The organism is Vibrio owensii (assembly GCF_002021755.1).
Taxonomy (GTDB): Bacteria; Pseudomonadota; Gammaproteobacteria; order Enterobacterales; family Vibrionaceae; genus Vibrio; species Vibrio owensii.
In genome coordinates, this window is the sequence record NZ_CP019960.1 from 692,058 (window position 1) to 749,728 (window position 57,671).

The following is a 57,671-nucleotide window of genomic DNA, read 5'->3' on the forward strand; positions in this document are numbered from 1 at the left end:
CAACTCCAAATCCACTCCGGTCTCGATTCCTAAGCCTTGGCAAAGGTAGAGCACATCTTCGGTAGCAACATTACCTGACGCGCCATGAGCATAAGGGCAGCCCCCAAGTCCAGCCACACTGCTATCGATGGTATTGATGCCCATCATTAAGGCTTGGTAGATGTTCGCTAACGCTTGTCCCCATGTGTCGTGAAAATGCACTGCGAGTTTGTCGGTTGGTACTTTCACCTGTACGGCTTCTAACATTTTAGCGATGCGTATAGGCGTGCCTGTACCAATGGTGTCTCCAAGTGAAACCTCATAGCAGCCTAATTCCATCAGCAGGTTGGCGACTCTTGCGACTTGCTCGGGCTTGGTTGGTCCATCGTACGGGCAATCTGCCACGCAAGATAAGTAACCCCGAACGGGAATGTTATGCTTTGCTGCTAATTCCATTACCGGTTCAAAGCGGGTAAGACTATCTGCAATCGAGCAATTGATGTTGTGTTGGCAAAAGCCCTCCGATGAGGAGGTGAAGATGGCTACTTGGGTAGCGCCGGCTTCCAATGCTTTCTCAAAGCCTTGCACATTAGGCGTTAGTGCTGAGTAGATGACGTTGTGGCGGCGGGTGATTTTCTTCATCACATCGAGTGAATCCGCCATTTGAGGTACCCATTTAGGCGACACAAAAGAGCCTGCCTCAATATGGGTGAGTCCTGTATCCGAGAGTAGGTCGATTAAGCGGATCTTGGCTTGCGTGGACACCGGCGATTCGTTTTGCAGACCGTCTCTCGCACCCACTTCGACAATGTTCACCTTGTTTGGCAAATTCATTTCTTGCCCTTAGCTGGCTTGTTTATCCAACCCGGTTCTCGTTTCTCTAGAAAGGCTTGCAAGCCATCTTGTCCTTGCGGCGATACGCGAATGTCTGCGATAAGCTGGCTCGTGTATTGAATAAGCTGACCATCAATCGGATTTTGGTGGCATTGATGGCATAACGCTTTGGCTTTTCGCATCGCATCTGGGCTATTGAGCAGCAAAGAATCAATCAAGCTTTCTACCACGGCTTCGATTTTATCCAGCTTATGAACCTCGTGCACAATGCCAAACTTTTCAGCTTTGGCGGCGTTAATCACTTCGGCGCTGAGTATGTAACGACGAGCTTGACGGTTGCCCATAGCTCGCATGACATAAGGAGAGATGGTTGCTGGAACCAGCCCCAGTTTGACTTCACTCAAGCAGAAGTTCGCATTCTCCGCTGCGATGGCGATATCACAGCAACAGATCAAGCCCAATGCGCCACCAAAAGCGGAACCTTGCACAACCGCAATAGTAGGCTGAGGGAAAGCGTCCAATGTATGCATCAGACGTGCAAGGTTCTGCGCGTCTTCTAGGTTTTGCTTTCTGGTGCTACTTGCCATGGATTTCATCCAATTCAAATCAGCACCAGAGGAGAAATGTTTGCCGTTTCCTCGAAGCACTAAGCATCGAACATCGGTACGCAAGGCGAGGTAGTCCAGCCTGTGGATCAGCAGATCAATCATGCAGGCATCAAACGCATTGTGCTTCTCTGTGCGATTGAGCGTAAGCGTTGCGACGCCGAATTCATCGACGTTCCAAAGTACTTCATCTTGTCGTTGGGTATTGGGGATGATACTCGGTTGATGATCCTGCATGTGACGTCCTTTCTTCTCTACATTGCTACATTCTGAATATGCCAAAGTTGCTGTCAGGAATTGGCGCATTGAGCGCGGCTTTTAAGGCTTGAGCCAATACTTGACGCGTCTCTTTTGGGTCGATAATGCCGTCATCCCATAAACGCGCGCTGGCGTAGTAGGGATGCCCTTGAGACTCATACAAGTCTACGATAGATTCTCGGAATGCACTTTCTTCGGGCTCTGGCCATTCTTCACCTTGGCGTTTTTTCACTTCTCGACGCACTTGAGTGAGTACGCCAGCGGCTTGTTCTCCGCCCATGACGGAGATTCGTGCGTTTGGCCACATCCACATCATGGTTGGGTCATAAGCACGACCGCACATGCCGTAGTTGCCTGCACCGTAAGAGCCGCCAATAATCACGGTGAACTTAGGCACATCCGCACACGCAACCGCCATCACTAGTTTCGCGCCGTGTTTGGCAATGCCTTCCGCCTCAAGCTTTTTGCCCACCATAAACCCAGTGATGTTTTGCAAAAACAGTAGGGGAATTTTGCGTTTGGCACACAGCTCAATAAAGTGCGCGCCTTTCTGTGAGGACTCAGAAAACAAGATGCCGTTGTTCGCCACAATGCCAATCAGATTGCCTTGGATTCGTGCGAAGCCACATACTAAGGTCTTGCCATAAAGTGCTTTGAACTCGTCAAAGTCCGAATCATCGACCACACGAGCGATGATCTCTCTAACATCAAAAGACAAGCGCAGATTCGCATTGACGATGCCATACATCTCTTCAGCGTCGTAACGTGGTGGTAAAACCGGTTTGTCGCTTTGAACTGGGAGTGATTGGTTGGTATTGGAGATAGCTTCGCGCGCGAGTTGCAAAGCGTGCTGGTCATTTTCTGCATAGTAATCAGCAACGCCAGACTTGCGACAATGCACGTCGGCTCCGCCCAACTCTTCATCGGTGACGATTTCACCCGTAGCGGCTTTTACTAGCGGTGGTCCTGCTAAGAAGATGGTGCCTTGTTCTTTGACCATGATGGAAACGTCTGCCATCGCAGGTACATAAGCGCCGCCTGCGGTACAAAGCCCCATCACAACCGCGACTTGAGGAATACCTTGCGCTGACATTCTGGCTTGATTGAAGAAGATACGCCCAAAGTGCTCTTTATCAGGAAAGACTTCCGCTTGATGAGGGAGATTTGCACCACCAGAATCCACCAAATAGATGCAAGGTAGTTGGCAACGTTGTGCGATCTCTTGCGCGCGTAGATGCTTTTTCACCGTAAGTGGGTAGTAGGTGCCGCCTTTGACCGAAGGATCGTTGGCGATCACCATGCATTGAATGCCTTCAATGGTGCCGATGCCCGCGACGACACCTGCGCATGGAATAGACTCTTCATAGACGTTCCATGCGGCGAATTGTCCGACTTCAAGAAACTCGCTGCCTTCATCCAAAAGGTGCATAACACGCTCACGAACGGGCAGTTTCCCTTTCAGACGCTGGCGGTCAATGGCTTTTTGCCCGCCACCTTGCTTGATAGCTTTGATATTAGCATTGAGGTTGTTTACCAACTCGGTCATGACCGCTTTATTCGACAAAAACAGTTCGTCGGTTGGCTTGGTTTTGCTTTTAATGATTGCCATAGTGACTTCCTTGTCGGTGGGTTAGCGAGACTCTTCGAATAACTCTCGTCCAATCAGCATGCGGCGAATTTCAGAAGTGCCAGCACCAATCTCATACAGTTTGGCGTCGCGTAGTAAACGCCCAGTCGCGTATTCATTGATGTAGCCATTACCGCCTAACAGCTGAATAGCATCGAGCGACATTTGTGTGGCAAGCTCTGCGCTGTAAAGGATCACGCCAGCGGCATCTTTACGCGTGCATTCACCTCGGTCACAGGCGGCTGCGACAGCATAAACATAAGCTTTGGCGGCGTTCATGCGTGAATACATGTCAGCAAGCTTTCCTTGCACTAGTTGGAATTCACCGATGGATTTGCCGAACTGTTTGCGGTCATGAACATACGGCACCACTTCGTCCATACAGGCTTGCATGATGCCAAGCGGTCCAGCTGCGAGTACCACGCGCTCGTAATCCAAACCGCTCATCAAAACTTCGACACCACGGTTTAACTCGCCTAACACATTCTCTTTTGGCACGACACAATCTTGAAACACCAATTCGCATGTGTTGGAGCCGCGCATACCAAGTTTGTCGAGCTTCTGCGCATGGCTAAAGCCTTCAAACTCTCGCTCAATAATGAAAGCGGTGATGCCGCGAGATCCGCCATTGGGATCGGTTTTCGCGTAAACCACTAAAGTATCGGCATCAGGACCGTTAGTGATCCACATTTTGTTGCCGTTCATCAGAAAGTGGTCACCTTTGTCTTCAGCTCGTAGCTGCATACTAACCACATCAGAACCTGAGTTCGGCTCACTCATGGCTAATGCACCGACGTGAGAACCATCAATGAGTTTAGGTAGGTACTTTTCTCGTTGAGCAGGGGAGCCATTGCGAAAGATTTGGTTAACACAAAGATTGGAATGTGCGCCGTAACTGAGTGCGACAGACGCCGAAGCTCGGCTGATTTCTTCCATCGCGACAACGTGAGCAAGATAGCCCATGCCTGCACCGCCAAACTCTTCATCGACGGTTACGCCAAGCAAACCCATTTCACCAAACTTGGACCACAAATGATTGGGGAATTGGTTGTCGCGGTCGATATCTGCGGCGATAGGGGCGATATGCTCGGTGGCGAACGCGTTGACGTGGTCTCGGAGCATATCGATGGTTTCACCAAGCCCAAAATTGAGTGGGGTGTAGCTGCTTTTCATAACATTTCCCTGTTGAAAGTACTGCGGTTATTAGTACGGATAAGGTTCGAGTTACACTGCTTGGGCTTGGAAACTATGGTTGTTCTTGTTTGTTTTAGTCGTTATAAGTTTTTAGTTATTGGCTGTTAGTTTTATTGTCGCTTAGCGCTTGTTTGCATCGCTCTTTGGCGGTTTCTAGCTCGTTCATTACAACGCTAATATCGTCCAGTTGCTGCTGTAAGTGCGCTTGTTTTTCATCAATGATGGTTAGCATTTTAAGCAGCTGACCATCGCTTTGTTGGGTATCGTAAAGCTCGAACAACTCTCGAATTTCCGCAAGCGAAAAACCCAATCGCTTTCCACGTAAAATCAGCTTGAGACGGATCTTATCTCTGCGTTGATATACGCGAATATTGCCTTTTCGTTCCGGCTCTATCAGCCCGACATCCTCATAAAAACGAATGCTTCGGGTCGTGATGTCGAACTCTTTGGCGAGGTCACTTATCTTGAATTTATCCACTCGGTTTTTCCCTCTAATGAATAGTTTTGGCTTCTTAAAATCCCTTCAAGCCTTGAACTAAACGGGCTAGCTAAAAGCATGAGAGTAAATTTGTGTTGTTATTAATGTGTTTCTTTACGTTAACGTAAATGTTAGTGCTATGCTTACGTAAACGTCAAGAAATCACAGTGCGAAAATTCATCGTTTTATGAGAGGCTGGAGTGACACCACATTCTGTGTGAAAGCTCCGTGGTAGCAGGTGTGAGGGATGAGTTCGTGAACTGTGAATTATCGTCAGAAGGGACGAGAGCATGGGAAACGACATCTGGATTGTCAGTGCAAAGCGAACGCCAATCGGGCGCTTTCAAGGTCAGTTACAAGGTTATTCAGCGCCTCAATTAGGGGCATTTGCTATCAAAGCGGCAATGGATGCGAGCGGCGTTAACGAAGTCGACGAAGTCTACATGGGCTGCGTATTATCTGCGGGGTGCGGACAAGCACCAGCCAGACAAGCAGCGCTAGGTGCAGATCTTCCACTGACGACAGGCTGTACCACTGTCAATAAAGTGTGTGGCTCTGGCATGAAAAGCGTCATGTTAGCTCACGATCTTATCAAAGCGGGCAGCATTCGCAGTGCCGTCGCTGGTGGTATGGAAAGCATGACCAATGCGCCGTATCTGCTTAAAGAAGTGCGTAACGGCATGCGAATGGGTCACCAATCTACTCACGACCATATGTTTCTCGACGGTCTTCAAGATGCGTATGAAGGGCATTTGATGGGAGTCTATGCGCAGCAGACGGCTGACCGTTCGGAGTTTACTCGTGAACAAATGGATGAATGGGCAATCCTATCTGCGACAAGAGCGTTGGAAGCGCAAGAGCAGTATCTGTTTAACGATGAAATCTCACCGATAGAAATCACGACTCGCCATGGCGCTTCAACATTGGATTACGACGAGCATCCTCGCTCCATCAAGCTCGACAAGATCCCTCAACTCAAACCCGCGTTCGATAAAAACGGCTCGGTGACGGCAGCAAACTCAAGTGCGATATCCGATGGTGCTGCAGCCTTGGTGTTAATAGACTCGCAGGTGGCACAGCATCAAGGTTTAACGCCATTAGCAATCATCAAAGGGCACTCGACCCACGCCAGAAAGCCCACCGAATTTACCCTCGCGCCCGTCTTTGCAATAGAGCAGTTGTTATCTCAACTCGATTGGTCAGTGGACGAGGTCGATCTTTGGGAGATCAACGAAGCTTTCGCCGTTGTCACGCAAATCGCGGTACGCCAGTTAGGCATCGATAAAGACAAAGTAAACATCAAAGGCGGTGCGTGTGCGCTTGGGCATCCAATTGGCGCAAGTGGAGCTCGTATTTTAGTGACCCTCATTCATAGCCTGCGCCAACTGCAATCGCTTGGTTTAGATGGCGACAACAACAATAAAAAGGTGATGCGAGGTGTTGCATCACTGTGTATCGGTGGTGGTGAAGCCACTGCTATTGGTATCGAGATACCGCTTTAATTCCAATTACGACAAACGTTAACAAAGGACTAGATTATGACTCGCACGGTTCCCTTATTCATCGATGGTGAGTTTCGTGAATCTCAAGCAACGGATTGGGTAGAAGTGACAAACCCTGCCACCAATGACGTGATTGCGCGCTTGCCATGCGCAACGGATGAAGAGATGCACGCGGCAATCGAAAGCGCAAAAGCCACCTTTACCTGTTGGAAAGATGTCGCGGTTTCGGAGCGTGCGCGTTTAATGCTGCGCTACCAACATTTACTCAAAGAACATCACGATGAACTGGCGACGCTGCTGTCTCACGAGACAGGCAAGATCTTTGCGGATGCAAAAGGGGATGTGTGGCGTGGTATCGAAGTGGTCGAGCAAGCTGCAAATATCGCTAGTAACATGATGGGAGAAACCGTCGAGAACGTTGCGACCGATATCGACAGCTATTCGCTGATTCAACCGCTTGGAGTGTGCTGCGGTATTACGCCGTTTAACTTCCCCGCAATGATCCCTTTGTGGATGTTCCCAATCGCGATTGCGAGCGGAAATACCTTTGTTCTTAAACCTTCTGAGCAAGTGCCGCTAACGTCCATTCGCTTGGCTGAGTTGTTCGAAGAAGCTGGTGCGCCAAAAGGTGTGCTGCAAATCGTGCACGGTCGTAAAGAGCAGGTCGACTTGTTGCTGAAGCATCCCGATATCCAAGCTGTTTCTTTCGTTGGTTCTGTTCCCGTAGCGCAATACATCTACACCACTGGCACGCAGAACTTCAAACGTGTTCAAGCCTTTGCTGGCGCGAAAAACCACATGGTAGTGATGCCAGATGCGAACAAAAACCAAGTGGTGAACAACTTAGTTGGCTCTTCGGTTGGTGCGGCAGGGCAACGTTGTATGGCGATATCCGTTGCGGTGTTTGTAGGCAGTTCGAAAGAGTGGATTGCCGACCTAAAACAAGAAATGGCGAAAGTGCATCCGGGTGCTTGGGATGACGAGAATGCCGCGTATGGTCCTTTGATCAGCGCACAAGCAAAACAGCGTGTGCTTGGTTTGATTGAAGAAGGTAAACAACAGGGCGCGGTGTGTGAACTTGATGGTAGCCAATGTGAAGTAGAAGGCTTCCCTGAAGGTAACTGGGTCGGTCCAACCTTATTCAGCGGTGTCACCACCTCGATGTCGATTTACACCCAAGAAATCTTCGGACCTGTTTTGGTGTGTATTGAGGTCGACACGTTACAAGAAGCGATAGAACTGGTGAATCGCAATCCATACGGCAACGGCACTTCCATCTTCACTGCGAATGGTGCGGCGGCGAGAAAGTATCAACATGAGATTCAAGTCGGGCAGGTAGGTGTGAACGTGCCGATTCCCGTGCCTTTGCCATTCTTCTCATTTACGGGTTGGCGCGGCAGTTTTTACGGTGATTTGCACGCCTACGGCAAACAAGCGGTGCGCTTCTACACAGAGACCAAAACCGTGACGGCTCGTTGGTTTGATGATGATATCCCAACCGGTCCAAACCTCACCATTAACTTGCGCTAACGAAGTAAGGAGCTCATATGGATTTTGAACTCAACGAAGATCAACGTATGTTTGCCGACACCGCTCAGCAGTTTGCGGCAGAGCGTTTAGCGCCAATGGCAGCAGAGTGGGATGAAAAACAAATCTTCCCCAAAGACATTCTACGAGAGGCGGGAGAACTTGGTTTCTTGAGCCTCTACACCCCAGAAAAGCAAGGCGGTTTGGGCTTAAGCCGTTTAGATGCATCCATCATTTTCGAGCAGCTCTCTATGGGGTGCACATCGACCACCGCATTTATGACCATTCACAACATGGTGACTTGGATGGTCGCGAGCTTTGCGACCGATGAAGTGAAAGACACGTTCTGCCCGAAACTTATTACGGGTGAATTTCTCGGATCTTATTGTTTAACCGAGCCAAACGCAGGTTCGGACGCGGCGTCTCTAACGACTTCTGCGACTAAGCAAGGTGATAACTACATTCTCAACGGCGGCAAAACCTTTATTTCTGGCGCAGGCGATACCGACGTTTTAGTCGTGATGGCAAGAACCGGCGATGCGGGCGCGAAAGGTGTATCCGCGTTTGTTGTCCCCGCCGATGCAGACGGTATTAGCTACGGACGTAAAGAGCCGAAAATGGGCTGGAACAGTCAGCCGACACGGGCGGTGACTTTCGACAATGTTTCTATTCCAGTATCACATCTGCTCGGGGAAGAAGGACAAGGTTTTGTGTTCGCCATGAAAGGTTTGGATGGCGGACGCATCAACATTGCGACCTGTTCTGTCGGTACGGCTCAGCAAGCGTTGAATCAAGCGGCGCAGTACATGCAAGAACGTAAACAGTTCGGCAAATCACTAGCTCAATTCCAAGCATTACAATTCAAACTGGCAGACATGGCAACCGAGCTTGTCGCTGCCCGCCAACTGGTACGGTACGCCGCTAGCAAGTTAGACCGAGGTGACCCAGACGCCACGACTTATTGTGCCATGGCAAAACGCTTTGCAACCGATGTCGGCTTTCAAGTCTGTGACCAAGCGCTGCAACTTTACGGTGGCTACGGTTACATCAAAGAATACCCAATGGAGCGCTATTTCCGTGATGTTCGAGTACACCAAATTTTGGAAGGTACTAACGAGATCATGCGGTTGATCATCGCGCGTCGATTGCTCGCAGAAGAGTCTGCATTGCTATAAGTGCAGCGACAAGCTCTGCTTTTATCCGTAAAGCTCAGGTCATTTTCATCAAGAAAGGATTCAGAGATATGTCACTAACAGAACAACAAGCGATTCAACATACCATCAGCAATCACGTTGCGGTGGTGACCATGAACAACCCGCCCGCTAATACTTGGACGTCACAAAGCTTAACCGCATTGAAAGAGCTAGTGCTGATGCTAAACGACAACAAAGACGTTTACGCTCTGGTGCTCACAGGTAGTGGAGAGAAGTTTTTCTCGGCAGGTGCAGACCTCAAGTTGTTTGCCGATGGCGATAAAGCGGTGGCGTTAGAGATGGCGCGTATCTTTGGTGAAGCCTTTGAAACGCTGTCTGCATTTCGAGGGGTTTCCATCGCTGCCATCAACGGCTACGCCATGGGAGGCGGATTAGAAGTCGCATTGGCGTGTGATATTCGTGTGGTAGAAGAGCAAGCCGTGCTGGCACTACCAGAGGCGAAAGTCGGATTACTGCCTTGTGCTGGTGGTACGCAAAACCTAACCGCATTGGTCGGTGAAGGTTGGGCGAAACGCATCATATTGTGCGGTGAACAAGTCGGTGCAGCACAAGCTCGAGAACTCGGGTTAGCAGAAGAAGTGGTGGAAAAAGGTGGAGCGCTTAATAAAGCCATTGAGCTTGCAGAATCGGTTGCCAATCAATCGCCGTCTTCGGTAACCGCATGTAAAGCGCTTATCCAAAACATGCGCTCAGCGCCACTCAAACATGGTCTGATTAAAGAGCGAGAACTGTTTCTAAACTTATTCGATACCGAAGATCAAACCGAGGGGGTTCGTGCCTTCTTAGAAAAACGTAAACCCAACTGGAAGAATCAATAGGAGGTCGCATGACAGGGAAAGTAACCATTAGCGAAATAGATTGCTTAGACGGCGTGCACCGAATTGGTATCGCGACGTTAGACAACACGGCTTCATTGAACGCGTTGACTTACGACATGTTGGCAGAGCTCAACGACCAACTTATCGAATGGCAAGATGACCCTGATTTGGTGTGTGTCATCCTCAATGGCGCGGGTGAAAAAGCGTTTTGTGCAGGGGGCGATGTACGAACCATGTACCACGTCATGCACGAAAAAAGCAAAGAAGAAACTGCCGAGTTCTGTTCTAACTACTTCTCGCTTGAGTACGAATGCGACTACCTGATTCATACCTACCAAAAGCCAATCATTGGCTGGGGAGAGGGCATTGTGATGGGCGGTGGCATGGGCTTGTTTATGGGCACCAGCCATAGAGTCGTCACGCCTAAATCTCGTCTCGCGATGCCAGAGATCAATATCGGGCTTTACCCAGACGTGGGTGGCACTTGGTTCTTAAGCCAAATCGACCCGGAGGTAGGTTTGTTCCTTGGTCTAACTGGTGCAATGGTGAATTCAAGTGACGCTGTCACTATTGGTTTGGCAGAATGGTTGCTGTTGGAAGAGCAATATCCAGCATTGCTTGAAGAGCTGAAACAAGTCGATTGGGGCTCTGCCGATGCCAAATCGCTTGTCAGTGCGTTACTTCAATTGATGGAAGATCAAGTCATCGACAGCAAGCCGACAACTCAGATTTGCCCTTATCTCGACCAAATTAAAGAAGCCTGCAAAGGCTATGACTTAAATCAGATTGCCCAACGTATTCAAGCAATGGAGGGCGAGACTCAATGGCTTGAGAACGCACAAAAATCATTTGTTGCGGGCAGCCCGATCACTGCACATATCTGTTTTAGACAAGTCAAAGAGTACCACCGTTTGTCGTTGGCGGATTGTTTCCGTCTAGAGCTTACCTTGTCAGTTCGTAGCGCATTACTCGGTGAGTTTGAAGAGGGTGTGCGCTCTCGATTAGTTGATAAAGATGGCAATCCAAAATGGATGTTTAACAGCGTCAGTGAAGTCGATGAAAGCGTCATCGACACCTTGTTCACTTCTCTTTGGTCAGAAGAGGAACATCCACTTGCACAGCTAGGAAAATAAGGAGAAACAACATGAGTACCATTGCATTTATTGGCTTGGGCAACATGGGCAGTCCAATGGCACAAAACCTATTGGCGTCAGGGTTTCATGTGCAAGTGTTCGATGTGGATGTGAACGCGGCGAAGCAACTTGAACCGTTTGGCGCGGTGGTTGCTAGCACGTTAGAAGAAGCCGTGGATGGCGCGGGAACCATCATTACCATGCTACCAGCAGGTGCGCACGTGCGCGCGGTGTATTTGGGGGATTTACACGGTGGTGTCGGTCTGCTCAATATTGTGCAGGACAACGCATTGCTGATTGACTGTTCGACCATCGATCCAGATTCTGCTCGCTTGGTGGCGAACGAGGCTCAGAACAAACGATTGTTGTTTGTCGATTCTCCCGTCTCTGGTGGTGTAGCAGGCGCAAAAGCAGCAACGCTGACCTTTATTGTTGGCGGTTCGGACGAAGCATTCTCCAAAGCCAATGCGATCTTGCAATACATGGGCAAGAACGTGTTCCACGCTGGTAAAGCGGGCGACGGTCAGATGGCAAAAATCTGTAATAACCTGATGTTGGGCATTTTGATGTCGGGAACCTGCGAGGCGCTCAATCTCGGCATTGACCATGGTCTCGACCCGAAAGTCTTATCCAATATCATGCTACAAAGCTCTGGTCGAAATTGGGCGTTAGAGCTCTATAATCCATGCCCCGGCGTGATGGACTCTGCGCCAGCGAGTAATCAATACAATCCCGGCTTTATGAGCAAGTTGATGCTCAAAGATCTTGGCCTAGGCTTGGATGCGGCGCTGCAAACCAACTCTTCTGTCCCTATGGGCTCTTTGGCTCGTAACCTTTATGCATTCCATAACGCAGCAGGTCATGCCGAACTCGATTTCTCTAGCTTGTTTGAATTCTATAAGAACCAGAAGGGCTAACGAAGATATTTCCTATCAGGCGTTTGAGCATGGAAGTTATCCAGTAATGGAGTACAGATATGGATTTAAAAAATAGTGTCATTGCAATCACAGGTGCGGGGCAAGGGTTAGGGCAGATGATGGCGGTCAGCCTTGCTCAAGCGGGCGCAGATTTAGCATTGCTTGATGTTAACGAAACGGGACTGCTGAATACCCAAGAACAATGCAGGATGCTCAGTGCCAAAGCATTGATCTATCGACTTGATGTCACCAATGAATCTGAAGTGGAGGATACCTTTAATGAGATTCTTCAAGACTTTGGGCAGATAAATGGCTTAGTTAATAACGCAGGCGTTCTGCGAGATGGGTTATTAGTCAAAGCCAAAGACGGTGAGATCACCAAGATGTCGCTTGAGCAGTTCAACCTAGTGATGAACGTCAATGTCACTGGCACCTTCTTGTGTGGTCGAGAAGCGGCAGTCAAAATGATCGAGAGTAGCTCGAAGGGTGCCATCATTAACATCTCTAGCGTGGCGAGAGCGGGCAATATTGGGCAAACCAATTACTCTGCCTCGAAAGCTGCCGTCGCAACCATGGCAACAACATGGGCAAGAGAACTCGCCAGATATGGCATTCGCTCTGCGGCCATTGCGCCCGGAGTCGTCAAAACGGCAATGGCAGATCAAATGAAGCCAGAAGCCATAGACCGACTGCAAAAGATGATACCCGTCGGTAGGATGGGGGAGACGAGTGAGATTGCTCATGCCGTGAAATACATTCTTGAAAACGACTACTTCACAGGGCGAGTGCTCGAAGTGGATGGTGGGATGAGAATGTGAAGAAAGAGCCGATTAAGGCTCTTTCTTGTTTTTGAGTGTCTCAATTTTGTGTGTGTGATAAGCATTTTGGAAGAATGCTATTCCGAACACGAAATAAAACAAACCAGTTTTAGTCGAGTCGTCTGCGTCAGACCAGAGCCACACTGTGAAAGAAAAAATGATGACGTAATAGAACGTTAGAATAAGAAGTTTGGACATGACCGTAATGCCTGATTTTTCACCGTAATCAAACAATAAACTCATCGTAAGCCCAACAAAGACTGTTAGCTTCCTAGCCTCGAATGAACTCACGAATTTAAATGTACAGAATGAAATGATCTCAAGCTAAAGACGTCGCTACTCAGTGTTAAATTGAGTTAACAGTTCAGTGGGCGGTTTCCCCGTCACTTGCTAAAACATAGATCCTATGAATGTTATATCGTTATCAGTGATTGAAATTTTAAATGCCATGTAAATAGTATGTGAATTCATAACTATGATACTGGTCACGCTTTCCTTAATTCGCACTTTCTAATGTAGCTCACACTCTCGTGCCGAATACGCAACTGATTACTCTTCTCGTTTGCATTACTTAAGTTACTGTAAAGAAAAGAATATATACTGTAGTACGTCAATCTTGTGCACCTGCTTTGCTATTCCTTTATCAATATTAGCTTTCATAAATGGAACGTTAGTTTCCATCTGTGGCTAATGAGCTTTCCTTTTTCCCTACGCATAATGCGCTCGAATGTAACAATGTATTTCAAAGTGTAACAATAAACTCACGTTGTGAGTGTGGTTTTAACCATCAAGCAACTTGATACCTCCCACCAAGAAGTCCATTGCTGCACAAGCTCAACACAAAAATATTCTAATGACCAAGACAACCAATCGCAGGGCTTGCTCTGTTGTTGGCTAACCATCGAGAAAGTTAATGGAAGCTTCAAGATACAAACGCATCTTAGCGAGGATAAGTTTGGCAGGAACCATTCTTATGCTTTCAGGGTGTAACTCTGCTCTACTTGACCCGAAAGGTAGTATTGGCGTTCAGGAAAAAGAACTGATCATTACAGCGCTTTTACTGATGCTGATTGTCGTGATCCCCGTGATTTTAATGACAATCTACTTTGCTTACCGCTACCGAGAGTCGAACACTGGCGAGGAATACGCTCCAGAGTGGGCGCACTCGACCAAGATCGAAGTGGTGGTGTGGACGATTCCAATCATCATCATCGCGATTCTGGCAACCATCACTTGGCGTTCTACTCATGAGTTAGAGCCATCCAAGCCCATCGCAAGTGACGTCAAACCCATCACCATTGAGGTAGTGTCACTCGACTGGAAATGGCTGTTTATCTACCCAGAAGAGAACATTGCGACAGTGAACTACGTGGCGTTTCCGAAAGATGTGCCGGTTCAGTTCAAACTAACCTCAGATAACATCATGAACGCGTTCTTTATCCCGCGTCTCGGTACTCAGATTTACGCGATGCCAGGCATGGTGACCAAGTTAAATCTGATAGCGAACCACACTGGGGATTACAAAGGCTTTGCCTCTAACTACAGCGGTAAGGGTTTCTCGCAAATGAAATTTACCGCAGCAGCAATGGAAGATCGCACTGCATTCCTGAATTGGGTACAGCAAGTGAAAGCCAGCCCTGACCGAATCGAAGACTGGGAGCAATTCCGTGCGCTTGCATCACCTACGGTGGCGGAGCCTGTGAAGATGTTCTCTAGTATTCCACCATTTTTGTTCACCGACGTCGTGACCCAGCATCCGGGTTCAATGAACTGTTTGCCGGAAAATCTAGGATAATCGCAATGTTTGGAAGATTAACACTTGAATCAATCCCTTATCACGAGCCGATTATTGTCGTCACTCTAGCGGTGATCGCGATCGTTGGTTTGGCTGTCGTTGCGGCGATAACCAAAGCGGGTAAGTGGCAATACTTATGGAATGAATGGTTTACTTCGGTAGACCACAAAAAACTAGGCTTTATGTACATCGCCGTGGCAATGGTGATGTTGATTCGTGGCTTTGCTGATGCGGTCATGATGCGTAGTCAACAACTGCTTTCTGCGGCAGGCGAGAGCGGTTATTTACCACCACATCACTACGACCAAATCTTTACTGCCCATGGCGTAATCATGATTTTCTTCGTGGCGATGCCGTTAGTGATTGGTTTGATGAACATCATCGTTCCGCTGCAAATTGGTGCGCGTGATGTGGCATTCCCTTACCTAAACAACCTAAGTTTCTGGCTGTTTATTGTGGGCGTGATCCTCACTAACATGTCACTTGGCTTGGGTGAGTTTGGTCGTACTGGTTGGTTGGCGTATCCGCCGCTGTCTGGTATTGAGGCAAGCCCCGGAGTTGGGGTGGATTATTGGATATGGGCGCTGCAAATATCCGGTGTCGGCACCACGCTGACGGGCGTGAACTTCTTTGCAACTATTTTGCGCATGCGTACGCCGTCTATGCCAATGATGAAGATGCCAGTGTTCACGTGGGCTTCCCTGTGTGCCAACATCCTAATCATCATTTCATTCCCAATCCTAACCGTAACCATCGCGTTACTAACGTTGGATCGCTACATCGGTACACACTTCTTCACCAATGATCTTGGTGGTAACGTAATGATGTACGTGAACTTGATTTGGGCATGGGGTCACCCAGAAGTATACATCCTGATCTTGCCGATCTTTGGTGTGTTCTCTGAAGTAACCGCAACGTTCTCACGCAAGAAACTGTTTGGTTACACCTCGTTAGTATGGGCAACCATCGTAATCACGATTTTGGCGTTCGTCGTTTGGCTGCATCACTTCTTCACCATGGGCTCAGGTGCAAATGTGAATGCATTCTTCGGCATCGCCACCATGATCATCTCTATCCCGACCGGGGTGAAGATCTTCAACTGGCTATTCACCATGTACAAAGGGCGAATCCGCTTTACCACGCCGATGATGTGGACGGTTGGTTTCCTGATTACCTTCTCTGTAGGTGGTATGACGGGCGTACTAATGGCAGTACCGGGCGCGGACTTTGTTCTGCATAACTCTGTGTTCCTGATTGCGCACTTCCATAACGTAATCATCGGTGGTGTGGTATTTGGTTGTTTCGCGGCAATCACTTACTGGTTCCCGAAAGCGACAGGTTTCACCATGGACGAAACATGGGGCAAACGTGCATTCATTTGCTGGATTGTTGGTTTCCTAATGGCGTTCCTACCGCTTTATGCACTGGGCTTTATGGGCATGACGCGTCGTCTAAGCCAAGACCTTAACCCAGAGTACTTCCCACTGTTGGCAGTTGCTGCAGCGGGTACGGCAGTGATTGCACTTGGCGTGGCTTGTCAGTTCATTCAAATCTACGTGAGTGTTCGTGACCGCGAGCAAAACCGTGACCTAACGGGTGACCCGTGGGGCGGTCGTACTTTCGAGTGGGCGACGTCTTCACCACCGCCGTTCTACAACTTTGCTCACCTACCAAAAGGTGATGTGCTAGACGCGTTCTGGTACCAAAAGCAGAGTGGCGAATTCGATCCAACCAAAGAAGTGGAATACGAACGCATTCACATGCCGAAGAACACTCCAACAGGTATCTATGTGTCTGCATGGGCGTTGGTGTTTGGCTTCGCGATGATCTGGTACATCTGGTGGCTGGCAGCAGCAAGCTTTGTTGGCATCATCGTGACGTGTATCCAGCACAGCTACAACGATGACGTGGATTACTACGTTGAAGTAGAAGAAATCAAAGCGATTGAAGCGGAGCGTCGAGCTCAACTTGAAGAAGCGAAGAAAAACGAAGTGAAAGACAACGATAAGAAAGACGATCTGGAGGTGACTTATGCAAGCTAATGTTGCGGTTCACGACCACGATCATCACCACGATTCTGCTGGCATTAAGCTGTTTGGTTTCTGGATTTACCTAATGAGTGACTGTGTATTGTTTGCGACCTTGTTCGCGACTTACGCAGTACTAGAAAGCGGCTCTATTGCGGGTCCAACCGGTAAAGACATTTTCGAACTGCCTTTCGTGTTTGTAGAAACCATGTTGCTGCTATTCAGCAGTATCACGTTTGGCTTCGGCATGATTGCGATGAAGCGCAAAGACGTTGCAGGGTTAAAGCGTTGGTTAAAAGTGACCTTCTTACTTGGTGCCGGCTTTATCGGGATGGAAGTGTATGAGTTCCATCACCTGATTGTTGAAGGCTACGGTCCACAAGAAAGTGCGTTTCTATCTGCGTTCTTCACTTTGGTCGGAACACACGGTTTGCACGTAACCTTTGGTTTGATCTGGCTAGCCGTGTGCTACCACCAACTGTCCACCAAAGGCTTGAACGATAACATGTCGATGCGATTCCAGTGCTTGAGCTTGTTCTGGCACTTCCTAGACATCGTTTGGATTTGTGTATTCACCATCGTTTACTTATTGGGGGTTATGTAATGGAACAACATCTAGATACAGGTGCCTCTGATTACGTAAAAGGCTTTATTGCGTCTCTGATCCTGACCGTGATTCCTTTCTACTGTGTGTGGGCGCAAGTGCTGCCAGATACCGCAACTTATGCTGTGTTATTTGGTTGTGCGATTGTGCAGATCTTCGTGCACTTTAAGTACTTCTTGCACATGGAAGTGAAGACGTCAGAAGGTCAGTGGAACGTGGTGTCACTGATGTTTACCGCCATTGTTGTGTTGATTCTGATCGCTGGCTCGATCTGGATCATCTACAACATGAACGTCAACATGAAGTTGTAGGCTAGGGTATGCTGAAAAGTTATTTGTCTATTACTAAACCGGGCATCATTTTCGGCAACCTGATTTCTGTTGCGGCGGGGTGCTTCCTCGCCGCAAAATCAGAACCCGCTAACTTTCTGTTGTTGCTAACAACGTTAGTTGGCGTCGGGCTTGTGATTGCATCAGGATGCGTGGTGAACAACATCTTCGACCGCGATATCGACCAAAAAATGAAGCGCACGCAAAACCGTGAATTGGTGATGGGAAACATCAACATCGACGCGGCATTTGTTTACGCTTTGGTATTGTTGCTTAATGGCACAGCGTTATTGTTCCAATTGGTGAATCCGCTCTCGGCTGTGGTTGTACTCTTGGGTTACGTGTTTTACGTCTTCTTCTACACCATGTGGTACAAACGAAATTCGGTCTACGGCACTTTAGTCGGCAGCATTTCTGGCGCGGTTCCTCCGCTTGTGGGCTACCTTGCTGTGACGAACTACATCAGCTTAGAAGCGATCTTACTCTTCGTTATGTTTTGCCTCTGGCAGATGCCGCACTCATACGCGATTGCTATGTTCCGCATGCAAGATTACCGCGATGCAGGCATTCCTGTTCTTCCCGTTAAAGAGGGCATTACCAAAGCACATCAACATATGAAAGCGTATGTGGTGGCTTTTGGGGTGGTTGCTATTGGGTTGTTTATGTTGGGTGAAGCTGGTTACGAGTATTTAGCGGTCTCGGCAGCAGTTTGCTTTATGTGGACGCGGGTGACATTCCAAAAAGTGAATTACAACAACTACATCCAATGGTCCAAAGCGGTGTTTAAGGTGTCGTTATTGGTCGTAATGAGCATCAGTGGCGTGCTTGGTTTAGAGTTGATTCCACTGCCGTTTATTCATTAAAGGAAAGTAAATCTGAGTTAACGATTGATGCCATCAGTAGTTGTGATGAGAACAAAACTAATGAATGCGGAATCGGTGATCTATCTCACCAAACCTTAATCCAGATTAAAGTTTTGCCGCAGTTTCGGCGGTAAGGTTCGCGTCGCTCATCGCACTGAACAGAAATTCAGAGAAGGAACAGCCATGATTTGTGTATCGCTGTTCCTTTTTCGTTCCTGCTCGGTAGTGATGTATAGAACTAAAAAGACAGATTTTAAGAGGACTGGACTTGAGCATTTTGTTTTCAGAAGCCCGCATTGGCAACATGACACTAAAGAACCGCTTTGTACGAAGTGCAACGTGGGAAAATATGGCGACAGAAGACGGTCATATGACCGAGAAGTTGAACGACATTTATGAAGAACTTGCCAAAGGTGAAGTGGGTCTGATCGTTACTGGTTATGCGAACATCGTAGAAGAAGAGAAACCGAACGCGGGCATGATGGGGATCTACAACGACTCTTTCATCGATGAATACAAAAAGCTGACTGACCTTGTCCACGAACATGACGCTAAGATTGTTATGCAGATCGCTTACGGCGGCACAAAAACGACCTTCAACGTTGGCGAGCGTGTGATTTTTGCCCCAAGTGAAGTGCCAGAACGCGGCACCAAAACGGAAGGCAAAGCGATGACTCAAGATGAGATTGACTACATCGTTAAAGCATTTGCGCTAGCGAGCAAGCGTGCACAAGATTCTGGCTTTGATGGTGTAGAAATCCACGCGGCGCACACGTACCTAATCAACCAGTTTTTAAGCCCATATTACAATCGTCGCGAAGACCAATACGGCGGTAGTCTTGAGAACCGTATGCGTTTCCTTATGGAGATCTATGCCGAAACACGCAAGCTAGTTGGTGACGATTTCCCGATTCTGGTGAAACTGACAGCAACGGAGTTCTTCGATGGCGGTTTGACGTTCGATGAAACGCGCATTGTTTGTAAGAAGCTAGAAGAAGTGGGCGTGGATGCGATCATTGTATCGGGTAACATTCATGGCAACGCAAGCACCATGGTAGGTGAGTCGTTTGACGGTTACACGCTACAAGAAGAAGGCTACTTCCACGAGTACGGCCAAGTGATCAGTCAAGATGTGAACGTTCCGGTAATTACCGTAGGTGGTTTAAACGACTTCTGTGCGATTGAAGACTTGGCTGAAAACACCAAGATTCAATTCTTCGCGCTTTCTCGTCCGTTATTGGCAGAGCCACAATTGATCAAGCGCTGGAAAGACGGTAACCGCGCCGAAGTGGACTGCGAACGTTGCTCTAAGTGTCGCACCAAGCGCGGCAACTTCTGCGTGGTTTACAAGCGCAGAAAGTAACGTGTTCTGACTTATAAAGTTTAAAAAGCCCCTGATGCTTAACGTGTCAGGGGCTTTTTTATGCCTATGCAGTTTCGACTTCTTCTTGGTAGTTCAAGTAGTGAATGCACAAATCATGAAATGCTTTTGCTTGAGGGGAGATGGTTCTATCCGTCAGAGTAAATATACCTACTTGTCTTTCCAATGGTGGATCGATAAGCGGAATCCAAACCAGTCGAGTTTCGTTGGTCGGGAACGCTAATTTTGGCAAGGTGGTGACACCAATACCAAGCTCAAGAACGGAGAACAAAGATGTGATGTTTTCTACGGAATACAAAGCTTGTTCACTCAACGCGCGCGCAGGAGTGGGATCGAGTAGGGTGCAAGTTCCGTTGCGAATAAAAGGTTGCTCTAACAGCGTTTGCCACTCAATACCTTCCGGATGCTGAGCGATAGGGTTATCCTTCAAACACACCACACCAATGGGGTCAGAGATTAACGGGGTAAACTCGATACCGCCTTCGTCCAAGTGTGATGGGTTACCCAACGCTAAATCCACTTCGCCTGATAACAAACGCGCTTCGACGCCAGCGGCGTTATCATCAATTAGGCTGACTTCTACATTCGGGTATCGTTCACAGAATGCGCCGAGCACACTGGGAATCAGCTTGGCAGCAACTGAAGGAACGCTGGCGATGCGTACTCGACCTTGTTGCCCTGCGGCGGCGGCTTTTAGATCGTTATCTAGAGCGTTATAGATGTTGAGAAACTGAATGATCTTAGGCAGGCAGATTTCACCGAATGGAGTGAGTTTGGATTTATTGCCCGGCTCAAATAGGGTTTGACCGAGTATTTTTTCCAGTTCTTTGATTGACGTTGACAGCGCTGCCTGAGAGCGGTTCGCTCGATGTGACGCTGCTCTAAAACCACCTTCCTCGACCACCATCACAAAATGCTTTAATTGTTGAAGCTTGATACTCATAGCGAAACCTCTGCAATCCCTTTATTTACCTTAGTTTTAATAAGGTGATAGATTTTTCTTATCAAATGTAAAAAATTTACCGTTCGATTTATCGCCTGTCAATGTGCAGTATTTAACCATCTTGAAACAAGGTTGTTACAAAGGTTGAAAGGCACGTGAATACTTCTACGAAAAAATACCCAGTCAAAACCGCATTGTTTGCCTCTAAAGCGCCGCTGGAATGGGCAATTGTTAACAATGGCACGTTATACACCGCGCAAATCCCGATTGATGATACCGGAGCTGTCGTGGAAGGCGGTATCGAAGCCCAAACTCGTCAAACCTTTAATAATCTCGTTCACACGTTGGAGTGTGCAGGGGAGTCTTTAGATTCCGTTCTGCAGGTGCTGATTTATGTGACGGATCGTGAGTACTTAAAAACGGTTAACCAAATCTACGCTGAGTATTTCGAAGCGCCTTACCCTAATCGCGCCGCTATGGTCGTGGCGGGACTAGCTCGTGAAGAGATGCTGGTGGAGTTTGTGGTGTACGCATCAGCGAGTCAGACAGAGTAAAGAATAATAATCAAAGCCTCATTACCGGGCTTTGTCAGTGAGATCAGTGAGCTGGTGGCAATCACCAGACGTCAGGAAGAATAAGGACAGAGCAATGACTTTTATCAATAATGTTCAAGCAGAGAAATCTCTCTACATTGCAGGCGAATGGCAATCTGGCATTAATACGATTGCGAACATTAACCCTTCAGACATCAGTGAGAACTTAGGCGATTTTGCTCAGGCGAGTGAAGGCCAAGTAGAGCAAGCCATTCAAGCAGCCAAAGTCGCACAGCCAGAGTGGGAAAAAACGCCGATTGAGCGCAAACAAGCGGTTTTGCAGGCGATTGGTGATGAGCTGATTGCTCGTTGTGATGAGCTTGGCACGCTGCTTTCACGTGAAGAGGGAAAACCTTTTGCTGAAGGTCGCGGTGAAATCTACCGTGCAGGTCAGTTCTTCCAATATTTCGCAGCGGAAGTGCTGCGTCAAATTGGCGATAACGCAGCTTCTGTCCGTCCAGGCGTTTCCGTTGAGGTCACTCGTGAAGCCGTCGGCGTTATCGCCATTATCTCTCCTTGGAACTTCCCAACCGCTACGGCTGCATGGAAAATCGCGCCAGCGCTTGCGTTCGGCAACAGCGTAGTATGGAAGCCCGCTAACCTAACACCTGCTAGTGCGGTTGCACTGACGGAGATTATCCATCGTCAAGGCTTACCAGCAGGCACGTTCAACCTTGTGTTGGGCAGTGGTTCGCAAGTGGGTAATACGCTTATCAACTCGAAAGATGTAAATGGTGTGAGCTTTACTGGCTCTGTTGATACCGGACGTAAAGTAGCGGCAGCAACGGCTCCAAATTTTGTGCGCTGCCAGCTAGAAATGGGTAGTAAGAATGCACTTGTAATCGCCGATGATGCAGACATTCAAATCGCAGTTGAAGCGACCATTGCAGGCTCTTTCTCTGGAGCAGGTCAGAAGTGTACTGCGTCATCTCGTCTTGTCGTCATGGATGGCATTCACGATGCCTACGTGGAAGCACTGATCAAACGTATGAGCGAGCTTAAAGTCGGTCACGCCTTAGAAGAAGGCATCTTCATGGGGCCCGTTGTGGATGGAAACCAATTGAATGCCAACTTCGAATGGATCGAGAAAGCACGTCAAAGTGGTGCGGAGTTAGCGTTCGGTGGCGAGCGTTTGAACTTAGAACATGATGGTTTCTACATGTCGCCAACCCTTTTCCTCAATACGCAAAACAGTTGGGAAGTGAACCAAGAAGAAGTGTTTGCGCCAATGGCAAGTGTGATTCGAGTTTCTGACTTGGACGAAGCCATTGCTGTCGCGAACGATACTCGCTTTGGCTTGACGGGCGGCATCATTACGCAAAGCCTTCGTAATAGCGCCATCTTCAAACAACAAGTTCAAACTGGCTGTGTCATGGTCAACCTACCAACCGCAGGAACGGATTATCACGTGCCGTTTGGTGGTCGTAAAGAGTCGAGCTTTGGTCCACGCGAGCAAGGTCAATACGCAAAAGAATTCTACACCGTGGTGAAAACCGCTTATCAACGTCCTTACTAAGTGAAATAGGGCAGCCGAGGATTCCGCTGCCCACCCTTAAAGGCTCATTAACGTTTAAGGAGTGGTTATGTACCAACAACGGATTGTGATTGATGGATTGCAGTACTGCAATTGGGATCGAGAATACTTCCAAACGCTGAAGGCGAGCGGCATTACGGCTGTGCATGCGACGATTGTTTATCATGAGAATGCACGCGAGACCTTAACTCGCTTTGCCGAATGGAACCTGAGATTCGAACAAAATGCAGACCTTATTATGCCTATTTACTCGATGGCTGATGTCGAGAAAGCAAAGGCAGAGGGTAAGGTTGGCGTCTTTTTTGGTGCGCAGAATTGCTCCCCAATTGACGATGAAATCGGCTTAATAGAAGTCATGCGTCGCCAAGGTTTGTTGATTATGCAGCTGACGTACAACAACCAAAGCTTGCTGGCGACAGGGTGTTATGAGCAGAACGATTCTGGTGTCACGCGCTTTGGTAAACAAGCCATCGAAGAGATGAACCGTGTCGGGATGATCATCGATATGTCCCATAGCGCTGAGCGCTCAACGTTGGAAGCGATTGACCTTTCTTCTCGTCCCATTTGTATTAGTCACGCAAACCCAACATTTGCTCATGATGCTCTGCGCAACAAATCGAACAACGTCATTAAAGCGCTCACCGAACGTGGCGGCTTGATTGGCTTTAGTCTTTACCCATTCCATCTTCCAAACGGAAGCCAATGCACGCTAGAGGATTTCTGCCAAATGGTCGCGAAAACTGCTGACCTGTTCGGTGTGGATCATTTAGGTATCGGCAGTGATCTTTGTTTAAACCAACCACAGCAAGTACTTGAGTGGATGCGCAATGGTCGTTGGTCGAAAGCTATGGATTATGGCGAAGGCTCAGCAAACAACTCTGGTTGGCCTGATGCCTTGCCTTGGTTTAGTGGCAGTAAAGGGATGGAGAACATTTACAACGGCTTAATGCGTCATGGATTCAGTGAATCCGAGGCAGGAAAAATCCTGGGTGAGAACTGGTTTAACTTCCTTAAAGAAGGGCTGGAGGCGAGCTAGGTCGTAACCCAAATAAACATGGAATAGCTCGCTCAAAAAATAATAACAAGGCGAGTGTTAAAGTCACTTTTTGTAGCCGTTATGGCAGCTGCAATAAACCTCTGGAGTCAGAGTATGTCTGATCTAACCAATAGCATGAAAGCTTCAACGATGAGCGTGTCATCAAAGAAGCACCAAGCAAAACACAACGACACTTCAGCAACGGAAAATTCACCGGATAAGTTAGGGTTAAGTAACCCGGCACTTTGGTATAGCGGCGGCTTTATTGCCTTATTCGTCGCTATCGCGCTTTACGATGGAGAGTTGCTATCAACGTTAGTTAATACGGGATTTGCGTGGTCAGTCAAAGTCTTCGGTCCGTACTGGCAGATACTGCTTCTTCTCACTTTTCTTATTGGTCTTGGCTTGGCTGCAGGGCGAACAGGCAAGGTGATTTTAGGCAGAACAACGAAGCCTGAAATGGACGGTTTCCGTTGGATGGCAATCATCTTCTGTACGCTTTTAGCAGGTGGTGGCGTATTTTGGGCGGCGGCAGAGCCTATCGCGCACTACGTGAGTCCTCCACCTTTGTATGGTCCGCAAGATAATCCACAGCAGGGGGCAGTGAACGCACTATCGCAGTCTTTCATGCACTGGGGTTTTCTAGCGTGGGCGATCGTTGGCAGCTTAACGTCTATCGTGGTCATGCATTTACACTACGATAAAGGCTTGCCGTTAAAACCTCGCATCTTGCTTTATCCAGTATTGGGTGAGCGAGCGCTAAAAGGTCAAACAGGCGCATTGATTGACGCATGTTGCATCATCGCTGTAGCGGCAGGAACCATTGGACCGATTGGCTTCCTAGGTTTACAGGTTAGCTACGCGTTAAATGCGCTGTTTGATATCCCAGATGGCTTTACCACACAGTTGATCATCATCTTATTTGCGATTGTGTTGTACACCGTCTCTGCACTGAGTGGCTTAAACCGCGGCATGCAAATGCTGAGTCGTTACAACGTGATTCTTGCACTGACATTGATGGCTTACATCCTTCTCTTTGGTCCGACGGATTTTATCTTCAACGGTTACATTCAAGGTGTGGGCAGCATGCTAGATAACTTCATTCCAATGGCGACCTATCGTGGTGATGAAGGTTGGCTGAGCTGGTGGACAGTATTCTTCTGGGGCTGGTTCTTGGGGTACGGACCGATGATGGCAATCTTCATTGCACGTATCTCTCGTGGTCGCAGTATTCGTCAAATCATCTCGACGATCAGCATTGTTGCTCCGCTAACCACGTGTTTTTGGTTCACCATTGTTGGTGGCTCTGGCCTAGCGTTTGAAATTGCCAATCCGGGCAGTGTGAGCGCGGCATTTGAAGGCTTCAACTTACCGGGCGCGTTACTTGCAGTGACTCAACAACTGCCGATGCCAATGTTGGTTTCCATCTTGTTCTTGATTTTGACCACCATCTTCATCGTTACCACTGGTGACTCAATGACGTACACCATCAGTGTTGTGATCAGTGGTGAGACTGAACCAAACGCGATTATTCGTACCTTCTGGGGCGTGGCTATGGGTATCACGGCGTTGATTCTCATCTCACTTGGCTCTGGCGGTATATCAGCCCTGCAATCCTTCATCGTTATTACGGCCGTTCCAGTGTCATTAATACTGTTACCGTCACTTTGGAATGCTCCGCAGATCGCTATGAAGATGGCGAAAGAGCAAGGGCTATAACAACAGTTATAACAAAAAGATCAAACCCAATAACGTGGCGCTTGTGTGGGTGATTCCTCCCCACACCCGCACAAGCCCTTATTCTTACAATAAAAAATAAGTGGTGAGCAAAATGGATGCACATCGTTCTACTTACACTGAAACAACACTTCGCAATGCTGCAATTGTTATGGCGCCAGACAGGCTAGGGGCTATGCACCAAAATCGAATCAGCTTTGTGCGAGGCTTGATCCGAAAAATGGCGAGTCAGGAATGGCAAGTGAGCAAACATGAGTGGCAATTGTGTCCACGCGGTTTTGGTCATGTGATTTATAAATTAGCGACGCCGGAACACGTTTATCACTTGGTCGTCTTTTGCGATGAAATTGCTGATGAAGAGCGTAACGACCGAGTCATTGCTGAGAAATGGGACGTGACTTTTGCGTTGGTCAAAGGTGAGGTTAATGTTGAACTGTTAGAGCAACTTCGAGCCAATGTACCTTTGCAAGAAGCGGGACGTAATCCAAACAACGTGCTTGTTCTTGCTCGTGCCAATAAGAGCGTTCGTGTGTTTGAGCACATTGTGAATGCGCTTTCTAAAGGTGAGCAGCCAGAGCCTTCTGAGCTTGCAGAAGTGGGTTACATCCTAAGAACCACCGCCGTTTATGGTAACGGTAAATTTGGCATTGCCGATTTTAAACTGCTAGAGAACAACTCTGATTTCAACCAGTCATTTCGTGCACAGATGTGTGCCGTTTATATGCTGCGCGAATTCAGCTTAGATTGGGTTCATTACCTTGCTGCGCAAAAGGGAGGAGATAACGCCATTGCACTTCACAAAGGTTTGCAGCGCTATCTTGGTGTTGGGAACGCAACTGGCTTGGGTATGGCGCCATATTTAATCAATCATCCATGCATCGTCGACCAATGGATGACATCACGTGAGCGTGCGATTGCCAACGTGCTTGCTATGCCATGTGAACCTAACGAACTAGAGCAACCATTAAAAGCCCTGCTTAAAAAAGCACAGCGACACTTAGAGCAAGTAATAACAATCAACGAGCATCAAGATCAGCTTAATCATCAAGCTATTGCTGATCTCCAAGCGCTACAAATTAACTTAAATGCTTTGATGGTAGAGCACTCGAATTGGGCAAGCTTGATCAAACAAATCACAACAATGAGTTTGGAAGCCCAAGAAATCCTAACTTCATGTTTGATCGAGCTTTACCCGTCTTTGGTTGATGAATTTGAAAACCAAATGAACACAGACGAATCACTTTCTATTCCAGGCGGAAAAAGCGTTCAAGATGTGTTGCAAATACTAGAGAGTAAGTACCGATGGTCAATCGATGCTGACTACACGTTACCAGAGAACAACTATTGGTTCTGGTATCGCTCGCAAGACAAAGAAGAACCAAGGCTAGGCGTTCGTGGAGAAGAAATCGGTGAAGAACGTGAGTTGCCACTCGACATAGGGCGACAAGTAAACCGCCTCTACCATGCGCTGCAAACGTGCCAGCCAGAAACATCGTTGGCGGAGTTCTTACTGCAGCATCCGCAGTATCGTGCAATCACTCGTCGTGTATGGACGCTCGGCAACCGAGAAATGGGTGATATCCAGATGAACGTGCTACGTGAAGACGCACTGCCTATGCATCTACTGCGTTGTAAGTTAGCTATCTTTGGGGCGACCAAGTTCGATCCACGTTCAGACCGATGGGTGCGCGTTACCTTCTTCCAAGGCGCACCATTGCTTGATGAGATTCAGGACCCGCGTTTCAGCGATACGTGGATTTTCCCAACCATGCCAGAGCGTGAAGAAATCGCGCAAAGCGACAATCAAAAAATCAGTGGAGGTTTTGCATTATGATCGTTTCGCATAACGAGCTGGTAGCAGCAGTAAACAAAGCTTTTCTTGGTATGCGCCGTCATTGCGGTGAAGCAGATGTGATTGCCAATATGGTTGCGGATCTGCAAATGGTGGGTTTGCACGGCGTGCGTCACTTCAACAACGCCAGCCTGTTTCTCAACTTAGATTCAGATTGTGCGGTTAGCATTACGAGTAACACCGACTCTCATATCGAAGTCGAGCTACACAATGGCAGTATTGCCTGTCATTTACCTGCGGTGTTGGATTTTGCGCTTGAGAAAATGGTCAGCAGCAAGAGCGTTACCATCACACTGAAGCAATGCCACAATCGCTGGCTAGCATTTAGTGAATTAGTTAGGCTCTCTGCCAAAGGCATTGCATGTCGTGCTCAGTGGGTTAATGGCACTAGTCCTAAGCGAACCTTGTATGTGTTAAACCGTGGGCGGATTGCACCAGAGGTATTCTTTTCTGACCAGATTGAAGACAACAGTACCGATTATCACAGTATGACGATAGAGCTTGCCGTAACGGATTTTGATATCGAAGCGAGCTCTCAAGGGTACGCAATTCATATTGATGGTGAAGAGCTGAGCCGTGCGCAGAAAACATCATGGGAAGAGGGCATCTTTGTCGAGGACGCAGAATGGAACGCGCTTAAACAAACTGCCACGGTTTTCCTTGTTGAGAACAGTGAACGTTCGGTGCAAGGTGCTGGCGAATTAGCCTGATATTGATATATTAACGAATAAAAGTGTGAGGCTGCCCAAGGGTAGCCTTTTTTATTTTCCCAACCTTGCTCTCTGGTTTATGTGTCTCTCACCTCGTTTATAATATTAAATATAACGTTTTTGAGTCATTATTATTACATTGGATTTATTTGTCTTTGTTCTAACCAATAAATATGGCCGTTGTTTTTATTGGTCTCGCCAAATCTATTCTGTTACCTATTGTTTAAAACATTGTTTATTATCATCTCATTTGTAATTTATCTATTCATAATTAGCGCCTTTATATTCTGTTTGCTGTTGTTCTTGGAATATATCCTTTATTTTAATGTGGAATTTGGTAGGTGGTATAAACTATAGTATTACTTGATCCTTTCAATTAAATAGGCTCCAGTGCTGTTAAAGCTCTTTTTTATAGGCGGTCATTCAATTGGGATGGCATTCATTCTAAGTTCAAGTGCAATATTTGAATTTTGATTGTTATATTTGAAATCATAAAGTTAATTGTGCTAAATTCCCCCTCCAGCCTAGGGTTACTCCTCATTGTATTCATCTAATCATTTAGTCGTAGTAGTATTGTTTGTTTATAATTAGATAAAATAAACAATATTTTTAAACAAAAATAGCTAGTGATAAAAATAGCATTTCTTGATTTTATAAATGAGATCTTCTTTCCTAAAAAAAGCCATTGAAATAAAATTGTAATTTTCATTTTTACCAGTTTCATGAATTTATTTAATTGATGTATCACAACTATTTTATTGATCTTAATTATCGACTCCGGTGTGTTTTTTTCTGATAGATTCGACGCGAACACATCAAGGAGATAGATAAATGAAAATCAAGAAACGTCTGATAGCTATCGCTGTTGCAGGTGTCATGACGATGTCAGTTCATGCCGGTGAATCAGTGACATTGAATAAGCCAGTCAACTTTACCAACTTCTCTGGGCTTAATTCACAATTGGGTGTTAATAATGCATCGAGCTTTAAACAGGTTAAGAGTATTCACCTAAAAAAACGCGGTGTTTATAAGGTAAAGATTCAGCAAAATGTCTGGGGTATTCCTGTTTGGGGACATTCACTGAACGCAACCCAAAGCTTTAAAGGCGGCGCTTTAAAGGCCGTGCAAGGCAATTATTTGCGCGTAAACGACTTAGAACGAAGTTTTGTAAAACCTAAGTTGAACCGAGCAGAAGCGTTAAAGGTTGCGTCAAAGAACCTTGAGAATAAAGGCATCGCAGGTAAGTTTCTAAGAAATGTCGAAGATGAGTTATTCATTTATCAAGATGGCAAACAAACACGATTGGTTTACGTGGTTTCTTATCTGCTAGCAAACAGCCTTCAACCTTCTCGCCCATTTACCATGTTAGATGCGCACAGTGGTGAAGTTATCGATCGTTGGGAAGGGATTGCTCATGCGCAAATCGGTACCGGGCCTGGTGGTAACGAAAAAACAGGCATGTATGAGTATGGCACCGACTATCATTACCTCGACGTACAAGAAGATGGCAATAATTGTGTGATGGAGTCGGAGAACGTCATCACGGTTAACCTAAATGGTGCCACTGAAGGTTCTACACCTTACAGCTACGAGTGTCCTCGCAATGAATTTCAAGAAATTAACGGCGCTTACTCTCCACTGAACGATGCTCATTACTTCGGCAATATCGTATTCGACATGTACAAAAACTGGTTCGATACTGCGCCACTTACTTTCAAGTTAATGATGCGTGTTCACTACGGCACGGGTTATGAAAACGCCTTCTGGGACGGCCAAGCGATGACGTTTGGTGACGGTGAGAGTTATTTCTACCCATTGGTTAGTCTGGATGTTTCAGCCCACGAAGTGAGCCACGGCTTTACTGAGCAAAACTCGGGGCTAGTGTACGCAAACCAATCTGGTGGTATGAACGAAGCTTTCTCTGATATTGCAGGTGAAGCCGCAGAGTTCTACATGAAAGGTGAGAATGACTGGATGGTTGGCAAAGACATCTTCAAAGAGGAAGGGGCATTGCGCTATATGGATGATCCTTCGCGAGATGGTTCTTCTATCAACCATGCGCAAGACTACTATGATGGCTTGAATGTGCATTACAGTTCGGGTGTTTTCAACAAAGCTTTCTATCACTTAGCAACGACATCCGGTTGGGATACCAAAAAGGCGTTTGAACTGTTTGTGCTCGCGAACCAAATTTACTGGTCGCAAGACAGTGATTTTTGGCAAGGTGCATGTGGTGTGAAGAACGCAGCAAACGACTTAGGGTATGACGCCTCTGCGGTTGTGGATGCTTTTGCTGTTGTCGGTGTTGAGCCATGTGCAGAGCCACCGCTGCCGCCAGAGCCTGAATATCAGCGTCTTGAAAATGGCCAATCAGTCACAGTAAATGGCGCTACAGGGTCGAAAACCTATTTTGATATCGAAGTCCCAGAAGGCCAACCGCAGCTTACAATCAATCTAACCGTGCCAAATGGTGATCCAGATATTTACGTAGGCTTCGATTACGCGCCTTCTTCAACTGAAAATATTTGTTCTAGCTTGTCCGTTAGTGACGAAGTGTGTGTGATTGAGAACCCAGAGCAAGGTCGCTACACGGTGAACGTATTTGGTTACGCTGAGTATGACAGTGCGGAACTCACGGCAACGTACGAAGATAGCAGTGCAAACCTTCCTCCAGTAGCGGAGTTTGATCAGTCTGTTTCTGGTAAAACAGTGACACTTCGCAGCACCAGTAGCGATAGCGACGGCAGCATTGTTTCTTACCAATGGAACCTAGGTGACGGCAGTTCGCAAACTGGCGAAATGGTGACGCACACTTACGCCGCAGCGGGTGATTATGCGGTGACGTTAACCGTAACAGACGATGCAGGCAGTGCGACATCAACCACACAAACGGTGACGATTGAAGAAGGCCAAACAGATGCGTTCCCGCTGAAACTCAACTTCGGTAACAAGTTCCCGAATGGTAAGGCTCGCGTGAAGCTGTCTTGGAAGTACGACACCAACGATTACTTCATTGTTAAACGTAACGGTAAGAACGTTGGTGCAACAGACTTTAAGTCTTACGTCGACCAGTTTGAGCACAACGGCACTATCGACGTGGAATACCAAGTGTGTACTTCGGGCAACGTATGTTCTGAAACCAAGCGTTACCGATTCATCAAACCAAACAAATAACAACGCAATAGCAAAGGGCTCCAGACGGAGCCCTTTTTTCGTCAGTAAGGTTAGTAAAGGAAAATACCAACATGAAAAAGAGTCTTTTAGCATTGGCATTGTTGAGCAGTACGTTGAGCAGCAGTGTTGTAGCCAATGAATTGACCGAGCAAGAACAAGTTTGGATCACCACCGATGCGGATGCGTTGGATCTGATTACCAAACACGGAGCAACGGTTTATTCTGATTTCTTTGGTGCTCGTCCCGCCGTGGTCGCGAAAATATCGCCAGATCAGCTAGCGACGCTATCCAGTCACATGCATCATGAAAAGCATCGCTGTGGTGGGTATATGGTGCACCCAGACAAAGCCAGTGCATTGAAAGCTGCAACCATGCCAACCACATTGAAGACGTTTAACAAACCGATGATCAGCCATCATGACACGGTTGAGGCTCTCATCAATCAAGTAGAGCCGACGAACTTGGTGAAGACCATAGAAGGCATGACGTCATTTACCAATCGTTTCTATACCACCGCTACGGGTGTTGAAGCCTCTGATTGGTTGCTGGCGCGTTGGAGCCAAGAGATTGAAGGTGTCTCTTATGCTTCTGCGGAACAAATTTCCCATCGTGGATACCCACAAAAATCCGTCGAAGTGACGTTGCTGGGGGCAAAATATCCCGAAGAAATTGTTGTCGTGGGCGGGCACCTAGACTCTACAGCTGGCGCATGGACAGAAGAGGGAACCATTTCTCCGGGCGCCGATGACGATGCTTCGGGTATTGCAACGGTGACAGAGTCACTTCGCTTAATGATTGCCAGCGGTATCCAGCCAGACAGAACCATCAAATTCTATGGCTATGCCGCAGAAGAAGTTGGGTTGAGAGGCTCGCAAGACATCGTTGAAATACTGAAAGACGAAAAAGCCAACGTGCTATCCGTGTTGCAATTAGACATGACCAATTACAGCGGTTCTGCGCATGATATTACATTCATCACCGATTATACGGACAGTAACTTGACGGCATTTCTGTCTGAGTTGATTGATGTGTACGCGCCTGAAATCACCTACCAGTTTGACCGTTGTGGCTATGCTTGTTCTGACCATGCCTCTTGGCACAATGCTGGTTATCCGGCGGCCATGCCATTCGAAAGTTTGTTTGAAGACTACAACCCGAATATTCATACCCAATTTGATACGTTGGAAAATTCAGACCCGACTGCCTCGCATGCCAGTAACTTTGCAAAGCTTGCTATCGCCTATTTGATTGAATCAAGCATGGACAGCACGACTGGTGTAACCCCCTTACAAGATGGTGAGACCGTTGAGAATTTACGAGCAGGCTATGGAGAGGAACAGTTCTTTAGTTTTGAAACTCAAGAGGAGGGGAAGGTGACCATTTCCTTGTCTGGGCCAAGAAGTGGCGATGCGGATCTTTTTGTGAAATACAACGATCAAGTGTCAGTCAGCAACTTTGATTGTCGTCCATTCCAAAATGGGAGCAATGAACAATGTGTTCTAAATAAACCGGCAGGAACGTTCAGCATTATGGTGCGAGGTTATCGTAATTTCGACCAAACCAGCCTTGTTGCGAGATTTGAAAAAACGACCAACTGATCGTAAAGAGCACTTCTCATCAAACTCTAAATGCCGCATGACACAGTGCGGCATTTTTGTGTATTCGTTATGAGGGAAATGCTCCGCGCTTCGATTCTCGACTACGCTTTGTAGACGATCGCGAGTTGAATAGGAGAAACCCATGAGCACCTTGCAAATCGATATTGAAGAGAACAAACGTAATGCCATTGCTTTCTATGAGATGGCATATCGAGGAAACCCAAGAAAAGCGGTCGAGCTTTACGTCGGGGACGAGTATATTCAGCACAACCCATTAGTGGGTAATGGCCCTGATCCTTTTATCGCTTACTTCGAGAGAATGCAGGAAGAATACCCAGAGAAAGACATTACGTTTGTTCGCGCAGTCGCAGAGGGCAATTTAGTGGCGCTGCATACGCACCAAACGTGGCCTGATGACGTGGAATACGTGACAATGGATTTCTTCCGCTTTGATTTAAATGGCAAGATTGTCGAGCATTGGAATGCCTTGCAAGAAATCCCGAAAGAGTCTGCAAACGGGAACACCATGTACTAAGTTAACGTGCTTTGCCATGCAATTTAGCAATGTGACAATGGAAGCAAGGCAAAGCACTATAAATCGCGTAAAGCTTGTTAGCGTTGGTTGTCTAACCACTCACGTGTCACTGCGTCTAACTCTCGTCCTTCACGACTGATTTTGTAATCCAATTCCGCAATGGTGTCGTTTGAGAAACGTAACGCGTCCAGTCTATTCAGCTCATCTTGAGTAAATTTATCTGATTTGTCTTGGCGCAATAGCAAAACGGCTTTATCGACAATACCCAGCAAACCTTTTGGTTCTGCGATTTCTCGAATTGCGTACTTATAGTGAAGAAATTGAGGTTTCCAAAGTGGCACGATAACCCACTGTTTGTCCTCTACCGCCTTCTCAAATGCAGTAAAGCAATCTTCTTCCGTTCCGGTGTGGAAACGGTAACCCGCTTCGGTCAGCGAGTATTCGTCCATCATCATAATCGAAAAGCGCGTAATACCCGCTCCAGGGTTGATGCCTTGAATATCCGATTTCATCCTCTCTACGACTTCTGGTTTCGTCAAGTCGCTTACTTCTGATACCTGTTCTTCAGGCACGTAATCGGGCACACCCCAAAGCGCGTATGGTTCGTAGTGTAAGCCCAGCTCTAGCAAGGGTTGTACTTCTTCTACCGATGCTTTGTAAATGCCGTGGCTTGATGGTAACCAAGCCGAAGAAAGCATATCGATTTCACCGGATTTGAGTTTTGAAAAGTTCTCTTCATGGGGTGAATAAACGCGCTCAACCTCAAAGCCCATATCATTGAGCACGTGGCTAACAAGCGAAGCGGTAACGCGGTGGAAAGAGAGGTTAGTGACACCAAGTTTTATCGTTTTTGACGCGTGAGTACCAGTCATACTGAAATCCTTATTATGGAGCAGTGCGAAGGGGAGTCATGCACTGCTTTGTGACGGAAATAGTAGGCTTGCGGTGAAGAAGGATAAACAGCGCTGTCTTTGAGTCACTGTCAAAAATGATTTGATAATGGCGCACAGGGAAAGCGCTGACTGTTCAGGAATTGACTTGGTGTTTATTCGATTGTGCCGCGTTTAGTGCATTTACTAACGAAGCTTGAATCAATTTCCCCAACTGACTGGCAGTAAATTGATTGGAGTAAAAAAGACCAATCTTCATGGATGGAAGATAGCTGTTCATATCGAATTTGGTGTTGATCGTCGTGTGTTCTGTCGATGCTTTTTGGGCAAACAAATGATTGACGGGCATTAAGGCATCGGAATGCTTCAGCGTTGTCAGGCAGAGGTTGGCGTTGTCGCTGCGCAGAATAATGTTCGAGCTAAGTTTGAACTTACGAAGCGTGTGCTCAATTTTACTGTTCTTGGCCGTGAAGTTAGGAATGATGGATACCACGAGTGGATACTGGGAGATTTCCTCCAGAGTGACAGACTTATCGCAAAGAGGGTGAGATTTTCGAGCGATCAAACGAAAGTCGACAGGCAAAACAGACTGGTGAACTAAGTCCTTAGAAACATCTATCGGATAATAATTGATGCCAACCTGAATTTTGGTGTTGAGTATTTGTTGTTCTGTGGATTCCGACCAATTGACCAATCGAACCGTGGCATTGGGAAAATCCTGTTTAAGTTGCAAATAAACATCATCGGCTAGGGCATAGTACATTGCTGAGCTTATCGCGATGCTGATTTCACCCGAATATGCTTGTGTTGATACTTGGTTGGAATCAGCATAAATGCTCTCTAGCTCAAGCAGCAATGGGGTGACTCGTGAGACCAATTCATCGCATTTCTCTGTTGGTATAAAGCCTTCTCTCGTACGAACAAACAGTGGGTCATTGAGCTGCTCACGAAGCTTCTTCAATCCTTTACTCACGGCCGACTGGGTGACGAACAAACGCTCTGCGGTTCTTGCTGTACTTTGCTCTTCGTGGAGCGTAACCAACAACAGCAATAAGTTTAAGTCTTTATGAATAAACAATTTTTCGTTGAGCATCTCGATTCTCTTTTGGAATTGGTAGGGTGAAAATAAGTCCCTTATGGAATGTTATTGCTTAGGTTAAGGTTGGTCAACAGATAAACATTGGAACCTTAATACTCCTACCTAAAGCACTTAACATGAGTACGCTCTCCATGAAAAAGAAACTATTAACGCTTTCACTCTCCACGCTTGCCTTAACGGGTGCAAGCCATGTATTGGCTGAAACACTTGTCCCTGTTACTGAGAAAAACTACGAGTTTGCGGAATCTGATCTCGCGTTCAAAAACATCACTAAACTGGTTGGTTCTAACAAGTGGTTTCACTTCCCTGGTCTGACGCCTTTGGATAACCAAACGGTTGTGCGTATGAATCGCGATACCATTTACTCGGGTTATGTGGCTGATTTGTCGAAGGGAGGGAGTATTACCATTCCAGACACAGGCGAGCGTTACATCTCGGTGATGGTGGTGCAAAACGATCACTACATCGACCAAGTTTTCTCGACGCCGGGAACGCATAACATTGAGAGTCAAACTGACTTTGCGATGATTGTTGCTCGTGTGCAGATAGACCCAAATGACCCTGCTGATTTGCTTCGAGTAAAAGCCATACAGAATAAACTCAAAGTGACCACAGGCTCGCATCAAGAGCACATCATGCCGAACTACGATATGACCCAACTTGTCTCTGTCCGTGATGCGTTGACAAAAGAAGGTGCCAAACAGGGCAATCAAAAGAACATGCAAGGCGCTCATGGTGAGGTGGATCCTCGCATGCATATGTACGGCACCGCCATTGGTTGGGGAATGTTGCCTGATGCCGAAGCGCAATACTTTTCTTACTACAGTTCTGGCGAGGTCGCTAATCCAGACAACTGCTCTCAAGCGACTTATCAAGCACCAAAAGTAAAAGGGAATGGCTTCTACTCTCTGACCTTGTACAACCACCAAGGTTATATCGCCTTCGATAAAGCGGTATTGAACAAAAACAACATCGAGTACAACCAAGATGGCTCATTCACGGTGAACTACGGTCACTGTCCTAAAGGCGCTAAGAATGCCATGCCAGTGGCGAAAGGGTGGGATGTCATGATGCGAATCTACAAGCCGGATCTTACTCAAACGGAATCCTACCAGTTACCAGAACCGAAAGTGGTTTCTCAATAACCCATCACACCCTCAGATTTAGGAGTCACCATTATGAACAAAACGATACTTGCGTTATCGACCCTTACTTTGATGTTTGCGACTGGGTTACAAGCGAAAGAAGCAACTTTGGACAATGTTTTCACTGATTTTGCCGATCAACCAACGAAAGAAACAGATTGGTATATGACGCGTTTGCAAAAAGAAGTGCCAGTTAATACCTATAGGCACAATCGTATCCCATCGAGCAAAGAGCATCAGTTCGTTATTCGTGAAAACGAAGACACGATGTACAGCCATGCAATACTGGATGTCACCAAATCGGCAACCATTACCATGCCTGAGTACGATGAATATGCGATTGTTCAGGTAATCGACGAGAACCACTTTACGATTGCAGAAGTCTATCCGGGTCAGACACTGCGTTTGACACCAGATATGCTGAGCTCTGGTACTCATGTATTCCTAAATACGCGAGTAGCGGCGGCAGATAACCACGATCCTAAGGCTTTGAAGAAAGCACATGATTATCAAAATGCCATTAAGTTGTCTGCTGAAACTCGCCACCCTTACGTCTCAAAAGAGTTTGATGAAAAAGAAGTATTAGCTGCGCGAGCGACGGTGCAAAAGTTACGACCGTTTATCCCTAAACCATTCGATATTTTTGGCGACAAAGGTCAAGTTGATCCGAAGTCTTTTGTGATTGCGTCTTCGGCTGGATGGGCGGGTTTACCCTCTGATGCGGCTGTGTACTTGCCACAAATTCCGGGAAACAAAGGGGAAACGCAATGCAGTTCTTTGACCATTAACCCGCCACCGCTTCAGTACGATCGTCACGCGTTTTTCAGCATGACGGTATACGACAAAGATGGCTGGATTGCAGATGATGATTTTGCGATTTCGAACAAGCGTATGACGCCAAATGAGGACGGTACTTACACATTCCGCTTTAACTGTGAAGGACAAGCCAACAACCTAACCGTCAGAGAAGGCTGGAGTGGGTTATTAAGAATGTACTTGCCGACATCTAAGCAAGCGATTCAAAACTATGTGGTGAACGACTACTTGAAGCATTCTCGCTTGGTGAAAGGGGCAGGTAAGCAGTAGTCCTGTCTCTTGCTGCCAATAGCCGGTAACCAATTAGCAATAACCAACGAATAATGAGTCACTGTTTTTGGCAGTGGCTCGCTTTCGTTTAATTCAATACACGCGAAGCAAATGCTCATGTCAAAGCCCATTGATTTGAACCTAATCAACACCTTTCTCGTCGTAACAGAGAGCCAATCTTACACTAAAGCGGCTGAGCAACTAGGTGTCACACAACCTGCCGTCAGTGCATCGATTCGGCGATTGGAACAGGCCTCCAATAAAAAGCTATTTGTAAAAAGCGGGAGAAGTATTGAGCTGACGCATACGGCACGAGAGCTACTACCACAACTGAGAAAAGCGCTGAGTATCATTGATAATGCGATGACGAAACCGCAATCATTTAAAGCCTATTGCTGTGACTTGCCTTTATTGGGGCTAAGCCCTATCGACAATTTGATCTTTCATGAATCCACACAAGATGCTGGTGAGCTGTGTGATTTCCTATACCACCGAAAAGCCGACATCATTATTGGCTGCATTGGCAATAAACCCACTTCAATCATTGTGGAAGATCTTCATCAAGAACCATTTGTAATTATTGGTCGAGCGGATCACCCAAGGCTTGGTAAAAGGCTTGATATCGATGCGTTTCACAACGAAAAGCATTGTGTTCTCTCATCCACTTGGAGTGTGGAAAGTGAGTATGAAGCGGCATTAAACGTGACGATTAAAGCGAATCAAATCGAAGTGGTGACATCATCTTATCTTGGTGTGCTGACTAACGTAGCTCAGCGAGATTGTTTAGGGGGTGTGCCTTTGTCGGTGGCGAAAAGGTGGGGAAGCGCACTCAACATTCGCTACTTTCAAAGTCCGTTTCCAAGTGGCCAATTTACGTTTCAGATCGCTTATCACAAACGACACGCGGACTGTGCAGAGCATCGGGCAATGCGGCGAGTACTAAAAGAAAGGCTAAGTCTCCCCCTGTCATCACAGCATTATTCTTGAGCCGCTAACAGGGGGAGTGAGTAAAGCGTTAAATGGCTTTTTCTACTTTCGCAGCCACGTCTGCCGATACCCATGTTTTCCATAGTTCAGGATAGGTTTCGAAGAAGTAGTACATCGCTTCTTCTGCGTCCGCTTGGTTATCTTCCATCCATGCAAGTAGCTGGCTCATCTGCTGATTGGTGAACCCACGTTTTTGCAAGTAGGCGTAAGCTTGTGGCTCTTTATTGGCAAAGGCTTCGGTTGTAACGGTATGAACCGGTGAAGGTGGGTACATAGTCACTTTTGGAGATTCACATTCAGGTTGCGTTGTACAGTTGCGGTATTCTTCCACATCTGTGCCGCTGCCGAAGTCGACTTTCACCATGTCATACTTGCCCAATACCGGCGTCGGTGACCAGTAATACCCGAACCAAGGTTTCTCACGTTCATAAGCTTTCGCGATAGTACCAGCCAGCGCAGCGCCCGAACCCGGGTCAATCATATCGAAGCCGTGTTTCTCGAGTTCCATGGCATCAAACAGGTGACCAGAGGTGATTTGGCACGTCCAACCGGCAGGGCAGCTGTAAAAGGCGAATTTCTCATCATCTTCTGGGTGTTCAAACAACTTGGCGTGTTTAATCACACCTTCAATGGTTGCTAATTCCGGATACTGCTTCACCAGATAAGAAGGAACCCAAAAGCCTTCCTCGCCGCCATTGACCAAAGATTCTCCAGCGATACGCAAGCGCTTATCCGCAATGCCTTTGTCTAACGCTTCTTTAATTCCGTTGGTCCATAGCTCAGGAGCAACATCAGGTTGGCCTTTCTCAATCATCGAGGTGCCAGTCGGTACGCTATCACCCGGGATGAGTTCTGCATCGCATTGGTAGCCTTCATTAAGAATGAACTGGTCGATGTGTGCCATCAAACTCGCCGAGTTCCAGTTCATATCCGCTATAGTGATTTCACCACATTCACTAGCATAAGATTGAGCAGAAAAAGCGGATAGCAGTAAAACGGAAAGAACGGACGGTGTTGTCTTCATGTGACTGAATTCCCTTATCATTGTCATTTGATTCAGTATATACACAAGGTTTATGAAGATTCAGAGAATAGGGCGTTATCTGTGAAGTTGAAAACGAAGAGAATCGGAAGATCAAAACGTTAAACCCACGCTCTCCCGTTTACGCTGAAATCAGCAATTTGGATTGGGAGAGAGTGGAAGCAAGCGCTATGTTTGGTAAGCCTCATCAGTACAACAAGAATAGACCTTCGTAACCACCGATTTCGATTTGCGAAACGTAGTCTCCGATGTTGCCGTCCTTGTCTACGGGTCTCATCGGCTCGTCTAGCGTGATGGTGATTTTAGGCGCAGTGAAATAGTCCACGTTTTTGCCGAAAAAGTCGGTGCGGTACAACACTCTGCCTTTGCTAAACTCGCGTGCTAACACCATCTCTGCAGGGCCTTGAGCCACCACATTGTTCTCAGAGCGATACGCAAAGTAGGTGAACGTGGGAGAAACGTAAGTAATGCCATCGGGTAGATCTGCATGTACCACTTCGTTCATCGACGAATCACCAATAACCGTGTAATCCGCTGGATAAGGCGTGCTGGTGGACATCATTAGTGGGATGGGCTCTGCGTCCTCGGGGAGCTGATTGGCAGGCTCTCCCAAATCAACAGCAAGTAAGGTACTTGGTTGATAGGCAATATTCTTTGGTATGCCTGCCTTCCAGAAGTTATCACCTGTAGTGTTATTACTTCCATAAAGGTAACCATTGTTCCACTGATTAAAGTAGCTGCGATCAGGGTGATGATTCAAGTAGAACGCTGCCAGTGCAGAGTATTGGTCTTGCTTCCAGTTATCTTCAGTGTTGCCAAAGTATTGAACTCGGCCATAACGCGTGGTCGCTTGATAAATCACTTTCTGGCCCGCTTTGGCGAGTGCAGAGTTATCCCAAAACTTAGCTAAGCCAGCATAGCCACTAAATCCAGTAGAAGAGAAAAGGTAATGCTCGCGTAAGTACAGAGAACCAGCTTCAACTAAGTGGTTCTGTCCATTGCGACCGAATAAGTTCGCCGTGCCGATGTTGAGGCCAATTAACGCATCCGCACCCAGCGTCGCCAGTTTGTTTAAAAACGCCGAGAATTGCGCTTTGTAAGCATCGTCAGCAGCTTGGCTACCCGCCACCAAACCAAGTTCACCCACTGTACCACCGGAATAAACGTAGAACTGATTTGCTCCGAGTAACTTATTCGTATCGTCGTTGTACGCACCGTTTAAACCTTGCTTCGGCCATTCAGCTTGGTAATAGTGGTGCATAGCGTTGGCAAAGTCGGGGTTGCCGAGATTGGTTAACGCCCAAGAAGAGGTTTGGTTCCACATACGACCAAATGGAATAACACGTGACTCCCAACGAAATCGTGCTGTCGCATTCTTATTCGAACGGTTTTTGTATTCATTCCAAGAAAGATAATTGTCTTGGTTTAGGTCCGCAGACTTGTCGAAGCCACGAATCTTACGCCAGCGTTGAATGGTTTGACCTTCAGGTGTTGCAGTTGGTGCGTCGGTCAACTTGACGGTTTGGAAGCTGTTTTTGAGCTTTACTTCTTTTAGACGAGGGCGATTCTCGATGTTTTCGTCATGCCAAGTAATTTTCGCAACGTAAAGACGGCCGCCATCGCGTAAAAAGGTGGAGCCAAAGTACTGACCACCACCATAGGTTTGTCCGCTGCCATCGTGTGTTGTAGCGCGAACCCAATCCGAAGGAACAGACCAGTTTACCGTCTGGTTTTTAGTCATGTTCTCGGTTTTGTCTTTTTTAATCGCGAAGCTTTTCCATTCTGTTACCTGACCAAAAGAGTCGATGGCAGAAGGGTATTCAACCGTGAAGTTGCCGCCTTGAGCAAATTGAGAGAACTTAAAGGTTAAGCGGTCGAACTTCTCTGAGTGATAAACATAGAGCGCGCCACCATTATTCGCCTGACCGAATACGTCAGCATCCCATGGTGGTTGTTTATATAGCCAAAAACCGGCGTGGTCAGCGCTGGCGGTATAACCAACGATCATCGGTTTTCGATTGAGTAAGGTATTTTCACCATGGCTAGAGTCTACCTCTGCGATGATGGTGTCTTCGGCAAAATGGAGAAAGTAATCCTCGTAATCAATCCCATTCAGTTCTGCCTCGTTGCGAATATCGTTTTCTACCCAACCCGCATTGAGCTCAAGCTTTTGGTTGTACATATAACCGATGGCTTGGACACGCTCGTTGTCAGCCTTGTTTGGGTAAGCACCAAACACAATATCGGCATTGTTAATTTCCCAATCGATCACATCATCAGCAGAGAGCGGGGCGTCTTGTAAATCGACACCTTGCTCATGCAATCCCGGTAAAACGACAGCAGTACCAGCCCAAGTAGTAGGCGAAAATAGGTTCAAAGAACCAAGCGCAAGCAGCGCAAAACGATATGGCTTCATTATTGAGTTGTCCCAATCAAAAAACTTCGATTACTCAAATTGCGAGTCAAATTACGAGGAAGTATTAGCGATCGGTAAGACCAATTCAAGAAAGTACTAGAACATCTCTCTTTTGATAAATTCTTTATAAGACGAATACGCTAAGCAAATCAGCTTTTTACAAAATGAGTCCTGTTTGTCTCAATTTTGAGTCTTGAAGAAGTGAAGAAAAGCTACGCGAGATTTTTCTCAGAATGAGAGGGGAAAGTGCTTATACAACCAGTTACTGTCTTTCGGACTGATGCTCTCAATGAATGGCGCTGCAGAGCATTGCCTTAAGTGTCCAATGGAATTCTAAGCTATCGAAATTATGGGCTTTTTTGATCAACAAATACCGTTAAAACCACACTCATTGCACCAGTCATATACTCTGCTGAGCTGGTCGTTTCTTATACAAAAAATTAACAATCTAAATTTTTATACATTTTTATTGCATAAAATATCTTTCTTGCTAGTATAAGCTCCAGATGACAATTAATGCAGTATGGCAGCATGAGTATTCAAGTTAAAAGTATCAATAAGTCTTACGGCGATACCCAAGTTCTACACGATGTCAGTTTTAATTGTGAAAGCGGTGAAACGTTGGTGTTACTCGGTCCAAGTGGTGCAGGGAAGAGCTCTCTACTACGTGTTCTTAACCTTCTTGAAGGGGCGGATAACGGCCAGTTAAACATCGCTAATGACGCATTCGACTTTTCAACTGAAATCAAAGAGAAGCAAGGTTTAGCACTTCGTCGTAAAGTGGGCATGGTGTTCCAACAGTACAACCTATGGCCACACATGACAGTGATGGAAAACCTGATTGAGGCTCCGGTAAAAGTCTCTGGCATGGATAAAGAAGAAGCGAAGAAGCAGGCAATGCAAATTCTCGCGACGCTGCATTTGGCAGACAAAGCGGATGCATGGCCGATGCAACTTTCTGGCGGTCAGCAACAACGTGTAGCGATTGCCCGCGCGCTGATGATGAAGCCAGAAGTCTTGCTTTTTGATGAGCCTACCGCGGCGCTTGACCCTGAAATCACGAACCAAGTGGTCAAAATCATTAATGATTTAAGCGAAACCGGAATTACACAAGTAGTTGTGACCCACGAGGTGGATTTCGCCAAGAAAATCGCTAGCCATGTTCTATACCTAGAACAAGGACACATCGTAGAACACGGCACGCACGACGCATTTGTTAATCCGCAAACCACTCAGTTTGCCGATTACCTAAATCACTAAATTACGTTTTTAAAGTTCAGTCTATTTAACAGATAAGCTCGGCTGTCATTGCGAGTGTCAGCCCACTAAGTACACACGGAGTATTGCAATGAAAAAGATTTTACTAGCTTCACTAATCGGTCTTGTCTCAGCGAACGCAGCAGCACAAGAAGAGATCAAATTCGCGATGGAAGCGACTTACGCACCGTTCGAATACATGGATGAAAACAACCAAATTCAAGGTTTTGATGTGGATCTGGCGAACGCACTATGTAAAGAAATGGAAGCAAAATGTACCTTCCACAACCAATCTTTTGACAGCCTGATCCCTGCATTAAAATTCAAGCGTTACGATGCGGCTATCTCTGCAATGGATATTACGGATGCGCGTTTGGAGCAAGTGAACTTTTCTGACCCTTACTACGACAACTCAGCAGCGTTTGTTTCTATCAAAGAAAAAGTGGCCGATCAAAAAGCACTAGAAGGTAAGCGTGTTGGTGTTCAAAACGGTTCAACACACCAAAGCTACCTGATTGAGCAAATGCCGGGCGTAACAGCGGTTCCTTACTCAAGCTACCAAGACGCATTCATCGATATGAAGAATGGCCGTATTGATTCTGTATTCGGTGACACAGCAGTCGTAGCTGAATGGTTCAAGAAAGAAGACAACCTAGCGTACGTGGGCGAGCACGTCACTAACCCTAAATACTTCGGTAACGGTTTCGGTATCGCAGTAAACAAAGGTAACGACGAGCTAGTGAACAAGCTGAACACGGCACTGAAAACAGTGAAAGCGAACGGCGAATACGACGTAATCTACAACAAGTACTTCGGTAAGTAATATGGCACTAACGGGTTACTCTTTATCGCTTGTTCAAGCTAGTTGGATGACTGTCCAGCTAGCATTCACAAGCCTTTTAGTCGGTTTGATTCTGGCAGTGGTATTCGCCAGTGGTGAAATGTCTCGCCGCGTTTTCGTTAAATGGCCAATGACGGCGTTTGTGACGATTGTACGTGGCTTGCCAGAAATCCTTGTCGTGTTGTTCATCTATTTTGGTTCGACGCAGGTTCTGTTTTTAATCACCGGCGACTTTATTGAAGTTAGCCCGTTCTTGTCTGGCGTGGTGGCGTTGTCATTGATCTTCGCTTCCTACGCTTCTCAAACTCTACGTGGCGCATTAAAAGCCGTTGGAAGAGGGCAGAGAGAAGCAGCAAGTGCGCTCGGCATCAGTCAAGCACACGCTTTTGTTCGCATTGTATTGCCACAAGCAGTAAGACACGCACTACCAGGTTTAACTAACCAATGGCTGGTTTTGCTGAAAGATACCGCGCTTGTATCACTGATTGGCGTAACGGATTTATTGAAGCAAGCGCAGCTAACATCTGCAGCGACGCATGAAGCGTTTACATGGTACGCAACTGCTGCGGCGATTTACTTAGGCATTACTTTGATTACGCAACGTGCCGTCAAACTGATTGATAAGAAGTTCTCAATTCAAGGCATGAGCATGGGACAGGAGGCAACCGCATGAACGAACAACACGTTTGGCAAATGCTGGATGGCTTAGGCACTAGCCTTCAATTGACCGCCGCTTCCTTGGTTGTGGGCTGTCTTTTAGCTCTGATGATGACGCTGACTCTGATCCTACGTACTCCGGGTTTGCATTGGGTAAGTCGTGGCATCATCACCTTGTTCACAGGTACGCCTTTGTTGGTACAGATCTTCTTGGTGTACTACGGTCCGGGTCAGTTTGACGCAGTAAGAGAAAGTGTATTCTGGACATGGTTAAGCCAACCTTGGTTCTGTGCGATGTTGGCGTTAGCGTTGAATACCGCGGCGTACAGTACTCAGTTGTTCAAAGGGGCGTTTAACGCGATTCCTTCCGGTCAATGGCAAGCGTGTCGTGCATTAGGCATGAACAAAACCGCAACGCTGAAAGTGCTGCTGCCATACGCTATTCGTCGTGCGGTTCCGGCTTACTCGAACGAAGTGATTCTGGTCTTCAAAGGCACGTCACTAGCAAGCACGATTACGATCATGGATCTGATGGGTTACGCGCAGCGCATTAATGCACAAACTTACGATACGTTGACGGTATTTGGTATTGCGGGCGCATTATATTTAACGGTAAATGGTGTGCTGACTCTCATTTTCCGTCAAGTAGAGAAGAAAGCATTGGCGTTCGAAGCCGCATAAACACATTTAGAAACAATTTGATTTTATAAATGCCCCTACTTAATGACTCTCGAGTAGGGGCATTTTTTATGATTGAAGCATATTAAAAGTGTCATATTTCTTGATGCTAAGTTCCTTCCATTCCCCGTTTATATGATTGCGATGTTCTGTAAAGGACAACACACAACATAATGAACTAAATTGGGGAAAACCCTGTGAAAACAATAATTAATAATCTGTCTATACGAGCGCAACTTGTGTCGCTCTCTGCCGTGGTGTCTATTTTCTTCGTCTTGATTTATTCGATAAGTATCTATCGTTTAGATGTTGCCGCTGAGCGGTTAGTCGAAGCCAGAGACTCATCTTTTTCTACCATAAACTCCGTCTATAAGAATGAACTGATCACGGCGTACAACATTCGTTTGTTGTTCTCGAAAGCAGCGCAACGAGAGGAGTTTTACGATCAATTCAATCGAGGTTTGAACGACTGGGCAAGAAGCATCAAAGATAAATACAGCGAGGACAAAAGCCGAGAAACGCAAGACCGCCTCGACAACTTTGAGCGCTACTATAATCACGTTTCAAAACTCGGCCAGATCACGTACCGTTTTCAAAATGGCGCTTTGTCTGAAGAAGCCTATGACGAATATTTCAATCAAGCTGATGATTTAGCGTTTGAGCTGATCGATTCGCTGAATGACTTCATCGAGCAGGTCAACTTCAGCATTGATGAAGAGTTTGCGGATGTGGAATCGGACGTGTACCGCGATGAAATTATTGGTGCGATTCTTATGGCAATCGCAGCTGTACTATCACTTGGTCTGGTGTTTATTGCCTCTGGTTACCTCTCTTTGCCAATCAAAGAAGTGGATACCAAGTTGAACCTTATGGCTGGTGGCGATTTTCGTGTTCGAACCAATGTGAAAGGAAAGAATGAGATCGGCAGTTTAGCTAGTTCAATTAATCAAGTGAGCGAGTCTGTGGGTAGTGTTGTTCGTGAACTGAATGACAACGGCGAGCGTGTTGCTGCGTCTGCTTCTGAGCTTTCTTCAGTGATGCAGCACTCTAAGAAGAACATGGAACAAGAAAAGGCACAGTTTGATCAGATCAGCGTTGCGGTTACCGAGTTATCAAACACCTCGCAAGAAGTGAATAGTAATGCTCAAATGGCAGAAGAAGCCTCTCGCCTTGCGATGTCGAACATTACTCTAGGGCAAGAGCACGTAAATCGTTCGCAATCAGTGGGTGAAGATATGTCTCTCGCAATTCAAGAAGCTTCAGTAAAAGTTGAGAAGCTTAATGAATACTCGCAGAGCATCAGCAATGTGATTGAAGTGATCGATAATATTTCCGGTCAAACGAATTTACTGGCGCTCAATGCCGCGATTGAAGCCGCGAGAGCCGGAGATCAAGGTCGAGGGTTCGCCGTAGTTGCTGATGAAGTTCGTAGCTTAGCGGTACGTACTCAAGAGTCGACGTCAGAAATCTATGAGGCGGTTGAATACCTTCAAAGCCAGTCAGTTGAAGTCAGCCAACTGATGGAACAAAACGTTGAACTGATCGATCACAATCGCACAATAACGGAAGAAGTACGTTCTGCCTTTGGTCAAATTTCAGAGGCGGTGGAGAACATTTCCACACTTAATGCGCTGGTCAATACCGCCTCATCTGAACAAGCGGATGTAACCCAAGAAATTGCACAAAGTTTGGGGCAACTGAATGACATTGTCAGCCTAAATTTAGCGGGATCTGTCCAGTCTAATGTTGCAGCCGAAGAGTTAGCAGAAATGGCAGAAAACCAGAAGAATACGCTCAGCCGATTTAGCGCCTAATCGTTTCGTTATATGTACTGAGCTCTAGCGATTTAATCCATGCCTCTGCAATGCAGGGGCATTTTTGTGTCTACTATCAGACGTTATCTTAAGCTGGAAAAATGAAGAGGTTTCGCCACACTTACTACAATAAAAGGAAAAGGCTGAAACCATGGAAAGAAGACACTTTTTAGCGCTGTGGACATTGTTGTTCGCACCCTCTTTAAAAGCGAAAACACCAATGAGGCCAACGCCAGCACAAACAGAAGGGCCATTTTATCCAGTAGTGGACATTCCTCTACGTCAAAACTTGATTCTGCAATCAGAAGGATTGGTCGGTGAACCTATCGTGTTGCAAGGCAGAGTAGTAGATAGATCGGGAAACCCTGTCTCAGGCATCAAAGTAGAAATCTGGCAATGCGATGGGCAGGGGATTTACGATCATCCTAAGCAGCCACATAATGATAAGTTTGATGCTCACTTTGCAGGCTTTGGCGCATTCGAAACTCAATCGGATGGTGGTTACTTGTTCCAGACTTTGTATCCTGTGCCTTATGCCTCTCGTCCGCCGCACATTCACGTTAAGTTGTGGCGGGACAACCAAGAGCTGCTGACCACTCAGTTGTACTTAAAAGGCAATACTGGTGATGAATGGTGGGGTGGTAAAGCCCGTGATTATCTACAGTTTGAAACCATACGAATCGACGGGCGATTAACGGGCGAATTCAACTTTGTGATTGGTTAGTGAATTCAGTTAAGCCATTAACTCAACCAATTGCGCCAAGCATTCTTTATCCAGTATCGGATGAGGCTCGACACCTGTGACCAGCACAATATCCACGGAAGGCAGTGATGGCATATCGTCTAATATCTTAAGATCCTCACTAACGCTAATACTTCCCATGGCGCCGACTGCCATTCCTGAACGCACAATCGCTCTTTGTGCCGATGCTGTATTGCAACACGCCAGTAGTTGATAAGGGATACCACCTTTGGTTAATCCGTCTACCGCTGCCGCATGGTATTTGCAGTCGGTTTGGAATAGGGCGAGAGGGAGAGGTTGGGCGTTATCAATGTCAAAGTCAGGGTGAGCAATCCACACGCCTTTGTCGCTTGCTAGCCAGTAACCTTCCTCACTGTCCGGTGCTCTAGTCACAATAGCGGCGTCTAGCTTTCCTTCATCGAGCTTTTCTCTCAAGGTGATGCTTGGCTCACTGAAAACTAGGATAGAGCATGTCGGTTCAGATTGCTGTAATACGCGGATGACTTTAGGCAGGATATTGTCGTTATAGTCTTCTGGGCAACCTAAGCGAAGAGGGCGCTTGTCTTCATAACGTTTCACTTGTTTCAGTGCTTGATTGTGCAAGCTGACCAATTGCTCGGCGTGAGAGCGTAGTGCTAATCCTGCTTCACTCAATACTAGGTTGCGACCTTCTTTTTCAAACAAACTGACACTGAGTTCGTCTTCCAGCTTACGCATTTGTGCACTGAACGCTGATTGGGTGCGATTGATCTGCTTGGCTGCACGAGTAAAACTTCCCGTTTCGACAAAAGCAAGAAAGCTGCGCAACGCATCGATATCCATATCTAAAACTCATCCATCGTTTTTGTTTAAGTGTTCCATCAAAACTATCCGTTAGTCCCCTTAAATACAATCAGATATTGTGAATGGGTACTCAAAACACGAACCGCATGGAGGCGTCATGAAACTGTTTATTGCTAACCAAAACTACTCAAGCTGGTCACTGCGCGCATGGCTGATCTTTTCTCAATTCAAACTGGATGTGAAAGTCACCAAGCTCAAATTATTCACGGAAGATTTTTATAAGACCTTGGAAGATATTACACCAACCGCGAAAGTACCGACCTTGGTGGATGGCGATGCAACCGTGTGGGATTCATTAGCGATTTTGGAATACGTAAACGAGCAATACCTGCAAGGTAAAGCATGGCCAAGCAACTCCGCAGAACGGGCTAAAGCACGTGCCATCGCCTCGGAGATGCACTCGGGTTTCTTTGATTTAAGAAACGAACTCCCAATGAATATCCGCGCGCGCAGAAAAGTCGATTTAACTGAAGGTGCACGTAAAGATATTGCACGTATTGACGCTATTTGGGCAGAACAAGCCAAGCTGTATCCCAACGGCTGGTTATTTGGAGAATGGTCGATAGCGGATGCCATGTATGCACCTGTGGCATTGCGTTTCCAAACTTATGGCATCGAGTTATCGGAAGGTGCCAAAGCTTACCAACAGAAGGTGCTAGCAAGTGAATCTCTAAAGCAATGGCTCGAAGAGGCGAGCCAAGAAACGGATACCGTAGAAGAAGATGAAGCAGGGGTAGAAGTTTAAACATAAAAATACGGAGTACAGATACCAGCGATAATATCCGTACTCCGTAGGCTTAATGCTTTTTAACTGGAGTAAATGTGCTTAAGTCCGTTTTGACTAATTCCGTTGCGGCTGCGTCATTGCATCAACCACCTGTTCGATACTCAAAGAACTGCCTTTTGTCGCTGGGAATTCTTTAAAGGTTTCGAGGAATTTGCGAACGATCGCTTGAGCTGGCACAAACATCCACATTTGATCTGCGTAGAAGTGGCGAACATAAAGTGCAGAGTCTGGGCCTACTTCAAATGGGTCCATACGCAGGTTAACAATCAACGGCCAGCTAGGCGTTTTACGGTAAGCTTCGTTAATCGCACCTTCCATAATCGTAAAGTGGATTTTCCAATCTTTGTAACGCAGTGCATTTAAGTGACCGCCGGCGTCAAAGTAGAAGATCTCGTTACGTGCGCCCGTTTCGGATTTACCGGTAAGTAGGTCCAACTGGTTGTAACCATCTAGGTGCGCTTTAAACGTCTTGTTGTTTGCCTTATGGCCTTTTAGCAGTTTCTCTTTGATATCTGGTTCACCAACAGCAGCAAGCAGTGTTGGCATCCAGTCTTCTTGAGAGAAGATATCGTTGATCACCGTACCCGGTTTGATTTGACCCGGCCAGCGAACCATCATAGGAACACGGAAACCACCTTCCCAAGTTGTACCTTTCTCGCCTTTAAATGGTGTTGTACCACCATCTGGCCAAGTGAATTTCTCTGCACCGTTGTCGGTACTGAAAATTACAATGGTGTTGTCAGCGACGCCAAGCTCGTCGAGCTTTTTCAGCATCACGCCAACTTGGTCATCCAAATCCATCATGCCATCTGCATATAGGCCATAACCTGATTTGCCTTTGTACTCGTCGCTTAGGTGAGTCCAAACGTGCATACGAGTTGAGTTGTGCCAGATGAAGAAAGGTTTGTCTTCTTTTACGGCTTTTTCCATAAAGGCAAGGCTGGCTTCCATAAACTCGCGGTCTACGTTTTCCATGCGTTTACGAGTCAGTGGACCTGTATCTTCGATCTTGCCGTCTGCTGTGGATTTTAGAACACCACGAGGGCCGAATTTTTTACGGAATTCAGGGTCTTTAGGGTAGAACTCTGATTCAGGCTCTTCTTCTGCATTCAAGTGGTAAAGGTTACCGAAGAACTCATCAAAGCCGTGGTTAGTCGGTAAGTGTTCGTCTTGGTCACCCAAGTGGTTTTTACCAAACTGACCCGCGACATAACCATGGTTTTTCAGCAGTTCGGCAATAGTTGGATCTTTAGCTTGAATCCCTTCCTTTGCGCCTGGCATACCAATGGTAAGAAGACCGGTTCGGAATGGGTGCTGACCAAGAATGAAGGATGCACGACCCGCAGTACAGCTTTGTTGCGCGTAGGCATCAGTGAAAATGGCACCTTCCTTTGCGATGGTATCGATGTTTGGTGTACGACCACCCATCATGCCGTTGTGGTAAGCGCTAATGTTGTAAACACCCACATCGTCGCCCCAAAATACCAAAATGTTGGGTTTATCTGCTGCTAGCAAACTGACAGGCGCGACCGCGCTCATCAATACAAGAAACTGTCTCAATATCCTGTTCATCGAGTCCTCCTGGACAATAAATAGAGTTCATTTCTTTTGGAGTAAGAGAATGCGAATTAACCGTAAAGCTGATCAGTGAATTGCCAAGTAAGCATAGTACACCTGATTGTTTTTTCGGCTTTAGATGCGCTTTTCTTATGAATGGCAAGAGGAAGAAAAGTAGAGCAATCACAATGAAACTGCGGTGGACAAAGGATTTGGAGCGTTAAACGGCGTTAAAAATCATTTTTTATTTTGTTAGAAGTCGGTGTTTTTATGAGTCTCTGTACTTTTCTTTGTCTATCGAATTTGATGCCAGGCACTTCTATTTTCCCACCATTTTTCCAAAACTCGAAGATTAAATTGCCTATCAAATTCCAGACGAGACAGGGTTTAACGCTTAACTAAACATTAAAGCTTGGCACTTCATTTCCTGCCGTTTTTACCATTCAAATCAAACCACTTAGCCTTTAATTAATGCGCATCAATCATAGCTAAAATGCAAAGTATTCATTTTACTCATACGGTCAAATCAATAATATTTTTGTGGTTATCGAATGAGGACATTGGTTTTCATATCAAAAACACTTGTGGTGCGTTGGTCGAACTGGAGGTGCCTTTGATATGAGAATTAATCTGTTAAAGGAAACTATTTATGGCTCAGTTAGTCGATGAAATTGTATTTCAATCAGGGGTCAAACTGCATAATCGCATCGTGATGGCACCGATGACGATTCAGTCTGCATTCTTTGATGGCGGCGTAACGCAAGAGATGATCAATTACTACGCGGCACGTTCTGGTGATGCAGGGGCGATCATTGTCGAGAGTGCGTTTGTAGAGAATTACGGTCGTGCTTTCCCTGGTGCGCTTGGTATTGACACCGACAGCAAAATCGCAGGTTTAACCAAGCTTGCCGATGCGATTAAAGCAAAAGGCTCTAAAGCCATTCTGCAGATTTACCATGCCGGTCGTATGGCAAATCCTGAGTTCAATGGCGGGCACCAACCGATTTCTGCCAGTCCTGTCGCTGCGTTACGTGACAACGCTGAAACACCACTTGAGATGACCAAAGAGCAAATCGAAGAGATGATTGAGCGCTTTGGTGATGCAGTAAACCGTGCAATTCTTGCTGGCTTCGATGGCGTAGAAATTCACGGCGCAAACACATACCTGATCCAGCAATTCTTCTCGCCACACTCAAACCGTCGTAATGATAAATGGGGTGGCAACATTGAAAGACGTACTTCCTTCCCATTAGCTGTACTTGCAAAAACTAAGCAAGTGGCTGAGCAACATAACAAATCTGATTTCATCATCGGTTACCGCTTCTCTCCTGAAGAGATTGAACAACCGGGCATCCGCTTTGATGACACCATGTTCCTGCTAGATAAGCTTGCGACTCACGGCTTGGATTACTTCCATTTCTCAATGGGTAGCTGGTTACGTAACTCAATCGTTACGCCAGAAGACCAAGAGCCGCTAATCGACAAATACCGTAAGCTTCAATCTGAAAGTGTTGCGAAAGTACCAGTGATTGGTGTTGGTGGTATTGCTCAGCGCAAAGATGCAGAAAATGCCCTAGACAAAGGTTACGACATGGTTAGTGTCGGTAAAGGTTATTTGGTTGAACCTACTTGGGCAAACAAAGTGCTTAACGATGAGACCTGTGCTGAGTTCGCGGACATCGCGCAACAAGAAGCGCTGCAAATTCCAACGCCACTTTGGGAAATCATGGATTACATGATTGTGGACAGCGCAGCAGAAGCATTGAAGCACCAACGCATCAAAGAGCTGCAGAACGTTCCAATCAAATTCAACTCAGGTGAATACACGGCGTATGGTCGCGGTCACAATGGTGACTTGCCGGTTACGGTTACTTTCTCTGAAGATAAAATCCTCGACATCGTGGTGGACTCTTCCAAAGAATCAGACGGCATCGCAAACCCAGCGTTTGAACGTATTCCTCAACAAATTCTTGATGGTCAAACACTGAACATCGACGTGATTTCAGGCGCGACAGTCAGCAGCCAAGCAGTACTGGACGGCGTATCGAACGCGGTTGATCTAGCGGGTGGTAACTCAGAAGCACTGCGCTGCAAAGCCAAAGAAGCAGTGGCATGGTCATCGAAAATCATCGAAGAAACCGTGGATATCGTGGTTGTTGGTGGCGGCGGTGCCGGCTTGAGTGCAACGTTAACGGCGCTAGATAAAGGCAAGTCGGTTATTTTGCTTGAGAAGTTCCCAGCAATCGGTGGTAACACGGTGCGTACTGGCGGTTGGGTGAACGCGGCAGAACCAAAATGGCAAGGTGATTTCCCAGCACTTCCTGGCGAAAAAGAAACCTTGATGCTGCTAGCGAAAACAGCGGAATCCGAGTTTGCGGGTGAGTACCTTGAAGATTTCAAAGTGCTTAAAGCGCAACTGGATGGCTACTTTACAGACCTTGAGAACGGCAAGCAGTACTTGTTTGATTCTGTCGAATTACACCGCATTCAAACCTACCTTGGTGGTAAACGTACCGACTTGAACGGTGAATCGATTTACGGTCAATACGATTTGGTTGAAACCCTAACATCTCGCTCTATGGAATCTATTGATTGGTTGAGCGAAAAGGGCATTGATTTTGACCGTAGCGTTGTTGAGATCCCAGTTGGTGCCTTGTGGCGTCGTGCACACAAACCTAAACGTCCAAAAGGTGTGGAGTTTGTCGACAAACTATCAAAACGCATCCAAGAGCAAAACGGTCGTATCATTACAGATACACGAGCAACGGATTTGATGGTTGATAACGGTAAAGTGGTGGGCATCAAAGCGGTTCAAGCGGACGGTACCGAGCTTATCCTTCATGTGAATCATGGTGTGGTACTGGCTTCTGGTGGTTTCGGCGCAAACACTCAGATGATCAAAAAGTACAACACATACTGGAAAGAAATCGCGGACGACATCAAGACCACAAACTCACCGGCATTGGTTGGTGACGGCATCGAAATTGGCGAGAAAGCGGGCGCAGAATTAGTTGGTATGGGCTTTGTGCAACTAATGCCCGTTGGTGACCCTAAATCAGGCGCGCTGCTAACCGGTCTGATTGTGCCACCAGAGAACTTTGTATTCGTGAACAAGCAAGGTAAGCGCTTTGTTGATGAGTGTGGTAGCCGTGACGTGCTTTCTGAGGCGTTCTTCGATAACGGTGGTCTGATTTACATGATTGCGGACGAGAACATTCGTCAAACCGCAGCGAATACATCAGATGAAACCATCGAACGCGAAATCAAAGAAGGCATCATTATTCAAGCTGACACGCTAGAAGAGTTGGCAGAGAAAATTGGCGTTCCGACGCAAGAGCTAACTAACACCATCGCACAATACAACGCTTGTGTGGATGCGGGGCAGGATCCTGAGTTCCATAAGAGTGCATTCGGTTTGAAAGTGGAAAAAGCACCGTTCTACGCAACGCCACGTCAGCCTTCGGTTCACCATACAATGGGCGGCTTGAAGATTGATACTAAGGCGCGAGTGATTGGTAAAGACGGCGAAGTTATTCAAGGTCTGTACGCAGCGGGCGAAGTAACGGGAGGCATCCACGCGGGTAACCGTCTCGGAGGTAACGCGCTGATCGACATCTTCACTTATGGTCGCATCGCTGGTGAGAGTGCATCTGATCTTGTTTAAGCACTCATTCAAGAGCGAAACAGAGCAAGATAAGTAATCAATAAGAGGGGAGTGATGCTTCCCTCTTTTTCCGTATTTAGTGTTTGGAGAAATCGATGAGCACCAATAAATACAGCGCCAGATTTCAGATGATGGGCACCTTTATCGATGTGGTGGTGTATCACTCGAACGGTGAGCAACTGATCAGAGAAGCCTATGCGCAACTCGCTGATTACGCAGAGCGATTTACGGTCAATCAATCCGACTCTGAGCTGATGTGCGTCAACCAAAATGCGGGCATTGCGCCTGTGGTGGTAGCGAATGATCTATTTGACCTGATTAAGCTTGCTAAACAACACAGTGAAGACACAAGAAACCCTTTTAACGTTGCTATTGGCCCTTTAGTAAAAGCGTGGCGAATTGGTTTTAAAGATGCCAAAGTGCCGTCTCATGACGTGATTACAGACAAGTTATCCTTGGTTGATCCTACCAAGATCATTTTGAATGAAGATGACCACTCGGTGTTCTTAAGTCAGAAGGGGATGGAGATAGACTTGGGCGCGATTGCTAAAGGTTACTTCGCTGATCAGGTAAAGAACAAACTGGTTGAAGCAGGCGTACAAAGCGGTTTTATCAGTTTGGGTGGGAACGTACTGTCCATCGGTCATTCGCCAGATAACAGCAACAAAGCATGGAATGTGGGCATTCAGAACCCATTATCAGAGCGTGGTGACGTCCTTCGCGTCGTACCTTTACAAGGCATGTCGATGGTGACATCGGGTATCAATGAGCGATTTTTTGAATCAAACGGGCAGCGTTATCATCACTTGTTGGATGCCAAAACGGGGATGCCAATCTCAACCGATATCGCCAGTTTGACTATTATCTCTCGCCTGTCTGTCGATGGTGAAATTTGGAGTACCGCAGGCTTTTTATCAAGCGTAGAAGAATCGATGTCTTACTTAAATCAGCAACCGGGTATCGAGGCAGTGGTTGTTTCAAAACAAGGTGAAGTGCACGTCACACAGGGGCTGATGGATTATAAAGGCTGTATTTTATTGCGCGAAGAGTCAACTCTGGGAGAGTAATATGAGGCAGAGATTCAAACCTGCCTCGTAAATTAACTTATCGCGTTAGCGTTAATCGTCCGCACCGCATTTAGCGCACTCTTCGTACGTGCGTTCGCCTTCACTGATCACAACATAACTACCCACACATTGGTCACATAGCGCCAGTTTTGGGTAGGCAATTTTCTCTTTCTTAGACGTCGTGTCGCCTTCAGTTACGTAGTATTTTCGCATTGTCATGATTCATCAGCTGGAACAAGGGCGGCATTATATCCGGAATTGATGAGGAATGGCGATAATATCGAATTACGCCACCGACTCTACCTCACTCGGATATTGGTTGTTCAGCCAAGCTAGAGCATCTAACCAGAGATCGTCTTCATGTTTCTTACGGAAGAAGCCAAAGTGTCCAACTTTGGTGCCCAGTTGTTTTGTTTTCACTGTCTCTATTTCGACGTTCGCGTTGCTGTAAAAGCTGGCAAGCTGGTGGACGGATTTCGGCGGTGCAAAGTCCATATCATCATCAATCAGTTTGAACTTAATATCACAAGTCATTTTCTCGAAATTTTCGCGGATTGGCGTGCCGTTTTCATCAATGATGTAGTGCGGATCGCGTCCCCAGTATGCCCATTGTTTGGCAATGCATTCAGGGAGAGCTTCGCCGCCAAGAAAGACTCCGGGAACTTTGCCAAACAGCGTTGATAACACTGGAACGGCGAAATACCACATGGCAAACATGCGCGGTTTAGCAATACCTTCCCAATTTGCCCAATATCCGCTTTGAGAGGAAACACAGTAAACGCTTTTAAATACCGTGTTGTTTGTCGCTAAACCTAAGATCTGACCGCCAACGCTGTGCCCAATACAATGCCAATCGAGTGCAGGGTGATGGGTTGTCGCCCAATCAATGACGGTAGCCAAGTCCTTTTCTCCCCATGCTTGCATTGTTAAGCGGGGATCGCGCGTATCTTGAATGGCGGATTGACCAATACCGCGATAGTCATAGGTCACCACCAAATAACCATTTTGCGCGAGGAATTGAGCAAAACGTTGATAATAACTTTGCTTAACTGCGGTAGCTGCGTTGATGATGATGCCGGCTTTTACCTCGCTTTCTGGACGGAAAACTCTGGCATGGATGGAGAGCGCATCAGGCGTTTTCAGTACTAATTCATTATTCATTGTCGTCCTGACTTGTTGTTATTGAATTGTTAACTTACCTTGATTCAATCTTTGGTGAGTTTCAATGAATCAAAGAAATACAAGCGGATGAGTTTGAAGTAACTCAAGTTTTGCGAGGCATCACTCGTTATTGTATTGGGAAGGGGTGAGGGAACTGAACGGTCTTGGCTGAATAGTGAAATAGACGACAAACAAAAAGGAAAGCGACATGAATGCGGCTTTCCTTTGTTCTTCGTGGGCAGAGTGTCTAGGGACTAGCTCAATAGATCCACGATTGCTTTACCTACACCGTGTGCGCTCGTTGGGTTTTGACCTGTGATAAC

Annotated in this window: 49 protein-coding genes (2 of these 49 cut by a window edge); 34 read left to right on the forward strand and 15 right to left on the reverse strand. The window is 46.7% G+C overall.

The window, feature by feature from the left end:
* The 5 genes from A9237_RS19630 to A9237_RS19650 form a co-directional block, all read right to left on the reverse strand.
* Window positions 1-813, reverse strand: the 5' portion of a protein-coding gene (locus tag A9237_RS19630; RefSeq protein ID WP_078609217.1) for a hydroxymethylglutaryl-CoA lyase. 84 nt of this gene lie to the left of the window's left edge; the window shows 813 of its 897 coding nt (coding positions 1-813); its start codon is at window positions 811-813; the stop codon falls past the left edge of the window.
* Window positions 810-1,655, reverse strand: coding sequence for an enoyl-CoA hydratase-related protein (locus A9237_RS19635; RefSeq protein WP_017188970.1), 846 nt, complete (start codon window positions 1,653-1,655; stop codon window positions 810-812). The genes A9237_RS19630 and A9237_RS19635 overlap by 4 nt, the downstream gene beginning before the upstream one ends.
* A 25-nt stretch (window positions 1,656-1,680) precedes the next feature.
* Entirely contained in the window at window positions 1,681-3,285 is a 1,605-nt protein-coding gene (locus tag A9237_RS19640) for a carboxyl transferase domain-containing protein (protein WP_078609219.1), read from the reverse strand.
* 21 nt (window positions 3,286-3,306) lie between these two features.
* The gene (locus A9237_RS19645; RefSeq protein ID WP_050935907.1) at window positions 3,307-4,476 is read right to left on the reverse strand and encodes an isovaleryl-CoA dehydrogenase; all 1,170 of its coding nucleotides are present in this window, start codon (window positions 4,474-4,476) and stop codon (window positions 3,307-3,309) included.
* A 115-nt stretch (window positions 4,477-4,591) separates the two neighbouring features.
* Window positions 4,592-4,975, reverse strand: a complete 384-nt coding sequence (locus A9237_RS19650) for a MerR family transcriptional regulator (protein ID WP_009704658.1) — start codon at window positions 4,973-4,975, stop codon at window positions 4,592-4,594.
* 290 nt (window positions 4,976-5,265) lie between these two features.
* On the opposite strand from A9237_RS19650, the gene A9237_RS19655 reads away from it, so the two are divergent.
* From A9237_RS19655 to A9237_RS19720, 13 genes are all read left to right on the forward strand, one after another.
* Window positions 5,266-6,477, forward strand: coding sequence for a thiolase family protein (locus tag A9237_RS19655; protein ID WP_078609220.1), 1,212 nt, complete (start codon window positions 5,266-5,268; stop codon window positions 6,475-6,477).
* A gap of 36 nt (window positions 6,478-6,513) precedes the next feature.
* Complete coding sequence (locus A9237_RS19660; protein WP_078609221.1) at window positions 6,514-8,007, forward strand: CoA-acylating methylmalonate-semialdehyde dehydrogenase; 1,494 nt, start codon at window positions 6,514-6,516, stop codon at window positions 8,005-8,007.
* A gap of 17 nt (window positions 8,008-8,024) precedes the next feature.
* Window positions 8,025-9,179: an acyl-CoA dehydrogenase family protein gene (locus A9237_RS19665; protein WP_078609223.1), complete on the forward strand. Its 1,155-nt coding sequence runs from the start codon at window positions 8,025-8,027 to the stop codon at window positions 9,177-9,179.
* 68 nt (window positions 9,180-9,247) lie between these two features.
* Window positions 9,248-10,036 (forward strand): enoyl-CoA hydratase, encoded by a 789-nt coding sequence (locus A9237_RS19670; RefSeq protein ID WP_078609225.1) that lies wholly within the window; start codon window positions 9,248-9,250, stop codon window positions 10,034-10,036.
* Between the two features lie 8 nt (window positions 10,037-10,044).
* Window positions 10,045-11,169 (forward strand): enoyl-CoA hydratase/isomerase family protein, encoded by a 1,125-nt coding sequence (locus A9237_RS19675; RefSeq protein ID WP_009701915.1) that lies wholly within the window; start codon window positions 10,045-10,047, stop codon window positions 11,167-11,169.
* A gap of 11 nt (window positions 11,170-11,180) precedes the next feature.
* Window positions 11,181-12,086 carry a 3-hydroxyisobutyrate dehydrogenase gene (mmsB, locus tag A9237_RS19680; RefSeq protein ID WP_009696177.1) on the forward strand — a complete coding sequence of 302 codons (906 nt, stop codon included), beginning with the start codon at window positions 11,181-11,183 and terminating at the stop codon, window positions 12,084-12,086.
* Between the two features lie 59 nt (window positions 12,087-12,145).
* Entirely contained in the window at window positions 12,146-12,904 is a 759-nt protein-coding gene (locus A9237_RS19685; RefSeq protein WP_078609227.1) for an SDR family oxidoreductase, read from the forward strand.
* 913 nt (window positions 12,905-13,817) lie between these two features.
* Window positions 13,818-14,699, forward strand: coding sequence for a ubiquinol oxidase subunit II (gene cyoA, locus A9237_RS19695; protein ID WP_078609229.1), 882 nt, complete (start codon window positions 13,818-13,820; stop codon window positions 14,697-14,699).
* A 5-nt stretch (window positions 14,700-14,704) separates the two neighbouring features.
* Window positions 14,705-16,741, forward strand: a complete 2,037-nt coding sequence (cyoB, locus tag A9237_RS19700; protein WP_078609231.1) for a cytochrome o ubiquinol oxidase subunit I — start codon at window positions 14,705-14,707, stop codon at window positions 16,739-16,741.
* Window positions 16,731-17,330 carry a cytochrome o ubiquinol oxidase subunit III gene (cyoC, locus tag A9237_RS19705; RefSeq protein ID WP_005451611.1) on the forward strand — a complete coding sequence of 200 codons (600 nt, stop codon included), beginning with the start codon at window positions 16,731-16,733 and terminating at the stop codon, window positions 17,328-17,330. Before cyoB ends, cyoC begins: the two co-directional genes overlap by 11 nt.
* On the forward strand, window positions 17,330-17,641 hold the full coding sequence (gene cyoD, locus A9237_RS19710; protein ID WP_005443825.1) for a cytochrome o ubiquinol oxidase subunit IV: 312 nt from the start codon (window positions 17,330-17,332) through the stop codon (window positions 17,639-17,641). Before cyoC ends, cyoD begins: the two co-directional genes overlap by 1 nt.
* Before the next feature lie 8 nt (window positions 17,642-17,649).
* A complete protein-coding gene (gene cyoE / locus A9237_RS19715) occupies window positions 17,650-18,522 on the forward strand; it encodes a heme o synthase (protein WP_078609233.1) in 873 nt (290 codons plus the stop codon).
* A 268-nt stretch (window positions 18,523-18,790) separates the two neighbouring features.
* Window positions 18,791-19,885 carry an NADH:flavin oxidoreductase gene (locus tag A9237_RS19720; protein ID WP_078609235.1) on the forward strand — a complete coding sequence of 365 codons (1,095 nt, stop codon included), beginning with the start codon at window positions 18,791-18,793 and terminating at the stop codon, window positions 19,883-19,885.
* Between the two features lie 64 nt (window positions 19,886-19,949).
* Here A9237_RS19720 and A9237_RS19725 read toward each other — a convergent pair whose 3' ends face one another.
* Entirely contained in the window at window positions 19,950-20,846 is an 897-nt protein-coding gene (locus A9237_RS19725) for a LysR family transcriptional regulator (RefSeq protein WP_020197253.1), read from the reverse strand.
* A 155-nt stretch (window positions 20,847-21,001) separates the two neighbouring features.
* Here A9237_RS19725 and A9237_RS19730 point away from each other — a divergent pair, with 155 nt between their 5' ends.
* The 9 genes from A9237_RS19730 to A9237_RS19770 all read left to right on the forward strand — a co-directional run bounded on the left by A9237_RS19730 (window position 21,002) and on the right by A9237_RS19770 (window position 33,615).
* Window positions 21,002-21,400 (forward strand): RidA family protein, encoded by a 399-nt coding sequence (locus A9237_RS19730; RefSeq protein WP_078609237.1) that lies wholly within the window; start codon window positions 21,002-21,004, stop codon window positions 21,398-21,400.
* A gap of 94 nt (window positions 21,401-21,494) precedes the next feature.
* Window positions 21,495-22,955, forward strand: coding sequence for an aldehyde dehydrogenase family protein (locus tag A9237_RS19735; RefSeq protein ID WP_078609239.1), 1,461 nt, complete (start codon window positions 21,495-21,497; stop codon window positions 22,953-22,955).
* Window positions 22,956-23,022: 67 nt separating this feature from the next.
* Complete coding sequence (locus A9237_RS19740; protein WP_054823830.1) at window positions 23,023-24,009, forward strand: membrane dipeptidase; 987 nt, start codon at window positions 23,023-23,025, stop codon at window positions 24,007-24,009.
* Window positions 24,010-24,159: 150 nt separating this feature from the next.
* Complete coding sequence (locus A9237_RS19745) at window positions 24,160-25,728, forward strand: BCCT family transporter (RefSeq protein WP_370736492.1); 1,569 nt, start codon at window positions 24,160-24,162, stop codon at window positions 25,726-25,728.
* A 112-nt stretch (window positions 25,729-25,840) separates the two neighbouring features.
* Window positions 25,841-27,580 carry a hypothetical protein gene (locus tag A9237_RS19750; protein ID WP_078609241.1) on the forward strand — a complete coding sequence of 580 codons (1,740 nt, stop codon included), beginning with the start codon at window positions 25,841-25,843 and terminating at the stop codon, window positions 27,578-27,580.
* The gene (locus A9237_RS19755; protein WP_020197259.1) at window positions 27,577-28,308 is read left to right on the forward strand and encodes a DUF3726 domain-containing protein; all 732 of its coding nucleotides are present in this window, start codon (window positions 27,577-27,579) and stop codon (window positions 28,306-28,308) included. Before A9237_RS19750 ends, A9237_RS19755 begins: the two co-directional genes overlap by 4 nt.
* A gap of 831 nt (window positions 28,309-29,139) precedes the next feature.
* On the forward strand, window positions 29,140-31,482 hold the full coding sequence (locus tag A9237_RS19760) for a M4 family metallopeptidase (RefSeq protein ID WP_041053320.1): 2,343 nt from the start codon (window positions 29,140-29,142) through the stop codon (window positions 31,480-31,482).
* 71 nt (window positions 31,483-31,553) lie between these two features.
* The gene (locus tag A9237_RS19765; RefSeq protein ID WP_078609243.1) at window positions 31,554-33,080 is read left to right on the forward strand and encodes a M28 family metallopeptidase; all 1,527 of its coding nucleotides are present in this window, start codon (window positions 31,554-31,556) and stop codon (window positions 33,078-33,080) included.
* A gap of 142 nt (window positions 33,081-33,222) precedes the next feature.
* On the forward strand, window positions 33,223-33,615 hold the full coding sequence (locus A9237_RS19770) for a nuclear transport factor 2 family protein (protein ID WP_078609245.1): 393 nt from the start codon (window positions 33,223-33,225) through the stop codon (window positions 33,613-33,615).
* Window positions 33,616-33,692: 77 nt separating this feature from the next.
* On the opposite strand, the gene A9237_RS19775 is transcribed toward A9237_RS19770, so the two are convergent.
* On the reverse strand, window positions 33,693-34,487 hold the full coding sequence (locus A9237_RS19775; RefSeq protein ID WP_078609247.1) for a glycine betaine ABC transporter substrate-binding protein: 795 nt from the start codon (window positions 34,485-34,487) through the stop codon (window positions 33,693-33,695).
* A 154-nt stretch (window positions 34,488-34,641) separates the two neighbouring features.
* Window positions 34,642-35,598 (reverse strand): LysR family transcriptional regulator, encoded by a 957-nt coding sequence (locus A9237_RS19780; RefSeq protein WP_078609249.1) that lies wholly within the window; start codon window positions 35,596-35,598, stop codon window positions 34,642-34,644.
* 137 nt (window positions 35,599-35,735) lie between these two features.
* Here A9237_RS19780 and A9237_RS19785 point away from each other — a divergent pair, with 137 nt between their 5' ends.
* The 3 genes from A9237_RS19785 to A9237_RS19795 all read left to right on the forward strand — a co-directional run bounded on the left by A9237_RS19785 (window position 35,736) and on the right by A9237_RS19795 (window position 38,822).
* Entirely contained in the window at window positions 35,736-36,749 is a 1,014-nt protein-coding gene (locus A9237_RS19785) for a DUF1254 domain-containing protein (RefSeq protein ID WP_078609251.1), read from the forward strand.
* Between the two features lie 33 nt (window positions 36,750-36,782).
* Window positions 36,783-37,835 (forward strand): DUF1254 domain-containing protein, encoded by a 1,053-nt coding sequence (locus A9237_RS19790; RefSeq protein WP_078609253.1) that lies wholly within the window; start codon window positions 36,783-36,785, stop codon window positions 37,833-37,835.
* Between the two features lie 117 nt (window positions 37,836-37,952).
* Window positions 37,953-38,822 carry a LysR family transcriptional regulator gene (locus A9237_RS19795; RefSeq protein ID WP_167371693.1) on the forward strand — a complete coding sequence of 290 codons (870 nt, stop codon included), beginning with the start codon at window positions 37,953-37,955 and terminating at the stop codon, window positions 38,820-38,822.
* Window positions 38,823-38,850: 28 nt separating this feature from the next.
* On the opposite strand, the gene A9237_RS19800 is transcribed toward A9237_RS19795, so the two are convergent.
* Both A9237_RS19800 and A9237_RS19805 read right to left on the reverse strand, forming a co-directional pair.
* Window positions 38,851-39,846, reverse strand: a complete 996-nt coding sequence (locus A9237_RS19800; protein WP_041053314.1) for an ABC transporter substrate-binding protein — start codon at window positions 39,844-39,846, stop codon at window positions 38,851-38,853.
* A gap of 205 nt (window positions 39,847-40,051) precedes the next feature.
* Window positions 40,052-42,280: a hypothetical protein gene (locus A9237_RS19805; protein WP_078609257.1), complete on the reverse strand. Its 2,229-nt coding sequence runs from the start codon at window positions 42,278-42,280 to the stop codon at window positions 40,052-40,054.
* Between the two features lie 531 nt (window positions 42,281-42,811).
* Here A9237_RS19805 and artP point away from each other — a divergent pair.
* The 6 genes from artP (at window position 42,812) to A9237_RS19835 (ending at window position 48,251) form a co-directional block, all read left to right on the forward strand.
* On the forward strand, window positions 42,812-43,540 hold the full coding sequence (artP, locus tag A9237_RS19810; RefSeq protein WP_009704632.1) for an arginine ABC transporter ATP-binding protein ArtP: 729 nt from the start codon (window positions 42,812-42,814) through the stop codon (window positions 43,538-43,540).
* An 88-nt stretch (window positions 43,541-43,628) separates the two neighbouring features.
* A complete protein-coding gene (locus A9237_RS19815; protein ID WP_005443853.1) occupies window positions 43,629-44,360 on the forward strand; it encodes an arginine ABC transporter substrate-binding protein in 732 nt (243 codons plus the stop codon).
* A 1-nt stretch (window position 44,361) separates the two neighbouring features.
* Window positions 44,362-45,051, forward strand: coding sequence for an arginine ABC transporter permease ArtQ (gene artQ, locus A9237_RS19820; RefSeq protein WP_005388570.1), 690 nt, complete (start codon window positions 44,362-44,364; stop codon window positions 45,049-45,051).
* Window positions 45,048-45,716 (forward strand): arginine ABC transporter permease ArtM, encoded by a 669-nt coding sequence (artM, locus tag A9237_RS19825; RefSeq protein ID WP_078609260.1) that lies wholly within the window; start codon window positions 45,048-45,050, stop codon window positions 45,714-45,716. The genes artQ and artM overlap by 4 nt, the downstream gene beginning before the upstream one ends.
* A 194-nt stretch (window positions 45,717-45,910) precedes the next feature.
* Window positions 45,911-47,527 carry a methyl-accepting chemotaxis protein gene (locus A9237_RS19830; protein ID WP_153303267.1) on the forward strand — a complete coding sequence of 539 codons (1,617 nt, stop codon included), beginning with the start codon at window positions 45,911-45,913 and terminating at the stop codon, window positions 47,525-47,527.
* A gap of 151 nt (window positions 47,528-47,678) precedes the next feature.
* A complete protein-coding gene (locus A9237_RS19835) occupies window positions 47,679-48,251 on the forward strand; it encodes a dioxygenase family protein (protein WP_078609265.1) in 573 nt (190 codons plus the stop codon).
* 9 nt (window positions 48,252-48,260) lie between these two features.
* On the opposite strand, the gene A9237_RS19840 is transcribed toward A9237_RS19835, so the two are convergent.
* The gene (locus tag A9237_RS19840; protein ID WP_078609267.1) at window positions 48,261-49,091 is read right to left on the reverse strand and encodes a LysR family transcriptional regulator; all 831 of its coding nucleotides are present in this window, start codon (window positions 49,089-49,091) and stop codon (window positions 48,261-48,263) included.
* A gap of 118 nt (window positions 49,092-49,209) precedes the next feature.
* On the opposite strand from A9237_RS19840, the gene A9237_RS19845 reads away from it, so the two are divergent.
* Entirely contained in the window at window positions 49,210-49,857 is a 648-nt protein-coding gene (locus tag A9237_RS19845; RefSeq protein WP_078609270.1) for a glutathione S-transferase family protein, read from the forward strand.
* A 96-nt stretch (window positions 49,858-49,953) separates the two neighbouring features.
* Here A9237_RS19845 and A9237_RS19850 read toward each other — a convergent pair whose 3' ends face one another.
* Window positions 49,954-51,471 carry an arylsulfatase gene (locus A9237_RS19850; protein WP_038893683.1) on the reverse strand — a complete coding sequence of 506 codons (1,518 nt, stop codon included), beginning with the start codon at window positions 51,469-51,471 and terminating at the stop codon, window positions 49,954-49,956.
* Window positions 51,472-52,105: 634 nt separating this feature from the next.
* On the opposite strand from A9237_RS19850, the gene A9237_RS19855 reads away from it, so the two are divergent.
* Window positions 52,106-55,120, forward strand: a complete 3,015-nt coding sequence (locus A9237_RS19855) for a flavocytochrome c (RefSeq protein ID WP_078609272.1) — start codon at window positions 52,106-52,108, stop codon at window positions 55,118-55,120.
* A 95-nt stretch (window positions 55,121-55,215) separates the two neighbouring features.
* The gene (locus A9237_RS19860; protein ID WP_078609275.1) at window positions 55,216-56,187 is read left to right on the forward strand and encodes an FAD:protein FMN transferase; all 972 of its coding nucleotides are present in this window, start codon (window positions 55,216-55,218) and stop codon (window positions 56,185-56,187) included.
* Window positions 56,188-56,238: 51 nt separating this feature from the next.
* Here the strand turns inward: A9237_RS19860 and A9237_RS27225 are convergent, their stop codons facing one another.
* From A9237_RS27225 to A9237_RS19870, 3 genes are all read right to left on the reverse strand, one after another.
* The gene (locus A9237_RS27225; protein ID WP_153303268.1) at window positions 56,239-56,406 is read right to left on the reverse strand and encodes a hypothetical protein; all 168 of its coding nucleotides are present in this window, start codon (window positions 56,404-56,406) and stop codon (window positions 56,239-56,241) included.
* Window positions 56,407-56,472: 66 nt separating this feature from the next.
* Complete coding sequence (locus A9237_RS19865) at window positions 56,473-57,348, reverse strand: alpha/beta hydrolase family protein (RefSeq protein WP_078609277.1); 876 nt, start codon at window positions 57,346-57,348, stop codon at window positions 56,473-56,475.
* A gap of 254 nt (window positions 57,349-57,602) precedes the next feature.
* Window positions 57,603-57,671 carry the 3' portion of a type 1 glutamine amidotransferase domain-containing protein gene (locus tag A9237_RS19870; RefSeq protein WP_078609279.1) on the reverse strand. The gene runs 603 nt beyond the window's last position, so only the last 69 of its 672 coding nucleotides appear in the window; its start codon lies off the right edge, out of view — the gene reads right to left on this strand; its stop codon occupies window positions 57,603-57,605.

Bases quoted from the DNA above. Each gene is read 5' to 3' on its own strand.
- cyoA (WP_078609229.1), top strand. From the start codon at position 13,818: ATGGAAGCTTCAAGATACAAACGCATCTTAGCGAGGATAAGTTTGGCA.
- cyoE (WP_078609233.1), top strand. From the start codon at position 17,650: ATGCTGAAAAGTTATTTGTCTATTACTAAACCGGGCATCATTTTCGGC.
- cyoD (WP_005443825.1), top strand. From the start codon at position 17,330: ATGGAACAACATCTAGATACAGGTGCCTCTGATTACGTAAAAGGCTTT.
- A9237_RS19805 (WP_078609257.1), bottom strand. From the start codon at position 42,280: ATGAAGCCATATCGTTTTGCGCTGCTTGCGCTTGGTTCTTTGAACCTA.
- mmsB (WP_009696177.1), top strand. From the start codon at position 11,181: ATGAGTACCATTGCATTTATTGGCTTGGGCAACATGGGCAGTCCAATG.
- A9237_RS19740 (WP_054823830.1), top strand. From the start codon at position 23,023: ATGTACCAACAACGGATTGTGATTGATGGATTGCAGTACTGCAATTGG.
- A9237_RS19745 (WP_370736492.1), top strand. From the start codon at position 24,160: ATGAGCGTGTCATCAAAGAAGCACCAAGCAAAACACAACGACACTTCA.
- A9237_RS19800 (WP_041053314.1), bottom strand. From the start codon at position 39,846: ATGAAGACAACACCGTCCGTTCTTTCCGTTTTACTGCTATCCGCTTTT.
- A9237_RS19655 (WP_078609220.1), top strand. From the start codon at position 5,266: ATGGGAAACGACATCTGGATTGTCAGTGCAAAGCGAACGCCAATCGGG.
- A9237_RS19635 (WP_017188970.1), bottom strand. From the start codon at position 1,655: ATGCAGGATCATCAACCGAGTATCATCCCCAATACCCAACGACAAGAT.
- A9237_RS19815 (WP_005443853.1), top strand. From the start codon at position 43,629: ATGAAAAAGATTTTACTAGCTTCACTAATCGGTCTTGTCTCAGCGAAC.
- A9237_RS19855 (WP_078609272.1), top strand. From the start codon at position 52,106: ATGGCTCAGTTAGTCGATGAAATTGTATTTCAATCAGGGGTCAAACTG.
- A9237_RS19785 (WP_078609251.1), top strand. From the start codon at position 35,736: ATGAAAAAGAAACTATTAACGCTTTCACTCTCCACGCTTGCCTTAACG.
- A9237_RS19780 (WP_078609249.1), bottom strand. From the start codon at position 35,598: ATGCTCAACGAAAAATTGTTTATTCATAAAGACTTAAACTTATTGCTG.
- A9237_RS19765 (WP_078609243.1), top strand. From the start codon at position 31,554: ATGAAAAAGAGTCTTTTAGCATTGGCATTGTTGAGCAGTACGTTGAGC.
- artM (WP_078609260.1), top strand. From the start codon at position 45,048: ATGAACGAACAACACGTTTGGCAAATGCTGGATGGCTTAGGCACTAGC.
- A9237_RS19645 (WP_050935907.1), bottom strand. From the start codon at position 4,476: ATGAAAAGCAGCTACACCCCACTCAATTTTGGGCTTGGTGAAACCATC.
- A9237_RS19795 (WP_167371693.1), top strand. From the start codon at position 37,953: ATGTCAAAGCCCATTGATTTGAACCTAATCAACACCTTTCTCGTCGTA.
- A9237_RS19640 (WP_078609219.1), bottom strand. From the start codon at position 3,285: ATGGCAATCATTAAAAGCAAAACCAAGCCAACCGACGAACTGTTTTTG.
- A9237_RS19770 (WP_078609245.1), top strand. From the start codon at position 33,223: ATGAGCACCTTGCAAATCGATATTGAAGAGAACAAACGTAATGCCATT.
- A9237_RS19750 (WP_078609241.1), top strand. From the start codon at position 25,841: ATGGATGCACATCGTTCTACTTACACTGAAACAACACTTCGCAATGCT.
- A9237_RS19735 (WP_078609239.1), top strand. From the start codon at position 21,495: ATGACTTTTATCAATAATGTTCAAGCAGAGAAATCTCTCTACATTGCA.
- A9237_RS19670 (WP_078609225.1), top strand. From the start codon at position 9,248: ATGTCACTAACAGAACAACAAGCGATTCAACATACCATCAGCAATCAC.
- A9237_RS19760 (WP_041053320.1), top strand. From the start codon at position 29,140: ATGAAAATCAAGAAACGTCTGATAGCTATCGCTGTTGCAGGTGTCATG.
- artQ (WP_005388570.1), top strand. From the start codon at position 44,362: ATGGCACTAACGGGTTACTCTTTATCGCTTGTTCAAGCTAGTTGGATG.
- A9237_RS19845 (WP_078609270.1), top strand. From the start codon at position 49,210: ATGAAACTGTTTATTGCTAACCAAAACTACTCAAGCTGGTCACTGCGC.
- A9237_RS19685 (WP_078609227.1), top strand. From the start codon at position 12,146: ATGGATTTAAAAAATAGTGTCATTGCAATCACAGGTGCGGGGCAAGGG.
- A9237_RS27225 (WP_153303268.1), bottom strand. From the start codon at position 56,406: ATGACAATGCGAAAATACTACGTAACTGAAGGCGACACGACGTCTAAG.
- cyoC (WP_005451611.1), top strand. From the start codon at position 16,731: ATGCAAGCTAATGTTGCGGTTCACGACCACGATCATCACCACGATTCT.
- A9237_RS19850 (WP_038893683.1), bottom strand. From the start codon at position 51,471: ATGAACAGGATATTGAGACAGTTTCTTGTATTGATGAGCGCGGTCGCG.
- artP (WP_009704632.1), top strand. From the start codon at position 42,812: ATGAGTATTCAAGTTAAAAGTATCAATAAGTCTTACGGCGATACCCAA.
- A9237_RS19860 (WP_078609275.1), top strand. From the start codon at position 55,216: ATGAGCACCAATAAATACAGCGCCAGATTTCAGATGATGGGCACCTTT.
- cyoB (WP_078609231.1), top strand. From the start codon at position 14,705: ATGTTTGGAAGATTAACACTTGAATCAATCCCTTATCACGAGCCGATT.
- A9237_RS19790 (WP_078609253.1), top strand. From the start codon at position 36,783: ATGAACAAAACGATACTTGCGTTATCGACCCTTACTTTGATGTTTGCG.
- A9237_RS19725 (WP_020197253.1), bottom strand. From the start codon at position 20,846: ATGAGTATCAAGCTTCAACAATTAAAGCATTTTGTGATGGTGGTCGAG.
- A9237_RS19840 (WP_078609267.1), bottom strand. From the start codon at position 49,091: ATGGATATCGATGCGTTGCGCAGCTTTCTTGCTTTTGTCGAAACGGGA.
- A9237_RS19660 (WP_078609221.1), top strand. From the start codon at position 6,514: ATGACTCGCACGGTTCCCTTATTCATCGATGGTGAGTTTCGTGAATCT.
- A9237_RS19665 (WP_078609223.1), top strand. From the start codon at position 8,025: ATGGATTTTGAACTCAACGAAGATCAACGTATGTTTGCCGACACCGCT.
- A9237_RS19675 (WP_009701915.1), top strand. From the start codon at position 10,045: ATGACAGGGAAAGTAACCATTAGCGAAATAGATTGCTTAGACGGCGTG.
- A9237_RS19775 (WP_078609247.1), bottom strand. From the start codon at position 34,487: ATGACTGGTACTCACGCGTCAAAAACGATAAAACTTGGTGTCACTAAC.
- A9237_RS19755 (WP_020197259.1), top strand. From the start codon at position 27,577: ATGATCGTTTCGCATAACGAGCTGGTAGCAGCAGTAAACAAAGCTTTT.
- A9237_RS19865 (WP_078609277.1), bottom strand. From the start codon at position 57,348: ATGAATAATGAATTAGTACTGAAAACGCCTGATGCGCTCTCCATCCAT.
- A9237_RS19835 (WP_078609265.1), top strand. From the start codon at position 47,679: ATGGAAAGAAGACACTTTTTAGCGCTGTGGACATTGTTGTTCGCACCC.